We start from the raw sequence: 56,141 nt of genomic DNA on the forward strand, positions 1-56,141 counted from the left end.
CAGAAGACGTCCGAGGCGGCGCCGATGTGCTCGCCCCTGACCTGCTCGGGCGACATGAAGCCGGGGGAGCCGACGACCGCCCCGGTGGTGGTCAGATTGCCGCCGTCGGCGACGGTGTCGACGGCGCGGGCGATGCCGAAGTCGATGATGCGGGGCCCGTCGACGGTGAGCAGCACGTTGGACGGTTTCAGGTCGCGGTGGACGAGCCCGGCTGCGTGGATGTGTTCGAGGGCGCGTGCCAGACCGGCGGCGAGGGCCTTCACCGTCACGGGTGGCAGCGGCCCGAACTCGTCGCCGACGACGGTCCGCAGCGACGGCCCCGGTACGTAGCCGATCGCCACCCACGGCGACGCCGCGTCGGTGTCGGAGCCGAGCACGGGCGCGGTGCCCGTGCCGCCGACCCGTTCCAGGGCGGAGACCTCGCGGGCGAACCGGCGCCGGAACTCGTCCTGGGCGGCGAGTTCGGCGTGCACCACCTTCACCGCGACCGTCCGTCCGCCGGCCGAGCGCGCCAGGAACACCCGGCCCATCCCCCCGACCCCGAGGCGGCCGAGCAGGCGGAACGGGCCGATGGTGGCGGGGTCTTCCGCGGTCAATGGCTCCACGTCGTCAGAGCATGCCAGACGGCACGTCAGCCGTCCCCGCAGATCTTCAGCCCCTTCGGGGTGGCGCACGGCAGGTGGCCGTGGGTGCCGATCACGTCCTGGCCGCGGCCCCGGGTCAGATAGGTGAGGAAGCTGGAGGTCAGCGAGTCGGCGGGGGGCACGCCCCAGGTGTAGGCGTACTCGATCTCCCGGTACGGGTAGCCCGGGCCGCCGATCTGGTCCAGGGCGGCCTCGCGGCCGTCGATGGCCACCTTGTGCAGGCCCTTGTGCCCGTCGACGGAGCGGAGATCGGCGTAGCCGAGGGCGCCGGGGAGCTTGGCGACGGTGGTCAGGACCCGGTCCGTGGAGTCGAGTTCGCAGCGGATCACCTTCGCCTCGGTGTCGTCGACGTTCACGCAGTCCAGGGAGGAGTTGGCGGGTTCGTTGCGTTCCAGGACCCGGCGCTGGAAGACCTCGCGGGTGCCGGAGTTGGCGTCGCGGCTGATGAGCAGGACCGGCCGGTCCACGCCGGGGACCAGCTGGCTCCAGTTGGTGATCTCGCCCCGGTAGACGCGGCGGATCTGGTCCAGGGTGAGGTCGTCGACGGGGATGTCGTCGTTGAGGACGAGGGTGAAGAGGGAGACGGCGACCATGTTCTCCCGCAGCTGGGGGAAGCCGCCCGGCTTGCGCCCGTCGGAGAGGGCGACGACGGCGGGGGAGCCCTTGCCCTGCTTCGCGCCGGCGTCGGCCAGCGCCCGTATCCCGGAGGTCGAGCCGTGCGGGTCGAGGACGATCGTCGCTCCCGCGCAGTCCTTCTCGTACTGCTTCTTCACCTCGCGGACGACGGGGGCGAAGGCGGTGGAGCCGGTGACGGTGAGGGTGCCGGTGGCGCAGCCGATCGGCGGCGGGGTCCGCTCGCGGACGATGATCGCGGCGAGCGCGATCACACAGAGGGTGAGGACGACGGTGACGGCCCGCGAGGTGGGGCTGAACCTGCCCGGCTTCTCGTCGGGGGTGGTGCTCCTGTTGCGCTTGACGCGCCCGCTCGTGAGGCCGTCGATCCTGACCTCCCGGTCGGCGATCCCGCCGGAGAGCTGGACGAGCAGCTTGAAGTACTGCCCGCGTTCGAGGGTCACCCTGGGGACGAGGACCGCGTTGCCGTCCCTGCCGAGCTTGGGGGCGCGCTCCAGGTCGTCCCGTACGGAGTCCCAGCCGGCCGGGATGGTGGCGACGACGCCCTGCACGGTCCGCTCACCGAAGGTGATCTTCAGCCCGTGGGGTGCGGTGTCGGGCCCGTAGTCCTCGGAGCCGATGGTGAGCTCGGCGTCGTTCTCGATGCGGAGGAGGACGAGCCGGGAGCCGTTGACGGGCGGGACGATGCCCACCACCTCGCCCTCCCGCACGGTCATGACCCCCCGGTCCTGGTGCTCCTCGCGGTGGAGCGGGGTGTTGAGCTGCACGCGGAAGCCGAGCCGCTTGCGCTGCGGCGAGAACCGGTCGACCCAGACGACGCCGACGGAGACGAGGACGCCGAGGAGCGCCGTCCCCACGGCGATGACGTTCTCGGCGGTTATCCACTCCATGGCCGGGACGGTACGGACGCCTGTACGAGGGCGGGGGCGGCGTAGCGGGCGGTCACCTGGACTTCTCCGTTCGTTCAGGGAGGCACGGGGGTGGCCCCCCCCGGGTGGCCGGGCAGGGGTTGCCCGGGTGCGGAGAGCGTGGGTGTAATGGCCACGAGGGGGCTTTCCGTCTGAGGAGTACCCCATGCGTGTCGTCGAAGTGACCGCCTACGGCGGACCCGAGGTCCTCAGAATGGCCCGCCGGGCCGAGCCGGAGGCCGGGGCCGTACCGGGGAAGGTACGGGTGCGCCTGAAGGCGGCCGGAGTGAACCAGGCGGATCTGCGGATCCGTGCGGGGAAGTACGCGGAGGCGGTCGGCTCGCTCAGGCCCCCGTTCGTCCTGGGGACGGACTTCGCGGGCAGGCTGCTCGACCACGCTCCCGGGATGCCGCCGGGGACCCGGGTGGCCGGTCTCGTGCCGTGGTTCGAGTCGCTGACCGGCGACGGCACCTACGCGGAGGTCATCTGGGCCGACCCGGAGTGGCTGGCCCCGATCCCGGACGACGTGGAGTTCACCGTGGCCGCGTCCCTGCCGCTGGCCTCGGCCACCGCCGAGCAGGGCCTCGAACGGCTCGCGCTGCGGCCGGGCGCGTCGCTGCTCGTGACCGGTGCGAGCGCGGTGGTGGGCCGCATCGCGGTCCAGCTGGCGCACGCCGCGGGGCTCCGGGTGGTGGCCGTCGCCCACGAGGGCGACGAGAGCGAGCTGCGGATCCTCGGCGCGGACCACGTCGTCACGCGCGGGGCCCCGGAGGACGTGGTCGCCAAGGTCCTCGAAGGCGATCCGTACCGGGTGGACGGGGTCTTCGACGGGGCGCTCGTCGGAGACGCGCTGCTGCCCGTCCTGAAGGACGGCGGCGTGTTCGCGGCGCTCGCCCCCGACCGGGTCCCGGCCCCCGAGCGCGGCATCCGCGTCGAGGCGGTACGGGCCGTGCCGGACGCGGCCCGGCTGACGGAGACGCTGCGGAAGGTGGCCGACCGGGAGCTGATCACCCGAGTGGCCGACGTGATGCCCCTGGAGGAGGTCGCGGAGGCGCACCGCCGGGCGGAGGCGGGCCACCGGCCCGGCCGCATCATCCTGATGATCTGAGCCCCGGACGCCGAACGACGAAGGCCCCGGATCCGGCTTCACCGCCGGATCCGGGGCCTTTTCGCTGTTTTCGATGAACCGGAACCCCACCTGTCACAACTCTTGGTCTAGACCTTGACAGGTCCAGACCAATCACGCTTCGCTGTGTGCTCCCCCACCCGGTCCCCACCCGGAAGGAAGCACGCATGCTGCGCAAGCTGCTCACCCTGATGGCCGCGCTCTGTACGGCCGTCGGACTCGCCGTACTCCTCCCCGCCGCCTCGGCGGGCGCCGCCCCCGCCTGTGTCGGCGCCTGGAACTCCGGCAGCGTCTACACCGGCGGCATGACCGCCTCGTACAACGGCCACAACTGGTACGCGAAGTGGTGGACGCAGAACGAGCGCCCCGGCGCCTCCGACGTCTGGCGCGACGAGGGCGCCTGCGGTACGGGCGGCGGCGGCACGGACCCGGATCCCTCCGGATTCGTCGTCTCCCAGGCCGAGTTCGACCAGATGTTCCCGAACAGGAACCCCTTCTACACGTACGCGGGCCTCACCGCGGCCCTCAAGTCGTACCCCGGGTTCGCCACCACCGGCAGTGACACGGTGAAGAAGCAGGAGGCCGCGGCCTTCCTCGCGAACGTCTCCCACGAGACCGGCGGGCTCTACTACATCGTCGAGCAGAACACGGCCAACTACCCGCACTACTGCGACACGAGCCAGTCCTACGGCTGCCCGGCCGGGCAGGCCGCCTACTACGGCCGCGGCCCGATCCAGCTCTCCTGGAACTTCAACTATAAGGCCGCCGGCGACGCCCTCGGCATCGACCTGCTGAACAACCCCTGGCGCGTCGAGCAGGATCCGGCCGTCGCCATGTCGACGGGCCTCTGGTACTGGAACACGCAGAGCGGCCCCGGCACCATGACCGGCCACAACGCGATGGTCAACGGCGCCGGGTTCGGCGAGACGATCCGCTCGATCAACGGGACGCTGGAGTGCAACGGCGGCAACCCGGCCCAGGTCCAGAGCCGGGTCGCCAAGTACCAGCAGTTCACCCAGATCCTGGGCGTCCCCACCGGGGCGAACCTGTACTGCTAGGTCACTCCTGCCAGGCGACGAAGGCACTCCAGGCGGCGGGCTCCACGGCGAACGTGGGCCCGTCGCTCACCTTCGAGTCCCGCAGGTGGACGGCGTGGGGGCAGGTGGCGACTTCTACGCAGTTGCCGCCGCTGCTGTCGCTGTAACTGGACTTGAACCAGTGCAGGGTCTCGCTCATCTCCGTACTCCCGCCAACTCCTCGATGACGCCCAGCGACCTGCGCGGATCCAGGGCCTGTGCCCGGATCTTCGCATACTGCTGCGTGTGCATACTCACCTTCGTTCGGTCGGTGATCAACAGGCTCTCCCTCTGGATCTCCAAGTAGGTCACGTGGTCGTGAGCCGGGGTTTCGATGATGTTCAGGTCACCCCGGTCGCCCGCGTACTCCCCCTCCAGCCCCGCGTCCAAGGGCAGCACCTGGAGGTTTACGTTCCTCCTCCGGGCGCAATCCGCCAGATATGCGAGTTGCTCGCGCAAGATCTCCTCGCTTCCGATCGGCCGCCGCAGCACTGACTCGTCGAGAACCAACTCGATCTCGCACACCGGCTTCCGGTCGAACAGCGCCTTCCGTGCCATCCGGCCGACCACCAACTCCTCCGCGCGCTCCGGAGTTGGCTCAGGGTGGCCACCGGAGATCAACGCCCGTGCATACCCCTCCGTCTGGAACAACCCGTGCACCACGTGGTTCGCGTACAGGCACAGCGCCACCGCCTTCTGCTCGATCGGCGCGTACCCGCGGAACTGTTCCGGCAGCTTCTCCAGCCGTACCAGCTCCCGCATCTCCTCGAAGATGCCCGTGCCGCCGCCCAGTACGCGTTCGAGGTGGACCAGCATGTCGTCGCTCACCGGGTGGAGGAGCCGTTCCATGGCGCTGATCGCCGCGCCGGTGAAGCCCATCTGCTGGCCGAGTTGTTCCTGTGTCAGGCCCTTCTTCATCCGCAATCGCTTTGCGACCGCCGCTGCCATCCTGGCCGCAGGGCCGACTGATTCCTTGATTTCCGCTCGTGCCATTCATGCTCCCCGTTCGGACTCAACCGATCTCAACCGGTCTCAACTGCTCCCCGCCGAATTCGACTGCGTGCGGGGCGCGTTGGCGCAGGTCAAGGGAATGCCGACGCGCCCGCCGTAGTCGTGGAAAACGCTAGCGCCGACGCGGGAGCATGGTCTCGTGAATGAAGAGAATCGGGAAGTGAAGGTGGATTGGATTCCTGTTTCCGGATTCCAACTCCGCAAGGCGGGCGTACAATTCGACGCCGTCCGCGTGGACGGCGACGAGGGGCGTCGGCTCGCCGACTGGATGGAGGGGCTCACCGGGGGAGACCCGGGGCCGGTGGTGATCGAGGCGAACGGGCGGCGCGGGGTCTACTTCCTGGTTCCGCCGGGGACGACCGCACGGAAGGCGTGGCCGCGCGGGGTGACCCGCTTCAACGCCGGACCCGCCCATGTGAGTTACGTACCGGTGCCGGCGCTGACGGGCAGGACCTGGCCCCTCTCCTGGCGCTGCCCCCCGACCGCCCCGGACCGCTTCGTCCACCCCTTGCTGCTCCGCAGCGCGGTCACCGAGCTGCTGCCCTGAACGCACATACATCAATCTGGTACATGGGCTAAGGTTGGTACATGTCCATGAAGCGCACGAACGTGTACGCCGACCCCGAGGACCTCGCGATCATCAAGGAGGCCGCCAAGCGGCGCGGTGTCAGCGAGGCGGAGATCATCCGGCAGGGGATCCACCTGGCGGCCATGGCGAACCGGGTCTGGGACGAGCCGCTGTTCTCGCGGACGTTCGAGGGGCGCGGCCAGACCCTGGCCAAGGCCGAAGTCCGGGACGTAGTGGCCGACGCCGTCCGACGTGAGACGGACACGGAAGCGGGTACGGCTGCGTGATCGTCGTTGTGGCCGACACCTCGGGGCTGCTGGCCGCCCTCGATTCCACCCACCCCGAACACGCGGCGGCCAACGAGGCGATCCAGGCCGCGGGGCTGCTCGTGATGTCTCCGCTCCTGCTGGCCGAACTCGACCATGTGGCCACGCGTGAGCTCGGCCGCGAGGCCGCGCTCAGCGCGGTGGACGACATCCGGCACTGGATGCGCCGGGGGCGGATCTCCATGCCGGAGATCACCGAGGAGCAGTTGGGCGTCGCGCAGACGGTCCGGTCGCGCTACAGGGGCCTCGATCTCGACCTGGCCGACGCGGTCAATGTGACCCTGGCCGCCGCGTACGACACGGACGCGATCCTCACTCTCGACCGGCGCGACTTCCGTGCGGTGCGGCCGCTGGGCCGGCACAAGGCGTTCCGCGTGCTTCCCGACGACCTGCCGCTCTGATCCGCCGGGCAGCACGTGAACGCCCCGGCGGCCGACCGACACCGTGTTCCCCCGCGCGCCGGAGCGCCTGCCGGGCCGCTGCCGCAGGCCGCCTACGGGTGACCCGTCTCGCCGGCCTCGACCGTCTCCATGGCCGCCGACAGCCGCTCAAGCACCTGCACCGTCTCGTCGAAGGCCTCCTGGCCGCCCAGCGCCTCCATCAGCCGGGCGGCGAGTTCCGCGTGGCCGGGGTTGATGCGGCCGATCGCCGTCCGGCCAGCCTCCGTGGGAGTGAGGAGCTTGGCGCGGCGGTGGGCCGGGTTCGGCTCGTACGCCGCGAGTCCCTCCCGTACGAGCAGGTCCGCGATGCGCTGGACGCTCTGCCGGGTGATGCCCATGACCCGGGCGATCCCGGCGACCGGGAGGGGGTCGCGGAGCACGGCTCCGAGGACCTGCCACCAGGCGGCGGTCAGGCCCGCCGGTTCGGCCAGCTTCTCGGAGACGGCGAGGAACTGGCCGTTGAGCCGGAAGACGCCGAGGGCCGTGCGGGAGAGGGCGTCCTGCTGCGCGCGGCTCACGCGTTCAGCTCCTCGAAGGCCGCCGGGTCCGAGTCGTGGAAGAGCCGGAACCAGGCGTCCCGCTTGCCCTCGTACGCGCCGAGCCGGGCGAAGATCTCGCGGGCGAAAGCGACGGGTTCGGTCGGGCCCGCCGTGATGAGGTCGCCGGCCCCGACCGCGTCCGCGTCGACGTAGTGCTCGCCGCCCTTGTAGCCGGTGGCCGCCAGGTAGAAGGAGACCGCGCTGGTGTGCGGGCGGTCGTCGAGCAGGCCCTCCTTGGCGAGTCCCGCCGTGGCGCCGCAGATCGCGGCGACCGGGACCCCGGCGTCGAGGAAGGCGCGGGCCTTCGCGGTGAAGGGGGCGAGTTCGTCGCCCTCGTCGTACTTCTCGGCGCCCGGAAGGATCAGCAGGGCGCTGTCCTCGGGGCGGAGGTCGGCGAGCGCGAGGTCCGGCACGATCCGGATGCCGGCGATGGTCGTGACGGGCTCCCCGGCGACCGGGCCGACGGTCCTGACCGTGTATCCGGCGCGGGCGAGCCAGGCGGTGGCGTGACCGGTCTCCCAGTCGGCGAGGGTGTCGTAGACGGCGAGGTGGACGGTCGTGGTCTCAGTCTCGGTTCCCATGACAGTAGGCTGTCATTGCGACAGGATGCTGTCAATGGGAGGGGGTGGGTGGAGCAACGTGTCGCGTCCGCCCCGGTCTCGATGGACAAGATGGTCATGGCCCGCCCCACCTGCGGTTCCTTACCCTCGACGACATGACCCCTCATGTCATCGAACCCGATCCCCAGGCCGGGGCCGCCGTCAAGGCCGCCGACCGCGCGCACGTCTTCCACTCCTGGTCCGCTCAGGGCCTGATCGACCCGCTCGCCGTCGCCGGCGCCGAGGGTTCGTACTTCTGGGACTACGACGGAAACCGCTACCTGGACTTCACCAGCGGCCTCGTCTACACGAACATCGGCTACCAGCACCCCAAGGTGGTCGCCGCCATCCAGGAGCAGGCCGGGAAGCTGAGCACCTTCGCTCCCGCCTTCGCCATCGACGTCCGCTCCGAGGCCGCACGCCTCATCGCCGAGCGCACCCCGGGCGACCTGGACAAGATCTTCTTCACCAACGGCGGCGCCGAGGCCGTCGAGAACGCCGTCCGCATGGCCCGGCTGCACACCGGCCGCACCAAGGTGATGTCGGCCTACCGCTCGTACCACGGCGCCACCTCCACCGCGATCAACCTGACCGGTGACCCGCGCCGCTGGCCCTCCGACAACGGCTCCGCCGGCGTCGTGCGCTTCTGGGCGCCGTTCCTCTACCGCTCGCCCTTCTACGCCACCACCGAGGCGGAGGAGAGCGCGCGTGCCCTCCAGCACCTGGAGGACACGATCGCCTTCGAGGGTCCGGCGACCATCGCCGCGATCATCCTGGAGACCGTGCCCGGCACCGCCGGCATCATGACCCCGCCGCCCGGCTACCTCACCGGCGTCCGCGAGATCTGCGACAAGTACGGCATCGTCTTCATCCTCGACGAGGTCATGGCGGGCTTCGGCCGCACCGGCAAGTGGTTCGCCGCCGAGCACTTCGACGTCGTGCCCGACCTGATGACCTTCGCCAAGGGCGTGAACTCCGGCTACGTGCCCCTCGGCGGCGTCGCCATCAGCGAGAAGATCGCGGCCACCTTCGAGAAGCGCGCCTACCCGGGCGGTCTGACCTACTCCGGTCACCCGCTGGCCTGCGCCGCCGCCGTCGCCACCATCCAGGTGATGGAGGACGAGAAGGTCGTCGAGAACGCCGCCCGCATCGGCGAGACCGTCCTCGGCCCCGGCCTGCGCGAGCTGGCCGAGCGCCACCCCTCCGTCGGCGAGGTCCGCGGCATGGGCGTCTTCTGGGCGCTCGACCTGGTCAAGAACCGCGAGACCCGCGAGCCGCTGGTCCCGTACAACGCGGCCGGCGAGGCCAACGCGCCGATGGCCGCCTTCGGCGCCGCGGCGAAGAAGAACGGCCTGTGGCCCTTCGTGAACATGAACCGCACCCACGCCGTTCCCGCCTGCAACGTGTCCGAGGCGGAGGCCAAGGAAGGTCTCGCGGCCCTGGACGCGGCCCTGTCCGTGGCCGACGAGCACACCGCGTAACCGCTCTTCCCGGGAGGTTCCCTCCGTCTGGACTAGGGTGTCCGGAGCCGGACGGAGGGGACCGACCACATGCCCGCGAGCGGAGCTGTCACACGCAACACCTTGCGACAGCAGATCGCGGACGCGCTCCGTGACGAAGTGCTCGCGGGCCGTCTCAAAGCGGGCCAGGAGTTCACCGTCAAGCAGATCGCCGACCAGTACGGCGTGTCCGCGACGCCCGTACGGGAAGCCCTCGTCGACCTCTGCGCGCAGGGCTTCCTCGACTCCGACCAGCACCGCGGCTTCCGCGTCCACGAGTACTCGGTCGACGACTACCGGCGGATGGTCGAGGCCCGGATGCTCGTCGTCGACGGCATCTTCCGGCGCCACGTGCCCGTGAGCCCGGTGACCGCGACCGCCGCGCCCGCCGCCCCGGAACCCGACCTCGGCATCGGTGTCGCGCTCGTCTCCATACGCCGCAGGGGCGAGGCCGCCGCCCGCGCCGCCCGCGCCGGGGACCTCGACATCCTCATCGGCTACGACATCCGCTACTGGCGCGAACTGGCCCGGCTGGTCGCCTCCAACGACTACATCGCCGACTTCCTGCACCGGCTCCGCGTCCAGGCCTGGGTCTTCTCCGTGCCCCACCTGCGCTCCGCGGACGACCTCCTCGCCGGGCTGTGGAGCGGCCACGTCGACCTCGTCGACGCGATCACCCGCGGCGACGCCGAAACGGCCGTCGAGGTCGTCCGGGCGTACAACGCCCATTCCATGGACTGGGCGGACCGGCTGGAGGCCCGGACCCGCTGACCCCCCATCGGGTTGAGCCGGTGCCCCGGCGGGCAGGTGCTCAGCGGGTGGGCGTCGTCGGCCCGGCCGACTACCCTGGCCGTCCCTGCAACTGACGGAGAGCGAGCCTCCCTTGGCCTGTGACCTGTGGCTGGTCCCCCTCGTCGACGTGTTGTGCCACAGCCCCGACAACCCCTTCGCCGAAGAGATAGCCGCCTACGACGCCGTGCTGACCGCGTCCGGACTGCCGACCGTGCCCGTCTACGCGTACATGCCGGGACTGTCCGGCGACGTCGCCCCGATCGCCGGCTTCGACTACGAGGCCCTGCACTTCCTGCGGCGCGCCTACCTCCTCCAGGTGTGCGGGCTGCCGGTCGAGCCGGTCGGCGAGCTGGGCGGGGACTACGAACAGCTCCTGGAGATGTTCGAGGCGACGGCCCAGCAGTCGCACCTGGTCTGGCACTACGACCACGCCGGCGCGTACGTGCCGGTCGACTTCCCGGTGCCGCTCGCCAGCGACGAGCTGCTCGAAGGCGGCGGGCCGCTCGGCTCCTCGTACGGGCTGCTGCGGGAGCTGGAGTTCGTGGCGCCCTCGATCGGCATCGACCCGAGGAACCCCCCGGCGGCCCCGGCCGCCCCGGAGCGGCCGACCTCCCTGGAGGAGCCCGCCGAGGCCCCTCCGTACGACGGGCACCCCTTCGCGCGGGAGCGGCACGTGTGGCTGGGGCTGCACGCGGCGGCGACCCGGAGCCTGGCGCAGGGCTCGATGATCATCCTGAGCTGAGGCGGCGGCCCGCCCGGCCGACCGCTTCCAACGGGCCTGCATCGGCGGCCTGCTTCCGGCGGGTCTGCTCCGGCGGCCTGCTTCCGGCGGCCCGGAGGCCTGCGTCAGCGGGTCTCCGGGGGCCGCTGGCGCGGCATGTTCGGCCGGGTGCCGGGGGGCAGCGGGAAACGGCCCGCCGGGTGGACGCTCTCCGGGCGGGCGGGCATCACGCCGACCGACTGGAGCGCCAGCGGCGCCGGGCCCGAGCGGAACTCGACCATCCAGTCCGCGGTCTCCGCCCGTACCAGCTCCGTCACGTCCTCCGAGAAGCGCCGCAGCACGCCGAGACAGCGCTCGGCCGCTTCGCTCGCGGTGCCCTCCGTGGGGCCCAGGACCTCCCGGACGCTCTCCGAGGCCCAGTCGAACTGGAGCGCCTGCAGCCGTCGCTGCACCGCCTGCGCCGTCGCCACGTCCCGCATCCAGCCGGCCGTCACCCCGAACCACCGGTCGCAGGCGAGGCACGCGGCGCCCAGCAGCAGCGACAGATAGCCCCAGCCCGCGGCGCCCTCCGCCACCCCCGTCAGATCGAGCAGCGGCAGCGCCGCGCCCGCGGTCACCCCGACGGCCGTGCCGATCCGCAGCAGACGGGCGGCCCGGCGCTTCCAGACCCGGTCGGAGAGGTACCACTCGACGGTGCGCAGGGCGTTGGCCTCCACCCAGCGGTAGAGCTCGTCGAGCCGCTCGGCCGGCTCCCCCCAGTCGCCCAGGGGGAACGGCGTACCGGTCAGATCGCGGTGGACGTCGCCCCCGGGGGGCCCCGGCGGCTGCATCTCCGGCTGCTGGCTCACCGGGGGACTCCTCTGTTCAGCTCAGCGCTCGTGGCCTTCTGTGACGTGCGGTGCACGTGGTGTCTGCCCTTCCTACCGCCGAATGGTGGGCGGTGGGCCCGGAATCCCAGGATTTCCGCCCGCACGTGGGTGTTGATCAGGTAGAGGAGCCCGGCGTTCCTCACCCGAAAGAGTGGTGGAGGCGGGGCGGGCGGCGACCACGTAGGCTCGGCGTACCGACATACGGACGTACCGAACCTCAGGAGTGACCGTGATTCCCGGTGGTGGTCAGCCCAACATGCAGCAGCTTCTCCAGCAGGCCCAGAAGATGCAGCAGGACCTCGCCCGCGCGCAGGAGGAACTGGCCGCGACCGCTGTCGAGGGGCAGTCGGGCGGCGGCCTGGTCAAGGCGACCGTGACCGGCTCCGGCGAGCTGCGCGGCCTGGTCATCGACCCCAAGGCGGTCGACCCGGAGGACACCGAGACGCTGGCCGACCTGGTGGTGGCCGCGGTGCAGGCCGCCAACGACAACGCGCAGCAGCTCCAGCAGGCGAAGCTCGGCCCGCTGGCGCAGGGCATGGGCGGCATGCCGGGTCTGGGCTTCTGAGCCCCTTCTAAGGCTCGCTTCCAGCCACTACCGTAAGAATCAAGCACCCCCGAGAAGGGCGTTCCGTTGTACGAAGGCGTGGTTCAGGACCTCATCGACGAACTGGGCAGGCTGCCCGGCGTCGGTCCCAAGAGCGCGCAGCGGATCGCCTTCCACATCCTCCAGGCCGAGCCGACGGACGTCCGCCGTCTCGCGCACGCCCTCCTGGAGGTCAAGGAGAAGGTCAGGTTCTGCGCGGTCTGCGGAAACGTCGCACAGCAGGAGCAGTGCAACATCTGCCGTGACCCGCGCCGCGACCTGACCGTCATCTGTGTGGTCGAGGAGCCGAAGGACGTCGTGGCGATCGAGCGGACCCGCGAGTTCCGGGGGCGGTACCACGTCCTCGGCGGCGCGATCAGCCCGATCGAGGGCGTCGGCCCGGACGACCTGCGCATCCGGGAGCTGCTCGCGCGGCTCGCCGACGGCGCGGTCACCGAGCTGATCCTCGCGACCGACCCGAACCTGGAGGGCGAGGCCACCGCGACGTACCTGGCGCGGATGATCAAGCCCATGGGACTCAAGGTCACCCGCCTCGCGAGCGGGCTCCCGGTCGGTGGCGACCTGGAGTACGCCGACGAGGTGACCCTCGGCCGTGCCTTCGAGGGGCGGAGGCTGCTAGATGTATGACGACCGGGCCGGCGCGCTCTCAGGGAGGCTCCTCGATGTCTGACCCCACGCTGCACGCGATCACCCAGAATCCCGACGACTTCTCGGTCCAGATCGCCGACTCCATCGAGAGCTTCATCGTCGCGACGACCGAGGTCGCCAAGGGCGACGAGCCGGACAGCGCGGTGCCCTTCCTCCTCCTGGAGATCTCACAGCTGCTGCTGGCCGGCGGGCGGCTCGGCGCGCACGAGGACATCGTCCCGGACGAGCGGTACGAGACCGACACGGGCCCCGAGCCCGACATGGACGACCTGCGCGAGCGCTTCGCCGTGCTCCTCGAACCGGTCGACGTCTTCTCCGAGGTCTTCGACCCGTACGAGCCCCGCAAGGCCCCTGTCCCGGCCCGGATCTCCGACAACCTCGCCGACATCGTCGCGGACCTGCGGCACGGCCTCGCCCACTACCGCGCGGGCCGCACCAGCGAGGCCCTGTGGTGGTGGCAGTTCTCGTACTTCTCCAACTGGGGCCCCACCGCCTCGGCCACCCTGCGCGCCCTCCAGTCCCTGGTGGCACACGTCCGTCTGGACCAGCCGCTGGCGGCCCTGGACGGCCTCGACACGGACGAGGACCTCACCGAGGACGACCTCGCGGAGGAGGCGGGCCGGGTGATGGCCGAGGAGATCGCCGGCCCGCTGGGCCTGGCCGCCCGGCCGGTCGGGAAGTAGCCCGTTCCCCCGGCCGTACGAGCCCGGCGAACCCTCGGATGATCACTCTCTGAGCGGCGCGTCTCAGGATGCGATATCACGTCGGCGTTTCCGGGTCCCTCGTTAGACTGAGCCGATCGCAGCGCCGGCTGCGGCACAGACTGAGCGAGGAGCGCACGTGGGCCTTGTCGTGCAGAAGTACGGAGGCTCCTCCGTTGCCGATGCCGAAGGCATCAAGCGCGTCGCCAAGCGAATCGTGGACACCAAGAAGGACGGCCACCAGGTGGTCGTCGTGGTTTCCGCGATGGGCGACACGACGGACGAGCTGATCGATCTCGCCGAGCAGGTATCCCCGATCCCTGCCGGGCGTGAGTTCGACATGCTGCTGACCGCCGGAGAGCGGATCTCCATGGCCCTGCTGGCCATGGCGATCAAAAACCTGGGCCACGAGGCCCAGTCGTTCACGGGCAGCCAGGCAGGCGTCATCACCGACTCGGTCCACAACAAAGCGCGCATCATCGATGTCACGCCGGGCCGGATCCGCACCGCCCTCGACGAGGGCAACATCGCCATCGTCGCCGGCTTCCAGGGCGTCAGCCAGGACAAGAAGGACATCACCACCCTCGGCCGCGGCGGGTCCGACACCACGGCCGTGGCGCTCGCCGCCGCGCTCGACGCCGAGGTCTGCGAGATCTACACCGACGTCGACGGCGTGTTCACCGCCGACCCGCGCGTGGTGAAGAAGGCGAAGAAGATCGACTGGATCTCCTTCGAGGACATGCTGGAGCTCGCCGCGTCCGGCTCCAAGGTGCTGCTGCACCGCTGCGTCGAGTACGCGCGCCGCTACAACATCCCGATCCACGTGCGCTCCTCCTTCTCGGGACTGCAGGGCACATGGGTCAGCAACGAACCGCAGGGAGCTCAGAAGGTGGAGCAGGCCATCATCTCGGGTGTCGCCCACGACACCTCCGAGGCGAAGATCACTGTCGTCGGCGTGCCTGACAAGCCGGGCGAGGCCGCGGCCATCTTCCGGGCCGTCGCGGACGCCGAGATCAACATCGACATGATCGTGCAGAACGTGTCCGCGGCCTCCACCGGCCTCACGGACATCTCCTTCACCCTCCCCAAGGCCGAGGGCCGCAAGGCCATCGACGAGCTGGAGAAGGCCAAGGGTGCGATCGGCTTCGACTCGCTGCGCTACGACGACCAGATCGGCAAGATCTCCCTGGTCGGCGCGGGCATGAAGACCAACCCGGGCGTCACCGCCGACTTCTTCAAGGCGCTGTCCGACGCGGGCGTGAACATCGAGCTGATCTCGACCTCCGAGATCCGCATCTCGGTCGTCACCCGCGCCGACGACGTCAACGAGGCCGTGCGCGCCGTCCACACCGCCTTCGGTCTGGACAGCGACTCGGACGAGGCCGTGGTCTACGGAGGCACCGGCCGATGACACCGAAGCCGACGCTCGCGGTCGTGGGAGCGACCGGGGCGGTCGGCTCGGTGATGCTCCAGATGCTCACGCACCACGCGGACGTCTGGGGCGAGATCCGTCTGCTCGCCTCCCCGCGCTCGGCCGGTCGCAAGACCGCCGTACGCGGGGAGGAGTGCGAGGTCCTCGCACTCGACGAGGACGCCCTCGACGGCGTCGACGTCGCGCTCTTCCTGGCGCCCGACCACGTCGCCGCCCGCTGGGCCCCCGTCGCCGCGCTCAAGGGTGCCGTCGTCGTCGACACCTCCGCCGCCTTCCGCGCGGACCCCGACGTGCCCCTCGTCGTCCCCGAGACCAACGCCCACGCGGCGCGCGTACGCCCCCGGGGCATCGTCGCCAGCCCCGGCTGCACCACCCTCGCGCTGATCGTCGCCGTGGGCGCCCTGCACGCCGAGTTCGGACTCTGCGAACTGGTCGTCACCGCCCAGCAGGCCGCCAGCGGCGCCGGACAGGCGGGCGTCGAGGCGCTCCGCGCCCAGCTCGGCCTGGTGGTCGGCGGCAACGACCTCGGCACCCACCCCGGAGACGTGCGCCGGGCCGTCGGCGAGACCACCGGCCCCTTCCCCGGGCCCCTCGCGCTCAACGTCCTGCCCTGGTCGGGCACGGCCGGCGCCGACGGGGCCTCCTCGGAGGAGGAGCACGTACGGGACGAGACCCGCCGCATCCTCGGCCTGCCCGGACTGCGGGTCGCCGCCACCTGTCTGCGCGTGCCCGTCGTCACCGGGCACTCCGTCTCCGTGCACGCCCGCTTCGAGCGCCCCGTCCCGGTCGCCCGCGCACACGAGATCCTGGCGACCTCACCCGGCGTCGTGCTCTACGACGACCCCGGCGCGGGCGACTTCCCCACCCCCGCCGACGTCGCGGGCACCGACCCCGCCTGGGTCGGCCGGGTGCGGCGGTCCATGGACGACGAGCGGGCGCTCGACTTCTTCGTCTGCGCCGACAACCTGCGCAAGGGCGCCGCCCTCAACGCCCTGCAGATCGCCGAATCGGTTGTCACGTCTTTGTAGGATCTGTGAACGGCCTGTGAGCAAAAAGGCGTCAGATACCTCTTGAACTGCGGCGATGCCGTGACTGACGATGCTCTTCCCCCTTGCTGCAACCAGTAGTTGAGTGGGGGCGTCTCTGCGTGCACACACAGTCGTGTGACGCGGAACACGCTGTGAAAGCGGGGCATCGGGGGAGAACGGTAACGCATGAGGACGAACAACTCGCCGTCGAAAAGGGTGGCGTACGCGTACAACCCTGCCGGGGGGAAGCGTGTCCAACATGCGTGGCTGAGGTACTCGACATCGCGACCATCGCCCCGCTGCGCGGCGTGGGCAAGGCGCTGCTCCCCGTGCGGGGCACCGCCGGCGGCATCGTGCGCGCCGGCGCGGGACCCGCGCGCGGCGCTCCCGCCGACGCCGTACGCGGCTCCGCGGCCGGCGCCTTCCGGCGACCGCGTCCGCTCGGCGGCATGCCGGTGATCGCCCCCGTGCCCGCGGGCTCCCGCGCGAGCTCCGTGGACGGCATCCCGGCGCCCCGGACCAGTTCCGAGGGCAGCGCGGCCGCCGGAACCACGGTCGACCACCTGACCGAGACCTACCGCGCCCACTACCGTTCGCTGCTCGGCCTCGCCGCGCTGCTCCTCGACGACACCGCCTCCTGCGAGGACGTCGTCCAGGAGGCGTTCATCCGCGTCCACTCGGCCCGCAAGCGGGTCCGCGAGCCCGAGAAGACGCTCGCCTACCTGCGCCAGACCGTCGTGAACCTCTCCCGGTCCGCGCTGCGCCGCCGCATCCTCGGCCTCAAGCTCCTCTCCAAGCCGATGCCCGACATGGCGAGCGCGGAGGAGGGGGCGTACGACCAGCTGGAGCGCGAGGACCTGATCAAGGCCATGCGCGGCCTCCAGCGCCGTCAGCGCGAGGTGCTCGCCCTGCGGTACTTCTCCGACATGACCGAGGTGCAGGTCGCCGAGGCGCTCGGAATATCCCTGGGCTCGGTGAAGGCGTACGGTTCGCGGGGCATCGCGGCGCTGCGCGTCGCGATGGGAGCGACGACATGAGTGGGGCCCCCGACAGGGACGGCGGGACCGGCGGGGCTCGGCCGAGCCGTGCGGACGGTGACGCCCGAGAAGAACGTGACGACCTGAGTGGACAGCGCATGGTGAACATCGAGCCCGGCCCCGGCGAGGGCGACGGGGACGACGAACTCGCGCTGCGGCGGCTGTTCCAGGGAGCCGTGTCCGGCCTGGAGCCCTCCAAGGGCTCGCTCGAACACCTGCGGAGGGCCGTGCCCGCGCGGCGCGCCCGCAAGCGGCAGGCCATCGTGGGCGCCGCCGCCGCGGCCGTCCTCATCGGCACCGCCGTCCCCGCCTTCGTGCACGTCGCCGCGTCCGGCGGCATCTCCGCCGCCGGGAACCCGGTGAACGCCGGGCACGGCGAGGAGGCCCAGGGCGGCACCGGCACCGAGACCGGGGTCGAGGGCGGCCAGAGCCCGAAGACCCCCGCGGGCACCGTTTCCCCCGACCAGGGCACCGACGAGGGTTCCCAGGGCAAGCCCCAGCAGCCCGGCAACGGCACCTCCGGCGGCGGGTCCTCGCAGTCGCAGGGCACCGGCCCCGGCGCCGGACCCAAGTGCGAGGCCGGGCAGCTCGGCGTCAGCGCGGCGGAAGCCGGCGGACCCGACGGCGAGGGCAAGGTGTACGGCACCTTCCGCATCGCCAACGTCTCCGACCGGAGCTGTGTCCTGGACGGCAGCGGTGTCGTCGGCTTCGAGGCGCGCGGCGCCGCCGATCCGGGCCGGATCTCGGTCGTCCGGCGCACCTCGGGGGACGGCGGCAGCGGTCTGCCCGACCCCTCGCAGGAGGCCTCCTCGCTGCTGCTCAGGCCGAGCGGCAGCTACGAGGTGAAGTTCGTCTGGGTGCCGAGCGAGACCTGTCCGACCACAGGCACCACCCCGACGCCCACGCCGACCCAGCCGTCCGAGCAGCCGACCACGCCGCCGCCGACGGACACCCCGACGACCGCCGACCCGGACCCCAGCGCGGGCACGGGCTCCGGCGGCACGGGCACCGGCTCGGAGCCGGGCACGGGCGCGGGCGGGGGCGCGGACGCCGGTACGGCCCCGCAGCTGCTCCGCGCGGACGGCGGTCTCGCCGACGGCAGCGTGCTGGTGAGCCACGTCGCGGAGCCGGGCGGCCCGGGAGCCTCGGTCACCGTCCCGAACGCCTGCGCGGGCACGATCTACCGCACGGGGCTGCTGAGCGGTTCCTGAGCCAGCCCGGGGCGGGGCGGGGCCGGGCCGGGGCTGTGGGCCGGGCTTCGGGAGGGGCCGGGCCTACAGGCCCAGGGCCTCGTCGCGGGAGGCCTCCGCCTCCCGGCGGACCAGCCGGAACCACATGAAGAGGACGAAGCCCGCGAAGACGAACCACTCCGCGGTGTAGCCCAGGTTCTGGAAGGCCTTCGCGTCCAGGCTCGTGCCCGCCGCGGCCGCCGCCGGGACCGGGGTGAGCCCGGCGGGGGAGTCCGCGAGCGTGACCCAGGCGTCGTAGACGTCCTCCGTCACCACGTTCACCAGGGACGCCGCGCTGATCATGCCGAGCTGCCCCTCGGGCAGCCCGCCAGCCGTGTTGACGCCCTTCGTGCCCTGGGTCTCCGAGGCCTGGAGCGCGCCCACCACGGTGACCTCGCCGGCCGGCGGGGCGGGCGCCTGCGCGCCCGCGGGGAGCCAGCCCCGGACCACCGGCAGCGACCGGCCGCCGTCCGTCCGCAGCAGTGTCAGGACGTAGCTGCCGGTCCGGCCGTCCAGCTCACGGTCGGGGACGAGGAACTGCTCCCCGAACCGGCCGCGCGCCTGCGCCGACCGGCCCGAGGTCTCCTTGTCCACCGGGAGCAGCGAGTCCAGCGGCTCCGCCTTCAGCGTGCTCGCGTCGGGCCGCTCCTCGGCCGCCTTGTGGGTGTCGACACGATCCTCGAACTTGCCCAGCTGCCACGTCCCCATGAACACGCAGAACGGGATCGCCAGCAGGACGAAGACGTTGATCCCCCACCAGCGGGGCGTTCTCAGGAACCGGTACACGCCCCCCACGGTACGCAAGCGGCCTCAGCTCCCCTGCGGCCGGGTCCCCAGGTGCTTCGCGGCGAACGCGAGGTCCAGGGCCACCTGCTTGATCCGCTCCTCCACCACGAGCGAGCCGTGCCCCGCGTCGTACCGGTACACCTCGTGGACCGCGCCCCGCGCCTTGAGCCGGTCCACGTAGTTGTCGATCTGGCGGATCGGGCAGCGCGGGTCGTTGACGCCGGCCGTGATGTGCACCGGGGCGGTCACCGCGTCCACGTACGTCAGCGGCGACGAGGCCGCGAACCGCTCCGGCACCTCCTCGGGGGAGCCGCCCAGCAGCGTCCGGTCCAGCGCCTTCAGGGCCTCCATCTCGTCCTCGTACGCCGTGACGTAGTCCGCGACCGGGACCCCCGCCAGACCGACCGCCCAGGCGTCCGGCCGGGTGCCGATGCCGAGCAGGGTCAGATAGCCGCCCCAGGAGGCGCCGGCGAGCACCAGCCGCTCCGGGTCGGCGAGGCCGCTCTCCACCGCCCAGGCGCGGACCGCCTCGATGTCCTCCAGCTCGATCAGACCGACCCGGTGCTTGAGCGCGTCCGTCCACTCCCGCCCGTACCCCGTCGAGCCCCGGTAGTTGACCCGCACCACCGCGTACCCGTGGTCCAGCCAGGCCGCCGGACCCGAGGCGAAGGCGTCACTGTCGTGCCAGGTCGGCCCGCCGTGCACCTCGAAGACCGTGGGGAACGGACCCTCGCCCGCCGGGCGCTGCACCAGCGCGTGGACCCGGCCGCCGGGGCCCTCCACCCACACGTCCTCCACCGGCACCGACGGCGGTGCCTTCGGGCCGGGCGGGTCGAGGACGACGCCGCCGTCCGTGGACCGCACCACCGGCGGCTGGGCCGCCGAGGACCACAGGTACTCCACGCTGCCGTCGGGGCGGGCCGTCGCGCTCGACACCGAACCGGGCGGGGTCTCCACCCGGACCAGGGCGCCGGTCCCGATCTCGTACCGCCACAGCTCGCTGCGGGCCTCGAAGCTGTGCACGATCAGCAGGCCGCTGCCGTCCGGATACCACTCGGCCGACACGTCACCCGGCAGGTCCAGCGCGAGATCGGTCTCGGTGCCCGCCGCCACGTCCCAGAGCATCGGCTCCCAGCGACCGCGCCGCTGGTGCCCGACGAGCAGCCGGGTGTCCCCGTCCACCGGGGCGAAGCCGAGCACCGCGAGGCCCAGCTCCTCCGTGCCGCCCTTGGTGTCGTCCAGCTCCGCGACCACACCCGCGTCCGAGGCGCGCAGCACCCGCAGCGCCGAGTGCATCGCGTCCCCGTGCTCGGTGTGCTCGATCGCGATCAGCGCGCCGTCGTGACTGAGGTCGCCGACCCCCGCCGACTCCCGGTGCCGGTAGATCTCGACCGGGGCGTCCGTCCCGGGGCGCACCAGGTGGACCGTCGAGCCGTCCTCGTCCGTCGAGCGGCCCACCACGAGCGTGCCCTCACGGCCGATCGCGAGCCCCGCCGGGTAGGAGGCGCCGAGACCGGGCACGGCCGGCTCGTCCGCACCGCCGCCGAACGGCTGGCGCATCCACACCCCGAACTCGTCCCCGTCGGTGTCCGCGAACCACCAGATCCAGGCGCCGTCCGGCGACAGGGTGCCGTCCGTCGTGCCGTTCGGCCGGTCCGTGACCTGCCGCTGCTCCCCGGTCGTCCGGTCCCAGGCGTACAGCTCGTACGTCCCCGTCGCGTTCGACACGAACAGCGAGCGCTCCGGGGCCTCCTCCGCCCACTCGGGCAGGGAGACGCGCGGCGCGCGGAAGCGCTGCTCCCACAGGGGGATCGGGTCGGTGGGGTCGGGGCCGGGTCCGGTCTTGTCGCTCTCAGTCATGGCACCCATGATGCTCCGCACGACGGACAATCGGGTCGCGCCCTCCTCAACCTGTGGATAACCTCGCGGACATGTACTCCCCGACCCCCGAGGACTGGCGCGAGGCCAACCGCGCCCGCTGGGACGAGCGCGTCCCGATCCACGCCGCCAGCGCGTTCTACGACCTCGACACCTTCCGCGCGGGCAAGGACGCCCTGCGGGACTTCGAGCTCGCCGAGGTCGGCGACGTCACCGGGCGCAGCCTGCTGCACCTCCAGTGCCACATCGGCCTGGACACGCTCTCCTGGGCGCGCCACGGAGCCTCCCAGGTCGTCGGGCTCGACTTCTCCGAGCCGGCCGTCGAGACCGCCCGTTCGCTCGCCGCCGACCTGGGCCTCTCGCAGGACCGGGCCGCCTTCGTCGCCGCCGACGTGTACGACGCCGCCGAGGCCGTCCCGGACAACGCGTACGACATCGTCTACACGGGCAGCGGCGCGCTGTGCTGGCTGCCGGACATCGAGCGCTGGGCGGAGACCGCCGCGTCGCTGGTGGCCCCGGGCGGTTTCCTCTACGTGGCCGAGTTCCATCCGCTCACCGACTCGCTCGACGACGAGACGGGCAGCCGGATCGTGCACGACTACTTCGTCCGCGAGCCGTGGGTGGACACCTCGCCGGGCACGTACGCCGACCTCGACGCGGCCACCGTCCACAACCGCAGCGTGGAGTGGGTGCACCCGGTCGGCGAGGTCGTCACCGCGCTCGCGAGGGCGGGGCTGCGGATCGAGTTCCTGCACGAGCACGAGGCCTCGCTGTTCCCCCGCTACGGTGCGCTCCAGCGGCACGACGACGGCTACTACCGCTTCCCGGCGGACCGCCCGCGCATCCCGCTGATGTACTCGATCAAGGCGTCCCGGCCGGCCTGACCGCGGCGCGGCCCCGGCGCCCCGAGCGGGCGGACCCCAGGTCTCCATCAGAACACGACCGCCCGGATCGGGTCACGGGTCGGGACACGGCCTTGCCCGGTGCTGGGCGCACCCCCAGGATGTTGAATGAGTGACCGACGGGGAGTGAGTGATCGATGGGGCACACGGGATCCGGTGGACCGGCCGGGACGGCGCTGCTGTGGGGAGAGCGGGTGAGTGCCGCCCAACTCGACGCCGCCGAGCGGGGCTACGCGCTCTGCGGACCCGCCGAGCGCCTCCTGTGGGAACGCCTCTCCGTCTTCGAGGGTGCCTTCGGCCGGGAAGCCGTCGAGGAGGTGTGCGCCTCGGAGCTGCTGCCCCCGGCGCGGATCCCGGTGGTCCTCGACCGGCTCGCCCCGCTCGCCCTGCTGCCCGTCGACGACCTCTTCGACGGCGAACCCGACGCCCCCCGCTACTGGATGCCGCACCCCGTGCGGGCGGTGGGCGCCCGGCACCTCACCGAGCGCGGCGACCGCGCTTCCGTCGTCCCGCGCCACCGGCGCTGGTGCGTGAAGCTCGCCCGGCGGGCCGCGGACTGGTGGCAGAGCGGCCGGCAGGTCGACGCCCGCGACCTCGCCCTGCGCGAACTCCCCGACCTGGCCGCCGCCATGGACCCGACGAACGCCTGGCCCACCCCGGGCGACGAGGCCGCGTCCGCCGTCGAGATCGCCGTCTCCCTCTGGTTCCTGTGGGTGGCCTGCGGACGGGTCGACGAGGGCCGGACCCGGCTCCGGCACGCCCTCTCCCTGCACACCGCACCCCCGTCGGCCCGGGCCCTGTGGCTCGCCGCCTTCCTGGAGCTGGAGTCCGGCCGCCCCGAGGACGCCGACCCGCTCCTCGTCCGGGCCTGGGCGGCGGCGGTACGGGACGGCGACGAGGGCGCCCTCGGGATGCTGGCCCATCTGCGGGGCGCGACCGCGCTGTTCCGGGGGCGTACGGACGCGGCGGCGGCCGAGTTCCGGGACGCGCTGGACCTGGTGGGGGAGCGGCCCGAGTTCGGGCCGAGCCGCCACGGCTGCTGGGTGGGCCTGGCGCTCTCGCTGTGCCGGACCGACCCGGAGGCGGCGCAGGAGGTCCTCGACCGGGCGGACCGGGAGCACGAGACCCGGCGCGCCTGGGCGGGCCGGGACCTCTACGCGGAGTCCTGGGCCTCGCACGTCCGGGCCGAACTCGCCGCCTGGGACGGGGACCCGGAGCGGGCCGCGGGCCACGCCCTGCGCGCCCTGCGCGAGCATCTGCGCCTCGGCTCCTCGGTGGGCGCCGCCGCCGCGGCGGAACTCCTGGCCCAGATGCGGTCGATGAGCGGCAGGAACGACACGGCGGCCCATCTCCTGGGCGCGGTGGACGTGTTGCGGACCTCGGCCTTCGACCCGTCGTACCGGCCGGCGGAGTACTGCGCGGCGACCCGCTCCCGCAGCGAACGGGCGCTCGGTTCGCTGCTCGACGACCCGGAACTGCGGGACGCCTACGAGGAGGGCGCCCGGCTGGGGCTGTTCGCCCTTGCGGAGCGCCCGTAGCCGCTCGGGAGCGGGAGCGGGCGGGTGGTCCACAGCCACTCGGGAGCGGAGCCGGCGACTTGTCCACAGCCGCTCGGAAGCGGCCGGAGGGCGAGTTGTCCACAGATCGGTCCGCGCTCCGTCCGGGGCCGGTTCCGCTGTCTACGATGCCGACATGATCGCCTTCGTCGTGGCCGCCGTGTTCCTGCTGCTCTTCGGGGTCGGTGTGCTGCGGGACCGGCGCCGCTTCGGCAACGCCGTGTACCTCGGCCTCGCCGTCACCTTCCTCGGGCTCGGGCTCCTCGCCGGGATCGAGGACGCCCCGCCGGGCGTCGCCGAGACCGTGATGGTCTGCGGGCTGCTCGTGCTCGGCCTCGGCCCGGTCGTCCTCGCCGGGCTGCTCTGCGCGAACGGTGTGAAGATGGTCCGCAAGGAGGGCAGACGCCCGGCCAACCTGCTGTCCCTCCTCGCCGGGCTCGGCATGATCGGGGTGATGGGCCTGGCGGTGGCCGCCGTCGTGACCCGCTCCTGGGTCCTGGGCCTGATCGTCGTCACCACCTTCCTCGTCCTCGGATACGTCTCCTTCCTCTTCCTCTGCTTCGTCGGGTACGCCTTCCTGTACGGGCGCATGCGCCTGCGCAGGGACGCCGACTACGTGGTGGTCCTCGGCTCCGGCCTGATCGGCGGCCGCCGGGTGCCCCCGCTGCTCGCGAGCCGGCTGGACCGGGGACGGCAGGTGTACGAGGCGCTGGCCGCGCGCGACCGGGGCCGCGGCGGCCCGCCGGTCCTCATCACCTCCGGCGGGCAGGGCCCCGACGAGGAGGTCCCCGAGTCGCACGCCATGGCCGACTACCTCGTCGAGCGCGGCTTCCCCGCCGACGCCGTGGTGCGCGAGGACCGCTCGCGCACCACCGACGAGAACATGCTGTTCAGCAAGGAGCTGATGGAGCGGGACCGGCCGGGCTCCTCGTGCGTGATCGTCACCAACAACTTCCACGCCTTCCGGGCCGCCCTCACCGCCCGAAGAGCCGGCGTCGACGGCCAGGTGGTCGGCTCACCGACCGCCGCCTACTTCTGGCCGTCGGCGATCATGCGCGAGTTCGTCGCCGTCTTCCTCCAGTACAAGGTGGTGAACCTGGGGATCTGTCTGACGCTGATCCTGCTGGGGGTGCTGGCCGGGCTGGCCGGGCTGGCGGTCCGCTGACCGGCCGGGGCCGCCGGGAGGCGGCTCACGGGGTGACGATCGGGAAGTCGGGGTCGGCCTTCGTCACGTACGAGAGGAGACGCGCGAGCAGCGCCGGGTCGCCGTCCACCCCGATCCCCAGCTCCTGGAGTCCCTTGCCGGACAGCAGGCCGAGCAGCTGCGCCTTGGTCAGGGTGAGGGTGAGCCCGGCGGGCGTCCGGGGCTCGCCCGTGGCGGCCCGGTGGGTGAGGGCGCCGTTCTTCAGGGTGAGGCGGTGGCGGGCGTTCTCGTCGTCGAGGACGAGATCGATGGTCAGCTCGTCGTCCCAGGCGCGCGGTCCGTCGACGCGGATCGCGACCGAGTCGAGCACCATGGGGACCGTGAGGGCCATGAGCATCTCGGGGTTCGCGAGCTCGACGATCTCGGAGCGGGGGCCGTCGCGGAGCTCCTTGGCGCCGGTGAGGTAGAAGTTGCGCCAGGTGGCGTTCTCGGCGCCGTGCCCGAGCCGCTCGTAGACCCCGGCCAGCGTCTCCTTCGCCTCGGTGTCCTCCGGGTCGGCGAAGACGAGGTGGTTCAGCAGGGTCGCCGCGAACCGGAGGTCGCCCGCCGCCACGTACGCGCGGGCCTTGGCGAGGGCGGCGGCCGGGCCGCCCGCCACCTCCACGTACCGCTCGGCGAGTTCGGCCGGCGGCCGTTCCCAGAGGTGGGCGGGGTTGCCGTCGTACCAGCCCAGGTAACGCTGGTAGACCGCCTTGGAGTTGTGGGAGAGCGAGCCGTAGTAGCCCCGTGCGTGCCAGGACTTCTCCAGGGCGGGCGGCAGCTGGATCCGCTCGGCGATCTCGACGCCGGTCAGACCGTCGTTGAGCATCCGCAGCGTCTGGTCGTGCGTGTACGCGTACAGGTCGCGCTGTTCGGACAGGAACCGCACCACGTTGTCGTGGCCCCAGGTCGGCCAGTGGTGGGAGGCGAAGGCGACGTCGTACCGCCCGTGGAAGTACTCGATGGCCTCGTCGAGGTACCGGGCCCAGATCCGGGAGTCGCGGACGACGGCGCCGCGCAGGGTCAGCACGTTGTGCATGTTGTGCGTGGCGTTCTCGGCCAGGCACAGGGCGCGGTGGTCGGGGAAGAGGAAGTTCATCTCGGACGGCGCCTCGGTGCCCGGGGTGAGCTGGAAGACGATCCGCACCCCGTCGACGGTCTCCTCCTGGCCGGTGCGGACGATGTCCACGGTCGGCGGGATCAGGGTGATCGTGCCCGTGGAGGTGGCCTGGCCGAGACCGATGCCGATCTGGCCCTCCGGCGACTTGGGCAGCATCACGCCGTACATGTACCCGGCGCGGCGGCCCATCGCCCCGCCCGCGTACACGTTCTCGCTGACCGCGTGCTCCAGGAACCCGGCGGGCGCCAGGATCGGGACGCCCTCCTCGGTGCCGTGCGGCAGGATCCCGCGGGCGCCGCCGAAGTGGTCGCCGTGCGAGTGGGTGTAGATCAGGCCGGTGACCGGGCGCTCGCCGCGGTGCTCCCGGTAGAGCGCGAGGGCGGCGGCGGCCGTCTCGGCGGAGATCAGCGGGTCGATCACGACGACCCCGCGCTCTCCCTCGACGATCGTCATGTTGGAGATGTCGAGCCCGCGCACCTGGTAGATGCCCTCGGTGACCTCGTACAGGCCCTGCCGGGCGCACAGCCGGCCCTGGCGCCAGAGGCTCGGGTGCGCGGTGTCGGGGCACTCGGCCTTCAGGAAGCCGTAGGCGTCGTTGTCCCAGATCGTCCGCCCGTCGGCGGCGGTGATCACGCCCGGGACGAGGGCGCCGAGGAAACCCCGGTCGGCGTTCTCGAAGTCGGTGGTGTCCTCGAAGGAGGGCAGGGTGTCGCTCATGTGCCGGGTGCTCCGTTCCGCGGGGGCGGTGTGCGGCGTACCGGTCCATCTGAACACCGGGACCGTACGGCCGCACTCCGGCGGAGGACGGCCCCGGGGCGCCCGCCGGGGCCCGTGCGAGCGGCGCGCACGGGCCTTCCTGCCTACTCTTGAGAGGGGGCAGGAAGGTGACCCATGAGGCGACGCCACCACTTCCACATCGACTACCTCGGGCACTCGGTCTCCGCGACCGTCCAGACCGGTCACACCCCCTCCGTCGAGGTCCTCGTCGACGGCAAGGAGACCGGCCACGCCACGACCACGGACGACCGGCCGGTGTCGGTCCCGATCGAGCTGCCGACCGACCCGCCGACGACGGTGACGGTACGGGCCACCCCGGGGCCCGGCGTACCGCGCTGCCTGCTGCTCGCGAGCGGTGACGCGGAACCACAGGTGATGGCACCGAGGCTGTACTGAGGCCGGAGACCGTCGAGTGGGCCGGGTTCAGGAGAGCCAGGCCATCCCGATGACCAGGAAGACGACGAAGGCGATGGCCCCGGCCACGGCGGCCGTCTTGCGGGGGCGGCGCCGGGAGAGCTCGGCGAGCCCGCCGCCGCTGCCGGAGCCCGGGCGCTCGCGGCGCCGGGACGCGGGCACCTGCGGGGCGGCCGAGGTGGGCGCGGGCCGGGTGTGCACGGCCGGCGGCGGCGGACCGGGGTGGTGCTGAGGGGCCTGCGACACCTGCGGGGCCACCGGGGCGTGCGCGCCGTGAGTGCTGTGCGGCGCGTGTGTGGCGTGAGGTGTGTGGGGCAGGTGAGGGGCGTGCGGTGCGGCGGCCGGGCGGGGCTGCGCCGGGGCGGGCTGCGCGTACGCACGCCAGGCGCCGGAGGAGAACCAGTCCGCGATGGCCTGCGCCGGGGGCCGCTGCTCAGGCTGCTTGGCGAGCAGGCTCAGCAGATACGTCTCGAAGTCGGGCGGCAGCACCACCCCGAGTCTGCTCGGCGGCACGGGGGGCGTGTCGATGTGCTGGTACAGCAGGGCGGTCGCCGTGTCCGCGCGGAACGGCGTCCGGCCGGTGAGGAGTTGGTAGAGCACACAGCCCAGCGAGTACACGTCGGACGCGGACGATGCGGGCTGCCCGAGCGCCCGCTCGGGCGCCAGATACAGCCCGGTGCCCACGATCTGACCCGTCGTCGTGAGCGCGCCCGAGGGGTCGTCGACGAACCGCGCGATGCCGAAGTCGGCGAGCTTGACCGTCCCGTCGGCGTCGACCAGCAGGTTCCCCGGCTTGATGTCCCGGTGCACGACGCCCTGCCGGTGCGCGGCGGCGAGCCCGGCGGCGGCGTGCGCGGCGACCACGGCGACCCGCTCGGCGGGCAGGACCAGCGGCTCGGCGGGCGTGCCGGCGAGGCTGTCGCCCTCCACCAGCTCCATGACGAGGAAGAGCTTTCCGTCCCAGGTGCCGAAGTCGAAGACGCCGACCACGTGCGGATGGCTCAGCCGGGCCGCGGTCTGCGCCTCCAGGCGGAACCGGTCACCGGCGGAGGGGTCGGCCGCGTGCGCCAGCATCAGCTTCACGGCCACGGACCGGCCCAGCACCTCGTCGGTGGCCTGCCACACCTCGCCCATGCCGCCCCGGCCGATACACACATGAAGCCGATATCGGTCCGCGACCAGCACCGGGAGACCACCCTTTCGACGATCGATCAACGTGACGGAAGAGAACCAGCGTAGAGCCGCCCGCCGGCGTCTCTCGCCGCGCTCCCCCCGAGCGCGCCACCGCCGCGCTCCTCCCGCCTCCGGAAACGGAGGACCGGAGGATCAGAGGACCGGCGGACGGCCCAGCCTGGTCATGCGCCACACCGTGCGCCAGCGCATCGGCCTGCGGGGTCCGCACGGTGTCCGCACGCCCTCGAAGAAGCCGCCCCACCACGCCTTCTGGGCCGTCAGGGACCGCGTCCGCAGCAGGGTGAGCAGCATCCACACGCCGAGGTGTACGGGGACGAGGAGGGCGGGCAGCCGACGGCGGGTCAGCCAGACCCGGTTGCGGGCGGTGAACCGGTAGTGGCCGGCGTGCCGGGCCGGGGAGGTCTTCGGGTGCTGGAGGACGAGTTCGGGCGCGTAGAGGATCTTCCAGTCGGCGTCGAGCGCCCGCCAGGCCAGGTCGGATTCCTCGTGCCCGAAGAAGAACTCGCCCGCCCACAGCCCGGTCTGGCGGAGCATCGGCACAGAGAGGGCGTGCCCGCCGCCGAGGAAGGCGGTCACGAGGCCGCGCCGCATCGGGTCGTCCGCGCGGAGCCGGGGGATCCAGCGCCGCTCGGTGTGCCCGTGCTCGTCGGCGACCCGGAATCCGACGATCCCCAGCGCCGGGTCCTCCGCGAACAGGTCCCGGACCCGCCGGAAGACGTCGTCCGCGATGAGCAGCCCGTCGTCGTCCAGCTCGACCACGACGTCCACCTCGCCGGAGTCCCGCAGCAGTTCGAGGCCGACGTTACGGCCGCCGGGGCAGCCCAGGTTCTCGTCGAGCGGGATCTTGGTGGCGGTCGTCTCGACGTCGGTGAGCGGCGTCGCGTTGCCCACGAGCACGACCCGCGCGGCGGGCACGTCCTGTGAGGCCACCGAAGCGAGCAGCGCCTCCAACTCCCGCGGGCGCGTGCCCATGGTCACGATGACGACTCCGATACGGGGCAGCGGCATGGCGGTGAACTCCAGTGATCGACAATCCGCCGATGCTAGGGCCTGTCGTCGCCCTGCGCGCCCCGGGCGTCGTGCCCCGCCGGCCGCCGGGCGAGCAGTTCGGCCAGGCCGCGCCGGGTGGCCGCGATGACCACGCGGTCCTCGGGCCGCAGGACGTAACCGGGGTGGAGTTCCCACAGGAGCTGGGGCCGGTCGCCGTCCTGATGGGCGGAGGCGAGGTCGGGGCGGCGGGCGGCGGGGACGGCCGTGTCGAGGGCGAGGACCCGCCAGGCCCCCGGCCGGAACGCCTCCGCGACCGTGCGGCCCTCGAACTGCGGGTGTCCGGCGACGAGCAGCGCGGCGAAGAGCAGGACCTTCCGCTCGACCGGGATCGCGCCCAGGATCTGGCGGCCCATCATGGCCCCGGCGAAGGCGGGCGCGGCGAGGTGGCTGACGCTGCGGCTGCGGGTGAGCGCGTCCGGGTACGCGGTGCGCAGCGTGCGGTACACGGCGGTGGCGAAGTCGTCGTCGAACAGCCGCAGCGCGACCCGCAGATCGGCCTTGGACGTACGGGCGGAGAGCGCCGCCTCCAGGTTCGTGGTGTCCGAGCTGGTGAGGGCGAGCAGGGCGTGCGCCCGGTCGATCTTGGCCGCCTCCAGGACCCCGTCCTCGGTGACGTCCCCGAGGACGACCGGCACGTGCAGGGCCCGGGCGAGCGGGATGCCCCGGGCGTCGGGGTCCTCCTCGACGCAGACGACGGGGATGTCGAGCTCGCGCAGCCGGGCGAGGACCCGGGTGCCGACCTTCCCGAGCCCGAGCAGCACGACATGGCCGGAGAGCCGCCGGGGCGGGCGGCGGAGCGCGCCCGCGTCGCGGAAGGTGCCGAGCGCCTCCAGCGCTCCGGCGACGAGCAGGGGCAGCAGGGCCAGCCCGACGAGACCGGACAGGAGCTGCAGGACCTGGTGGGTGACCGGCGCGCCGAGCGCGGGGTCGTTGATGGAGAACAGGTCGAGCAGCGTGAGGTAGGCGGCGTGCACCGGGTCGGCGTCGGTGAGCAGCGTGGTGACGCAGGTCAGGGCCAGGGCGGAGGCGAGGAACCCGGCGACGGCCCAGCGCAGCCGGGCGGAGAACAGCTCGCGCAGCGGGGCGCCGCGGCGGGCCAGGCGCCGTACGGGCAGGGCGGGACCGGCGTACCGGACGGTCTCCAGGACGACGCTGCCGCGCCCGGCGGTGCCCGCCACGGTCCGGTCGTCGGGCAGCAGGTCGGGTCCCTGTCCGCCGTCCGCCTCCGAGCCCTCGGCGCCCGCAGGGTCGGTCGTGGTGGACGAGAGGAGGGCCAGGGTGCAGAGGCCGCCGTCCGGCACCTCGCCGCGTACGGGCGGCGGGCGTTCGGCGGCGCGCAGCAGGACGCCGTCGGCCTGGACGACCTTGCTCGTCCCGGCGACGGCGGTGGCGGCGAGGGCGGGCGCGGCGGTGTCCGCGTCGGACAGGACGGTGGTGGAGGCGTCGAGGACGGCCCGGTTCATGCCGGGCGTGTGCACCAGCGCGGCCTGGTCGAGCAGTTCCTCGAGACGCTGGCCGAGCTTGCGGTTGTACATCCGCACCACGAGCCGGACGCCGGGGTTGAGGCGGCGGGCGGCGAGCGCGGCGCGGAGGTTGGTCTCGTCGTCCTCGTAGAGCAGCGCGAGGGCGGTCGCACGGTCGGCCCCGGCCCGCAGCAGCACCGCCCGGGTCGGGGCGGGCGCCGCCATGACCCGTACGGGCAGGACGAGTCCGCCGGTCGTCGCGTCGGCGGGAGAAGCGGGAGAAGCGGGAGAAGCGGGAGAGGCGGGGGAGGCGGGGGAGGCGGGGGAGCTGGAAGCGGCGGAAGCGGCGGAAGCGGCGGAAGCCCCGGAAGCTGCGGTCGGCGCGGTGTCGGGAACGTCCGGCGGTTCGGGCTCCCGCTGGGCGGCCCACTCCTCCGGCACGACGAGGACGACCCGCTGGCGGTAGACGTCCCGCAGTTCGGCGGCCAGCCGGTGGGCGAGTCCGTCGTCGCCGCAGATCAGCATGGGCCCGTCGGCTCGGGTGGCCCCGGTTCCCTGGTGCGGCACTGTCCCCGTCATGTCTCCCCCGCCCCTGGCCCCACCCCGGCCCCCGGCAGCAGGGGCCCGGCCCATCGTGGCACCGCCGCGTGCGCCGGGTCACTGCCGGACGTCGGCAGCCTTCACCCGCCCCCGGCGCCGCACGAGGCCGTCCGCCCCCCCCGGCGCCGTACGAGGCCGTCCGCCCCGCCCCCGGCGCCGTACGAGGCCGTCCGCCCCTCCCCCGGCGCCGTACGAGGCCGCCGCCCCCCGTCAGAGCTCCCGGGCCGGCCAGTTGAGGAGGCGCGCGCCGATGACGGCCGTCTGGAGGGTGTAGCGCTGGGTCGGGTCGCCCGGGTCCGTGCCGGTCAGCCGGTGCACGCGGTCCAGGCGGTACGTCACGGCGCGCACGCTCAGCGAGAGGCGGCGGGCCGCGTCGGTGGTGACGCAGCCGGAGTCGAAGTACGCGGTGAGGGTGTCGAGGAGCGGCCGGGCGCCGCCGCGCGCCTGCTGGAGCGGGCCGAGCACGGTGCTGACGAGGTCCTCCATGGCCTGCCGGTCGCGGGTGAGGACCGGGTAGACCAGGAGGTCCGCCGCGTACAGGACGGGGTCGTCGAGGGCCATGCGGTCGGCGAGGTCGAGCGCGTTGAGGGCTTCCTCGTACGAGTGGACGACGCCGCCCGCGCCGGAGTGCGGCCGGCCGACCGCGACCCGGCCGCCGTTCGTCGCGGCGTACGCCTGCTTGGCGAAGTGGCTGAGCACCTCGGGCTCGTCGGCGGGCGCGACGCAGATCAGCCGCCCGTCCTTGGTGGTGAGCAGGATGCGGCGGGCGCCGAACCGGGCCAGCAGGGAGGACTCGACGCCGCGGGAGACCGGGTAGCCGTCGGCGTACGGTTCGGGCCCCTGGGCGACGGCCACCGCGTGGGCGTGCGAGAGCAGCAGCCCGAACCGCTCGGCGCGTTCGGCGAGCCGGCCGAGGTCGCTGCGGCCGTACAGCAGGTCGTCGATGAACTCCCGCCGGGCGGCCTCCTCCTGGCGTACGGCCAGGGTCTGGGCGCGCTCGTGGCCCTCGGCGAAGGCGTCGACGGTCTGCTCGATGGCGGCGAGGAGCCGGTCGGGATCGGTCAGCGGCGCACCGGACTGGGCCGCCCGCGCGGCGGCGAGGTGCTCCCGGACGAAGAACCGCAGCCCGACACCGGCCTCGGCGGCCCCCTCGCCGCGCGAGCGCAGCCCCTCCAGCTCCTCGCGGGTGAGCCGCCGTCCGGTCGCGCAGACCTCGGCCAGCAGTTCGGCGTACCCCTCCAGGTACTCCGGTCCCCCCGTGCGTTCCGTCATGTTCCCTCCCGGATCCCCTGTGCCCCGGACGTCTCACCGGCACACGGTGACCAAGGGTGCCAGCCGGGAGCGCCTCCGGCATAAAGAAGGCGTTAAAGGTTGCCGGACACCGGCAATGCGAACACGGACATACCCGGTGCAGGATGGAGCCATCCGGGGCACGGGGACAGCGGTCCTGTGCCGGGGGCCGGAAGTGTCCGCGTGTCAGGGGGGAGTCACGGCCGCTCGGCCGCACCCCCCTGACCTCTTCGGTCACACCTCACGCGTCTCACCTCACGCGTCGCACCTTCACGCGTCACACCTCACCCGAGGACTTCTCATGGATGCCATCACCACGGGCGTCGGCGTGCTCGGCGCCGTCGTCCTGCTCGTCGCACTCGTCTTCGTCTTCGTGCTCAGCCGGCTGTTCCGCAAGGTCGAGCAGGGCAAGGCGCTGATCGTCTCCAAGATGCGGAAGGTCGACGTCACCTTCACCGGGCAGGTCGTGCTGCCGGTGCTGCACAAGGCCGAGGTGATGGACATCTCGGTGAAGACGATCGAGATCTCCCGCACGGGCCGGGACGGCCTGATCTGCCGGGACAACATCCGCGCCGACATCCGGATCTCGTTCTTCGTACGGGTCAACAAGACCGTTGAGGACGTCATCAAGGTCGCGCAGGCCATCGGCACCACGCGGGCCAGCGACAAGGACACGCTCCAGGAGCTGTTCCACGCCAAGTTCTCCGAGGCCGTCAAGACCGTCGGCAAGCAGCTCGACTTCACCGACCTCTACACCAAGCGCGAGGAACTGCGCTACCGGATCATCGAGCTCATCGGCATCGACCTCAACGGCTACCACCTCGAGGACGCGGCCATCGACCACGTCGAGCAGACGCCGCTGAATCAGCTCGACCCCGGCAACATCCTCGACGCCCAGGGCATCCGCAAGATCACCGAGCTGACGGCCCTGGAGAACGTCCGGACGAACGAGTACCGGCAGAACGAGCAGAAGGAGATCACCCGGCAGAACGTCGACGCCCGCGAGGCCATCCTGGAGCTGGAGCGGCGTCAGGCGGACGCCGAGATCAAGCAGAAGCGCGAGATCGACACCTCGCGGGCCCGCGAGGAGGCCGAGACCGCCCGGGTGGTGGAGGAGGAGCGGCTGCGGGCGCAGAGCGCCTTCCTCCGTACGGAGGAGCAGCTCGGCGTCCAGCGGGAGAACCAGGCCCGTGAGGTCGCGGTCGCGCAGAAGAACCGCGAGCGGGTCATCGCCGTCGAGAACGAGCGCATCGAGAAGGACCGCCTGCTCGAAGTCATCGCCCGCGACCGGGAGACCGAACTGACCCGCATCTCCGCGGAGAAGGAGGTCGAGGCCGAGCGCCGCGACATCGCCGAGGTGATCCGCGAGCGGGTCGCCGTGGACCGTACGGTCGCGGAGCAGGAGGAGTCGATCAAGCGGCTGCGGATGGTCGAGGAGGCCGAGCGCACCCGGCAGGCCGTCGTGATCGCCGCCGAGGCGGAGGCCCAGGAGAAGCTGGTCAAGGACATCAAGGCGGCCGAGGCCGCCGAGCAGGCCGCCGTCCACCGGGCCGCCGAGGAACTGACCCTGGCCGAGGCCCGCAACAAGGCCGCCGACATGGACGCCCGCGCCAAGATCCGGCTCGCCGAGGGGGTCCAGGCGGAGGCCGCCGCCGCCGGACTGGCCGCCGTGCAGGTCCGGGAGAAGGAGGCCGACGCGATCGAGAAGGCCGGCCGCGCGGAGGCCGAGGCCACCGAGGCCCGGCTGCGCGCCGAGGCCGCCGGCGCTCGGGAGAAGGCGCTCGCGGAGGCCGTCGGCACCCGTGAGATCGCCCTCGCCGAGGCGACCGCGATCGGCGAGAAGCTGAAGGCGGAGGCCGCCGGTCTGACCGAGAAGGCGGCGGCGATGGCGGCGCTCGACGACGCCTCCCGCACGCACGAGGAGTACCGGCTCCGCCTCGCGGCCGAGAAGGACATCCGGCTGGCCGGCCTCGACGTGCAGCGGCAGGTCGCGGAGGCCCAGGCGACGGTCCTGGCCACCGGCCTGGAGCACGCCGACATCAACATCGTCGGGGGCGAGTCCGTCTTCCTCGACCGGCTCGTGCAGTCGGTCTCGATGGGCCGGTCCGTCGACGGCTTCATGGACCACAGCCGTACGGCGCAGGCGCTCGCCGGCCCGTGGCTGAACGGCGAGGGCTCCTTCACGGAGGACCTCACGAAGGTGCTCGGCTCGCTGTCCACCGCCGATGTGCAGAACCTCAGCGTCTCGGCGCTCCTGACGAAGGTCATGAACTCGGGGGTGCTCGACGGGGCGACGGGGGCGGGCCTGGTGAGCGCCCTCGGCAACGGGAACGCGAACGGGCACGGCGGCAAGGGCACCACCGGCGTCAACGGTGCCACTGGAGCCAACGGCGTCAACGGCGTCAACGGCGCCGAGAAGGGCGACACCGCCGCCCTCACCGGCTGACCGCATCGGGGGAGCGGTCACGACGGGTCCGGTGCCGCACGGGGGAGTCCGCGGCACCGGACCCGCACACATCACGCCACGAGGGGAGCAGCACCGGATGAGCACCGGAAGGGAGTCGAGCCGGATGAGCACCGGGACGGAACGGGACGGGGCGGGCGTGGGTACGGGCGCCGGGACGGGCCGGGGCCGGACGGACGCCGGAGCGGGCGCCGGTACGGAGCAGGGCCGGACGGCCGCCGTGCAGGACGCCCCGATGGACCAGGACACCTACGGCGTGCTCCGCGACCGGCTCGCCGCGCAGGCGGCCGAGCTGGCCCGCCGTACCGAGGCCCTGAACCGGGCCCGTACCGCCGAGTTCGGCTCCGGCGAGATCGCCCTCACCGGCACCGGCCGCCTGCGCACCGAGCGCCCCGCGGTCCCGCGCGACCTCGTCGCCGTCGGGGACGGCGTCCTGCTCCTCGGCAGCCGCACCGCCGCCGGAGACACCGGGGACGCCGAGCGCCCGGTCTCCGACGTCTTCACGCTGCACGACCGCGCGCTCGACCCGCTCCCCGCCGACGCCGTGCCCGGCCTGCTCGACGACCCCGCCTTCCTCGCCGAGTTCGCCGCACTGCACCGCTACTTCCGGGGCGCCCGTCTGCTGCGGCTGCGCCGGGTGGCGGACCGCCTCCTCGCGGTCTTCCGCACCGGCGCGAAGGCCGACGACCTCCGCGTCCTGCGCTGGTCGGTCGACCCGTCCGGCGCGACGCGGTTCCTCGACGCCCGGGGCGACCGCGACAACACCGCACCGGACTCGCACGACGTCGAGTGGACGGCGGCGACCCGCGACGACCACGTGCCGGGCCGGCACCCGCACATCGCGCTCGCCGGCGGCATCTTCGTCTCGACGGTCGGCGGGACGCTGACGGTCAAGACCGAGAACGACACCGAGACCGGCGAGGGCATCCACTCCGAGCCCGTCGACGAACTCCTCCAGTCCCTGGCGGACGCCGACGTCGCGCACGCCACGGTGGGCGCCCTGGTCCTGGTGCGCGTCCGCCCGTACAAGGAGGAGACCACCCGCCATCTGGTCTTCAACACCCTGACCGGAACGGTCGTCAGGCTCGACGGCATCGGGCAGGCCTGCCTGCGGCTGCCCGAGGACGAGGGCATCGTGTTCCCCGGCGGCTACTGCCTGGCCTCCGGCGCCGTGAAGACCTTCGACACCGACACCTCCGGACTCGCCTTCGACCGGGCGGTCCGCTCGCCCGACGGGGAGGACATCCTCTTCGTCTTCCACGCCGCGGCGGAGGGCCGGGGGCTGCTCCTCCCGTACAACCTGATCCGCAAGGAGATCGCCACCCCGGTCGTCTGCGGCGGACACACCCTCCTCGACGACGGGACGATGGTCGTCCTGCGCGCCGAACCGGGGGAGGCCGGCCGGGCCCACCCCGTACAGATCTGGCGGACGCCGTACGCGGCCGACACCCACGCGGGCACCGCCGGGGACGGCCCGCTGACCCGCATCGGCAACGCCGACCTCGTCCGGGGCATCGCCGACTGCCTCTCGATCGCCCGGCAGGCCACCGAACTCACCCCCGCCACCGAGGTGTACGCGGCGCTCGTCGCCGCCTGCGTCCGCGCCGCCGACGTCCACCACTGGCTGGGCGACCCCGAAGTGGGGTACCTGCGCGGCCCGTTGACCGAGCTGCGGACCACCGCCGCCCAGGTCCTGGACGAGTTCAGGACGGTGACGACGCTCACCCGCGAGGCGACCGAGGCGCTCGACGAGGCCGCCGCCCGGATCGCCGGTCTCGTCCGGCGCGTCCGCGGCGAGTCCCCCGCCACCGCCGAGGAGTGGATCGACCGCATCACCGAACTCCGCCGGGCACAGGGGCGGTTGGTGACGCTGAAGGAGATGCGTCACGCGGACACGGAACGCGTCGACGCGCTCGCCGCCGACGTCGGGGCCGACATCGTCGCGGCCGGCCGGCGGGCCGTCGCGTTCCTCCGCCGCGAGGACGCCTTCACCGCCCACCACGCGGAGGCCGCCCGGCTCGCCGCCGAGGCCGGCGAACTCGCCACCGTCGCCGAGACGGGCCCCGTCGGGGAACGGCTCGACGCGCACGCCGAAGGACTCCGCACGCTCAGCGAGACCGTCGCCGGACTGGACATCGGCGACGCGACCGTCCGCACCTCGATCCTGGAGCGGATCGCGGACGTCCTCGGCTCCCTGAACCGGGCCCGGGCCGTGCTCACCGCCCGCCGCGCCGAACTCCTCGACGGCGAGGGCCGGGCCGAGTTCGCCGCCGAGTCCGCGCTGTTCGGGCAGGCCGTCACCGGCGCGCTGGCCGCGTCGGACACCCCCGAGCGCTGCGAGGAACAGCTCGGACGCCTGCTGCTCCAGCTGGAGAACCTGGAGTCCCGCTTCGCCGAGCACGACGGGTTCCTGGCCGACCTCACCCGCAGGCGCACCGAGGTCCACGAGGCCTTCACGGCCCGCGGGCAGTCCCTCCAGGACGCCCGCGCCCGCCGGGCGGAGCGGCTCGCGGAGTCCGCCGGCCGCCTCCTGGACGCGGTCGCCCGGCGCGCCGCCTCCCTCGGCTCGCTCGACGAGGTCCACACCTACTTCGCTTCCGACCCCATGGTCGGCAAGGTCCGCCGCACCGCCGGGGAACTGCGCACCCTCGGCGACCAGGTGCGGGCGGAGGAACTGGAGGGCCGGCTCGGTTCGGCCCGCCAGGAGGCCGGCCGGGCCCTGCGGGACCGCACCGACCTGTACGCGGACGGCGGCGACACGATCCGCCTCGGCCGGCACCGCTTCGCCGTCAACCGGCAGGCCCCGGAGCTGACGCTCGTCCCGTACGGGGACACCCTGGCGTTCGCCCTGACCGGGACCGACTACCGGGCCCCGGTCACCGACCCGGGGTTCGCGGAGACCCGCCCGTTCTGGGACCGGACGCTGCCCTCGGAGTCCCCGGAGGTCTACCGCTCCGAGTACCTCGCGGCGCGCCTGCTCGCCGAGCACGGCACGGACGGCCTGGCCGACGCCGACCTGCCCGCGCTCGCCCGGCGCGCGGCGGAGGCCGCCTACGACGAGGGGTACGAGCGCGGGGTCCACGACCACGACGCGGCGGCGATCCTGGAGGTGCTGCTCGGCCTCCACGAGAGCGCCGGACCGCTCCGGCACCCGGCGGGCGCGCGGGCGGCCGCCCAGATGTTCTGGGCGCACGCCACCACCGCCGGGGCCCGCGAACAGTGGACGCGGCGGGCCGTCGCGCTCACCGGGGCCCGTGACCTGTTCGGCGACGCCTCGGCCCTCGACGGGCTGCGGGGCGAGCTGGCGGAGGAGATCGGCGACCCGGCGGCGGCCGCGTACCTGGTGGACGAACTCGCCTGCGCCCCGGCCGGTTTCGCGCTCTCGGACGCGGCGGGGACCCTGCTCGACAAGTTCCGCCGCGCCGTCGGCGGCTCCGCGTACGAGGACGCCCTCGCCGGTCTCACCGACCCGGGAGCCCGGCGCCAGCTCGTCGAGGTCTGGCTCTCCGCGTACGCCTCGGCCGCCGGGGAGGACCCCGACCCGGCCGTGATCGCCGAGGCCGTCGCCGTCGAACTCGGCCCGGGGCTCGAACGCTACGAGGTCACCGCCCCGACCGCGGCCACCGTCCCCGGGCTGCTCGGCGCCCACCCCCGGGTGCGCGGCCGCGCCCTGGACCTGCGCCTCGACGAGTACCTCGCGAGGACACGGGAGTTCGCGGACCACGAGGTGCCCGCCTTCCGCGCCTACCAGCGCCGCCGCGCGGAACTCGTCGCCGCCGAGCGCGCCCGGCTCAGGGTGGACGAGCACCGGCCCCGGGTCATGTCCTCCTTCGTCCGCAACCGGCTCGTCGACGAGGTCTACCTGCCCCTGATCGGCGACAGCCTCGCCAAGCAGCTCGGCGCGGCCGGCGCCGCCAAGCGCACCGACTCGCACGGCCTGCTGCTGCTCCTCTCCCCGCCGGGCTACGGCAAGACCACGCTGGTCGAGTACGTCGCCGACCGCCTCGGCCTGCTCCTGGTCAAGATCGACGGCCCGGCCCTCGGTCAGCGCACGACCTCCCTCGACCCGGCCGAGGCGCCCGACGCCACGGCCCGCCGCGAACTGGAGAAGATCGACTTCGCGCTGACGGCGGGCAACAACGTCCTGCTGTACGTCGACGACATCCAGCACACCTCGGCGGAGTTCCTGCAGAAGTTCATCCCGCTCTGCGACGCCACCCGCACGCTGAACGGCCACGACCTGCGGGGCAAGCGCTTCGCCGTCTGCATGGCCGGCAACCCGTACACCGAGTCGGGCCGGAGCTTCCAGGTCCCCGACATGCTCGCCAACCGCGCCGACGTCTGGAACCTCGGCGACGTCCTGACCGGGAAGGAGGAGGCCTTCGCCCTCAGCTTCGTCGAGAACGCCCTCACCTCCCACCCGGTCCTCGCCCCGCTGGCCGGCCGCGACCGCGCCGACCTGGAACTGCTGACCCGGCTGGCGGCCGGTGACCCGACCGCCCGCCGCGACCGTCTGGCCCACCCCTGCCCGCCCGCCGAACTGGACCGGATCCTCGCGGTCCTCCGCCACGTCCTGACGGCCCGCGAGACCGTCCTGGCGGTCAACCGCGCCTACATCGCCTCGGCCGCCCAGTCCGACGACACCCGCACGGAACCGCCCTTCCGCCTCCAGGGCTCGTACCGCAACATGAACCGCATCACGGCCCGCCTCACCCCCTCGATGAACGACACGGAACTCGCCGCGGTCATCGACGACCACTACAGGGCCGAAGCCCAGACCCTGACGACACAAGCCGAGAGCAACCTGCTGAAGCTGGCCACCCTGAGGGGCCCCCTGACCCCCGCGGAGACCGCCCGGTGGACCGAGATCACCGCGACCCACCGCGCCGCCGAGGACACCCCGCTGACGAGAGCGGTAGCGGCCCTGACGGACCTGGCGAACCGCGTCACGGCGGTGGAGACGGCGATCACGCGAGCGACGACGGGGAACCCGGAGGGGACACCGCCGGCCGCCCACTGACCCCATAGCAAGTGTCTCAATTGCATAATTCGGCAATTCGATACATCCTTGGGGGGTCGTGCCCGCAGGTAGCCGCGGGCACGACGTCGGACGACGCACACCCCGGTGGCGCCGGGTGTGAGGAGAGTGGGCGATCGTGCCGGTTCCGCTGTATCAGGCCAAGGCCGAGTTCTTCCGGATGCTGGGGCACCCCGTACGCATCCGGGTCCTTGAACTGCTGCAGAACGGCCCCATGGCCGTACGGGACCTCCTCGCCGCGATCGAGGTGGAACCGCCCTCGCTGTCACAGCAGCTCGCGGTGCTGCGCCGGTCGGGGATCGTGACCTCGACGCGCGAGGGGGCCACGGTCGTCTACACGCTGGCCGGGGGAGACGTCGCCGACCTGATGCAGGCCGCGCGGCGCATCCTCACCGAGATGCTGGCCGGGCAGCACGAGCTCCTCACCGAACTGCGGGAAGCCGAGGTCGCGGGCCGGTGAGCACCCTCACCACTCCGGCACTGCGCCACCTGCGTGCTCTCCTGCCCACCCGCGCGGACTTCGCCGCCATGGGCCGCGATCCGCGCCGTGATCTGCTCGCCGGGCTCACGGTGGCCATCGTGGCCCTGCCCCTCGCGCTCGGCTTCGGCGTCTCCTCCGGCCTCGGCGCGGAGGCCGGGCTCGCCACCGCCGTGGTCGCCGGGGCGCTCGCCGCCCTCTTCGGCGGCTCCAACCTCCAGGTGTCGGGCCCCACCGGGGCCATGACCGTCGTCCTCGTGCCGATCGTGGCGCGGTACGGGCCGAGCGGTGTCCTCACGGTCGGGCTGCTCGCGGGACTGATCGTCGTCGGTCTGGCCCTGGCCCGCGCCGGCCGGTACATGGCCTACATCCCCGCCTCCGTCGTGGAGGGCTTCACCCTCGGCATCGCCCTGGTGATCGGTCTCCAGCAGGTGCCGAACGCGCTCGGTGTCGCCAAGCCCGAGGGCGACCGCGTCCTCACGGTCACCTGGCGCGCCGTCGAGGCGTTCGTCGACGCACCGAACTGGACGGCCGTGGGGCTCGCCCTCGGCGTCGCCGCGCTCATGCTGCTCGGGGCCCGGTGGCGGCCCGCCGTTCCCTTCTCCCTCGTGGCCGTGGTCGTCGCCACGGTCGTGGCGCAGGTGTTCCACCTCGACGCGGCGGCGCCCATCGGCGATCTGCCCGCCGGGCTGCCCGCCCCGTCACTCGGCTTCGTCGACCTGTCCGGGATCGGGTCCCTGATGGCCCCGGCCGTCGCGGTCGCCGCGCTCGCCGCGCTGGAGTCCCTGCTCTCCGCGCAGGTCGCCGACGGCATGACCGTGGGGCAGAAGCACGATCCGGACCGGGAGCTGTTCGGGCAGGGGCTCGCGAACCTGGCCGCCCCGCTGTTCGGCGGTGTCCCGGCGACCGGTGCCATCGCCCGTACCGCGGTGAACGTCCGTTCCGGCGCCGGCTCCCGGCTCGCGGCCCTCACCCACGCGGCCGTCCTCGCCGTGATCGTCTTCGCCGCCGCCCCGCTGGTCTCGAAGATCCCGCTGGCCGCGCTCGCCGGCGTCCTGCTCGCCACCGCCGTCCGCATGGTCGAGGTCGGCTCGCTGCGGGCCATGGCGAAGGCCACCCGCTCAGACGCCGTCGTCCTCGGGCTCACCGCCGCGGCCACACTCGCCCTCGACCTCGTCTACGCGGTGATCATCGGCATCGTCGTCGCCGGGGCGCTCGCCCTGCGCGCCGTGGCCCAGCAGGCCCGGCTCGCCGAGGTCGACTTCCGCCCCGACCTGCCGGGCGAGCACAGCGACGAGGAACACGCCCTGCTCGCCGAGCACATCGTCGCCTACCGCATCGACGGCCCCCTCTTCTTCGCCGCCGCCCACCGCTTCCTCCTCGAACTCACCGAGGTCGCCGACGTCCGCGTCATCATCCTGCGCATGTCCCGCGTCACCACCGTCGACGCCACCGGCGCGCTCGTCCTCAAGGACGCCGTCGAGAAGCTGAACCGGCGCGGCATCGTGGTCATGACCTCCGGGATCCGGCCGGGGCAGCGCCGGGCCCTCGACTCCGTCGGCGCCCTGGACCTGCTGCGGCTCGACGGACGCGAGTACGCCACGACGCCCGAGGCGATCGCCGGAGCCCGCGCCCATCTGCGGGAGACGGGGATCCTCGCCGCCGCACCCGGACGGCACACGCCCCCTGTGAGCCCGGCACCTCCAAGCCCCCTGTAAGAACGAAGGCAGCCCGTTGACCATCGAATGGCGCTACACGACCCACCCCCATCTGGCCGTGCTCTCCCTCGCGGGGTTCCTCGGCGCCGACGCGGTCACCCGCTTCGACGGAGCCGTCGGCTGGGTCCTCGCCCGCGGCACCGGGCCGGTCATCCTCGACCTGACCAGCCTGCGGGGCTGGTCGGTCGGCGGCCAGCTCGCCGTCGCCGAGGCCGCCCGCCGGCTCGCCGCCGACGGCCGCCCGCTCGAACTCGCCGCGATCCCGGCCGACGGTTCCCTCGTCCCGGCCGGTGACCACCGGCCCATCCCCGTCCACTGCGACCTGCCCACCGCGCTCGCCGCCCACGCGGGCCCCGACGCCCCGGCCGAGGAGCGGCGGGAGTGGCAGAGCGACGACTGGCCGCTGGCCGTGCGGCGCTCCGAGCCCGTCGCCCGGCAGACCTGACCCACCGCGGGCGGGGCGTGCGGGCCACGACCCGGACGCGCCCCGCCCGCCGCTACTTCGGCGCGTGCTGCCCGACGTAGAACAGCAGCCAGACGAAGCCGGCGAAGAGATGCGTCGCGAACACGTAGACGAAGACCCGCAGCATCACGCCGCGTTCCTTCCACCGCTCCATGTCGCCGCCGTCGCGCGCTTCACGTCCCTTCACGCCCTCACCCCTCGGCCGCCTCGTCCGCCGCGTCGATCCCGTGCTTGCGCGCCAGCCGCAGGGCGTCGTCCAGCTCGTCGGCGGCGAGTGAGGCTTCGTACGGGTCCTCGGCTCCGTGCGCCGCCGCGAGGCGCTCCCGCGCCGCGCGTACGCGTTCCCGCACCGCCTCGACGAACGTGCTCACGTCCACTCCCCGTTCCGTCGTCGCCCTCATGTTTAGTAATTGCCAATCTTAGCAATTACCGAGGCCGTCAGGTCGGTGCGAAGGGGCGAGGATGGTCCCCATGGCGAAGAATTCTGGGCGGACGCGATACACGGTCGGGATGCGACGGCGGTCCTGTGGGGCCGCTGCGGAGATCTCCCGTGCGGGCCGGGGGAGCGCCAGGTGAGCGCGCCGCTCTACCAGTTGAAGGCCGAGTTCTTCAAAACGCTCGGGCACCCCGTACGCATCCGGGTCCTGGAGCTGCTGAGCGTGCGCGAGCACGCGGTGGCGGAGCTGCTGACCGAGATCGGCGTCGAGCCCGCGCACCTCTCGCAGCAGCTCGCCGTGCTGCGCCGGTCCAATCTGGTCGTCGCGCGCCGTGAGGGTTCCGGCGTGTACTACTCCCTGCCCGACGCGCGGGTGGCCGCGCTGCTCGTGGTGGCACGGGAGATCCTCTCCGGCGTCCTGGCCGGACAGGCCGAACTCCTGGCCGACCTGCAGCGGGCCTCCGCACCGGACGCGAACCCGCCCGCCTGACGGGGGCGCGCCCCGGCCGCGTCAGGGTCCGGACCAGTCGAAGGTGATGTGCTTGCTGGACCGGCCGTCCCGGCTCCACTCGAATCCGAACGCGTCGGCCCGGTCCGCCGTCGACCTGCCCCAGGTCGCGGTCTGGCCGGGTCCGGTCTCCGATCCCGGCAGGTTCGTCGACTGGACGCGCGCGCCCTCCGGCGTCGTGGGTCCGGTCAGGGCCTCGGCGCTCGCCTCGACCCGGCCGGGGACCGAGGCCCGCCAGCCGGAGAGGTCGGCCGCGACCTCCACCTCGACGGGGGCGACGTCCATGCCCCGCAGCTCGGCGCCGAACATCGCCATCATCTCGGCGGGCCAGCTGCCCGCCTGCCCACCGAAGATCATCTGGAGCGCCTCGCGCTGCGCGTCGTCGGCCCGCTCGTCGAGGAAGACCGCCCCGTACGCGTCCGAGTGCTCGGCCCACACGTTGCCGACGAAGGACGCGAGGATCAGCACGTTGAGGCCGTCGAGCGGCACGTCACCGTAGCGCCCCTCGCGGATGTGCCAGGCCAGGACGCCGTCGCAGGCGCCGAAGGTCGGCGGCTGCGCGAAGCTGCAGGGGCACGGCACGTTGCACCTGCACGTATCGAACCAGTCCCCGGCGGCGTGCCACTTCGGAACCGTCGCTGCCGTCGTCTCGGACATGTCGCCGCCTCCTCGTGACCCCGTGCCGGACGGCGGTCTGCTGAGGTCGGCGAACCCCCGGGAAGCATCACCGGCACCCGCCCGGTCTCACGGGTCTGTCCCCTCCCATTCTCCCCTCCACCCCGCGGCATGTCATCCGGCTGCGGGCGCGTCCGGAGCGCCGGTGTGCTGTGCTGGAAGGGTGCGCCTCGACCGGAGGGCCTATCCGCCACCCCTGAGGCCGGCGAACCTGCTGTCGGCGCGGGAGATCGCGCTCGCCTGGCTGCTCATGGTGGTGCTGGCGGTGCTCGGCTGGATCCTGGTCGTCGGCCAGGCCCGGGACATGGGCATCGAGCCGGGGACCATGGGCATGGGTGTGCCCCTGTTCCTGCTGTTCTGGCTGGTCATGATGATCGCCATGATGTTCCCGTCGGTGGCACCGGTGGCCGTCACCTGGGCGCGGGCCATCGGCCGCCGGTCGAGCGGGATGGCCCGGGCGGCCCGTACGACCCAGTTCGTGGGCGGCTACCTGCTGGCCTGGACGGCCTTCGGTCTCCTCACGTACGGGATCCTCGCCGCGACCGGGGCCCTGGTGCGGGACCATCCCACCGCCGGCCGTTGGATCGGCGCCGGCGTCTTCCTGCTCGCCGGACTGCAGCAGCTCGGCCCGCTCAAGGACATGTGCCTGCGCCACTGCCAGAGCCCGGTGGGCCAGCTCGTCCGGTACGCCGGCTTCCGCCCCCGCGCCCGCGACTTCCGGGTCGGACTCCACCACGGCCTGTACTGCGTGGGCTGCTGCTGGGGACTGATGATCGTCCTCGTCCCGCTCGGCGTCATGAACGTCCTGGCGATGGCGGCGCTGGCCGCGGTGATCTTCGTCGAGAAACTGTGGCGCCTGGGCCCCGTCTTCTCCAGGGCCGTAGGCGTGGCCTTCCTGGCCCTGGCGGTCCTGGCCCCGTTCCAGACCTGGCTCCTGCCCGGCCTGGAGGCCCCGCAGTCACCCATGACGGAAATGCTCCACCTCTGACCCGGCCCTGCGGAGGCGGATCCGACTGCCACCGAGGCGACGAGGCTTCTGCGCCGTCATGTGACACAACGACAGAAACAGGTGAGGCCGGTACTGAATCCAGTACCGGCCTCACCTGCTGTTACGGCTGTCGGGGTGGCGGGATTTGAACCCACGACCTCTTCGTCCCGAACGAAGCGCGCTGCCAAGCTGCGCTACACCCCGATGTCGCTGCTCTGTTCTTCACGTCGCGGCGACATCGCTTACTTTAGCCCACGCGCGCGCTGAGGCGAAATCCGGTATTCGGGGGGTCGCGGGGCGGGGCGGATGCGGTCCAGGGCGACGATCGCGAGGCCCAGCACGTAGAAGGCCGCGCCGAGGACGACCGCGTTGGTGAGGACGCCGGCGTAGCCGTGGGCGGTGACGTCGAGGAACGGGTACGTGTAGCGGGTGGGCGCGTCCGGGGAGATCAGTTCGCCGCGTACCAGCGCGAAGGCGAAGTAGAGGCCCGGGGCCGCCAGCCACTGGGCGGCGTGCCGCCAGTGGAGCGCGCCGGGGGTCGTGAGGAGCAGGAAGTCGATCGCCGTGCCGATCGGGGTCACCGTGTGCAGCAGCTGGTTCGCGACCGCCTTCGCCCCGGTGAGGCGGGCGATCTCCGCCGCCTGGTCGAACCCGCTCGACGGGTTGTCGAGGACCAGGTGGAAGACCAGGCCGACGACCGTGACGCAGAGCAGCGCCCCGCCGGTCCACAGCGCCGGGAGCGGCGGGCGGCGGGTCCAGGCGCGGACCGCGCCGCCGCCGAGGACGGCCGCGACCAGGATGTTGGACCAGATCGTGAAGAAGCTCAGGACGACGAGGACGTCCCCGTACACGCACTCGATGACCAGGCCCGTGAGCGCGGCCAGGGCGATCAGGGCCCGGAACGCCGCCGCGTAGGGGCGGCGGCGCGCGGGGGGTATGACGGCGGAGGCCGGCACGGCCGCGGTGTGGGGCGTGAACATGCCCCCACCGTAGGTGCTCAGGCGCGCGCCGTCAGGGTGAGCAGCGTGACCTCGGGCGGGCAGGCGAAGCGCACCGGGGTGTAGCGGTTGGTGCCGCAGCCCGCCGAGACGTGGAGGTAGGAGGTGCGGTCGCCCACCGTGTGCGTGGAGAGGCCCTTCACCCGGTCCGTGTCCAGGTCGCAGTTGGTGACGAGCGCCCCGTAGAAGGGGATGCACAGCTGCCCGCCGTGGGTGTGTCCGGCGAGGATCAGCTCGTACCCGTCGGTCGTGAACGCGTCGAGCGACCGCAGGTACGGGGCGTGGACCACGCCCACCGTGAAGTCCGCCCCGGCGTCGGGGCCGCCGGCCACCCGGTCGTACCGGTCCCGCTTGATGTGCGGGTCGTCGAGGCCGGTGAACGCCAGGTCCGCCTGCGGCAGCTTGAGCCGGCCGCGGGTGTTGGTGAGGTTCACCCAGCCCGCCGCGTCGAAGGCGTCCCGCATGCCCTCCCACGGGTTGTGGACGGCGCCGACGACGGGCTTGTTGCCGTTGAGGCCGTGCCGGCCCTGCACCTTCTCCTTGAGATAGCGGGCGGGGTTGCGCGGCGTGGGCCCGTAGTAGTCGTTGGAGCCGAAGACGTACACGCCCGGGAACTCCATCAGCGGCCCGAGCGCGTCGAGCACCTCCGGCACCGCCTCCGTGTCGGAGAGATTGTCCCCGGTGTTGACGACGAGGTCGGGGCGCAGCCCCGCGAGGGACTGGAGCCAGGCCCGCTTCTTGCGCTGACCGCTCACCATGTGGATGTCGGAGACCTGGAGGATCCGCAGGTCGCTCATGCCCGGCGGGAGCACCGGGACGGTCACGCGGCGGAGCCGGAACGAGCGGGCCTCGAAGCCCGCCGCGTAGACGATTCCGGCGGCGGCCGTCGCCGTGAGGCCTGCCGTGATCTTCAGGGGGATGCCGTACCGTGCGCGCATCCCCCCATCGTCGCAGACCCGGTGGGCGTAAATGCGCGGGCGGGTGGGGCGGGGCACCTGCCACACTTGACCCCATGACCACGCTCAAGGAGAAGCTCAAGGCCGACCTCAACGTCGCGATCAGAGAGCGCGACGAACTGCGCTCCTCGACTCTGCGGCTGACCATCACCGCGATCACCAAGGAGGAGGTCGCGGGCAAGACGAAGCGCGAACTCTCCGACGACGAGGTGCAGAAGGTGATCGCCAAGGAGGCGAAGAAGCGCCGCGAGGCCGCGGAGGCCTTCGCGCAGGGCGGTCGCCACGAGTCGGCCGAGCGGGAGAAGGCGGAGGGCGTCCTCCTCGACGCGTACCTGCCGAAGCAGCTCGGTGACGAGGAGCTCGACGGGATCGTCGCGGCGGCCGTCGCCGAGGCGAAGGCGGCGGGCGCCGAGGGGCCGCGTGCCATGGGCGCCGTCATGAAGATCGTGAACCCGCAGGTGGCCGGCCGGGCCGACGGCGGGCGGGTCGCCGCCTCCGTGAAGAAGCTGCTCGCGGGCTGAGCCCCACGAGCCGCGTGAACGAGGAAGGGCGCCCCACTCCGAGTGGGGCGCCCTTCCTCGTACGTCCACGTGTCCGTGTCCGTGCCTACCGGGTCAGCGGTTCCCGCCGCGGCCCTTGTTGTTCCCGTCACCGAACAGGTCCGGCGGGAGCGTGATCCCGGGGAACGTCGGCGGCTTGGTGTCGCCCGGCTTGGCGTCGCCCGGCTTCCGGGGCTTGTTCGGGCCCTCGTCGCCCTCCGGCGCCTTGGGCTTCTCGGCCCGCGGTACGGAGATGGCGGCGAAGCTCGGCGTCTGGGAGGCGTCCAGCGCGCCCGTCATCGCGATCTTCCAGATCGGGCCCGGGAGGCAACCGCCACAGACCTTCTCGTAGTACTCGCCGCCGATGGTGATGTCGTACATCTCGTCGCGCTTGCCGACGTCGTCGCCGACCCAGACGGCGGTGGACAGGTTCGGCGTGTAGCCGACGAACCAGGCGTCCTTGCGGCCCTCGGTGGTACCGGTCTTGCCCGCGTTGTCCCGGTCGCTCAGACCGGCCCGCGTACCGGTGCCGTCCTCGATCACGCCCTTCAGCATCTGGTTGATGGTGTCGGCGGTGCGCTCGCTCATGGCCCGCGTGCACTTGGTGTCCGGCACGTTCAGCTTGTCGCCGTTGGCGGCGCGGACGGACTCGATGACGACCGGGGTGCAGTAGATGCCGCGGTTGGCGAAGGTGGCGTAGACGGAGGCCATGTCGAGCGGGGTGCTCTCGAGGCTGCCGAGGGTGGCCGACGGGCTCTGCTTGATGGGCTTGCCCAGCTCGCGCTCGTAGCCGACCTTCTTCGCCATCGTCAGCGTCTCGCAGAGGCCGGCCATCTGCTCCAGCTTGGCGAAGTACGTGTTGATGGACTTGCCGAGGGCGCTCGTCATGTCATAGAGCCCCTTCTCGGATTCGAGCTCGTTCTGGACGGGCCAGTCGAGGTTTCCGGCCGGCCGGCCGTCGCAGCGGGTGAAGTCGCTCTCCGCCATGGTGATCTTCGTCGGGGTGTCGAAGCTCTGCGCCGGGCTCAGCCCCTTCTCCAGGGCGGCGGCGGCCGTGATCGGCTTGAAGGTCGAGCCGACCGGGAAGCCGTACGTCGTGCCGCCCATCCGGCTGCCGACGGCGAGGTTCAGCGTCGTCTGGTGCTGCTTCTGGTCCAGGCCGTACGGGCGGGACTGTCCCATCGAGAGGATCTTGCCGCTACCGGGCTGGACCTGGACGACGGCGGTCGCGACCCCGTCGTCCTTGTTGACCTTGGCCACGGCGGCCTCGTTCGCCGCCGCCTGCGCCTTCGGGGAGAGCGTGGTCTTGATGGTGAGACCGCCCAGGTTCCACAGCTTCTGCCGCTCCTCGGCCGTCTTCCCGAAGACCGGGTCGCTGAGGATCGTCTTGCGGACGTAGTCGCAGAAGAAGCCGGAGCCGTCGACGGCGGTGATGCAGCCGTTCTTCGGGGTCTTCACCTTCAGCTTGAGCGGCGTCGCCTTCGCCTTGTCCGCCTCGGCCTGGCTGATGTCCTTCACGTCGGCCATCCGCTGGAGGACGACGTTGCGGCGCTTGGTCGCTTCCTGGAGGTCGTTGACCGGGTCGTAGCGGCTCGGCGACTGGACGAGGCCGGCCATCATCGCCGACTCGCCCAGGGTCAGATCGGCGGCGTGCTTCGAGAAGTACCGCTGCGAGGCGGCCTCGATGCCGTACGCCTGCTGCCCGAAGAACGTGATGTTGAGGTAGTTCTCCAGGATCTTCTTCTTGCCCAGCTCCTCCTCGACCTGGATCGCGAACTTCAGCTCGCGGACCTTGCGGCCGATGGTCTGCTGGGTGGCCTGCGCGACCTTCTCGGGGTCGTCACCGGCCTCCTCGACGAAGACGTTCTTCACGTACTGCTGGGTCAGTGTGGACGCACCCTGCGCGACGCCGCCGGACTGCGCGTTGCGGTTGATCGCGCGCAGCACGCCCTTGAGGTCGATCGCCCCGTGCTCGTAGAAGCGGCCGTCCTCGATCGCGACGATCGCCTTCTGCATGTACGGCGAGATCTTGTCCAGCGGGACGACCTTGCGGTCGCGCGAGTACACCGTGGCGATCAGACCGCCCTCGGAGTCGAGGATGCTGGTGCGCTGACTCAACGGAGGGGTCTTCAGATTCGAGGGGATCTCGTCGAACCCCTCGACCGTGCCCTTCGCGGCCAGCCCGAGTGCACCGGCCGCGGGCAGGGCGATGCCCGCCAGTACGGCTCCCGCGAGCACACTGACACCGAGGAACTTGGCGGCCTGCTGGGTCCCGGTCAGACCACCGCCCGAGCGCTTCTTTGCCATGGGGGCAGCCTACGTTCTCATTCGCCGGACACGCGTATATGCCTTGGCCTAAGCTGCTCCCAACTGTCACAGCAGTGCGGTCTGGCATCAAGACCCGGGTGTGACATCGGCATGAATTCCCATGACCCCGAAGCATGGGGACCTCGTGTCCGATTCCGGCTCATGCGTCACACGGCGCCCCTTGTGGGCCCGTTGGATAAGGGCATGTCCAAGGGATATGTCCGCTATCACACGCATGTCCTTCGATCACTCCCCTGGGTGATCTGACGCGCACACATAGTCCGTTCGGGCCATCCAAGATTGGGCCCGAAGGGGGTGTTGCGCTGTGCCCACCTTCCGTAACGTCCCAACTGGCAGCGGTGAATATGCCGCTGTCGCCGTGGGGGAGCCTCGATTCGGGAGAGGACGGCGCCGGTATGGGCTGGGTAGCTGACTGGAGTGCGCAGGCGGCCTGCCGCACTACCGATCCGGATGAACTTTTCGTGCAGGGAGCGGCACAGAACAGGGCAAAGGCGGTGTGCACCGGATGTCCGGTGCGGACCGAGTGCCTGGCCGACGCCCTCGACAACCGGGTGGAGTTCGGTGTGTGGGGCGGCATGACGGAGCGCGAGCGCCGTGCGCTGCTGCGACGGAGGCCGACGGTCACCTCGTGGCGCCGGCTCCTGGAGACCGCGCGCACCGAGTACGAGCGCGGAGCGGGCCTGCTGCCCGTGGCCATGGAGGACGACGCGACGTACGAGGCGTACGCCGCGGTGGGTTAGACCCGGTCGGGGGTCCGATCGGGGACCCTTCGGTCCGAGGGAGTCCGTCCGCTCGTGAGACGGTCACCGATGGCCCGCAGCCCGGCGAGGTCGTGCACATCGCCGGGCAGGGCCGCCACCTCGGTCACCGCCACCTCGGGGTGGAGCGCGGTGAAGCGGTCGCGCGTGCGCCGCTCACGCGTGAGCACCCGCATGCGCTCGGCATGCAGGCGGAGGAGTCCGGCCGTGAGACGGCGCACGTCGGTGTCCACGTCGGCAGACGCGCGCGCGTCCGTGTCGGTGTCAGCGTCGTCGGTGGCCGCGTCCGCGGGGGGATCGACGTGGGTGTCCACGTCGGTGTACGCGGTCGCGTCCGTGTCTGTTTCCTGTGCCGGTTCGGCTGTGGGGGCAGCCTCGGATACGGAATGTGCGGCGGCGGTGGCGAGTTCGGACGGCTCGGGGTCGGTGGCCGGGGAGCCACTCCGTCGAGTCTGCCCGTCCTCCTGATCCACAATGCGCCCCTCCTCAAGATTTTCCGCGGCCGCCCGGGCCCGCTCGGCCGACAGCCGGACGGCGCCGCTGCCGTGCACGCGGTTGAGGACGAGACCGGCCAGCGGCATGTCCTCGGCGGCCAGCCGCTCCACGAAGTACGCCGCCTCGCGCAGTGCGTCCCGCTCCGGCGTGGCGACCACGAGGAAGGCCGTGCCCGGGGCCTGGAGCAGCTTGTACGTGGCGTCGGCGCGGGTCCGGAAGCCGCCGAACATCGTGTCCATCGCCGCGACGAACGTCTGCACGTCCTTGAGGAACTGACCCCCCAGCAGCTTTCCGAGGGTCCCCGTCATCATCGACATGCCGACGTTGAGGAACTTCATCCCGGCCCGGCCGCCCACCTTCGCGGGGGCCATGAGCAGCTTGATGAACTTCCCGTCGAGGAAGGACCCCAGCCGCTTCGGCGCGTCCAGGAAGTCCAGCGCGGACCGGGACGGCGGGGTGTCCACGACGATCAGGTCCCACTCGTCGCGGGCCCGCAGCTGGCCCAGCTTCTCCATCGCCATGTACTCCTGCGTACCGGCGAATCCGGCCGACAGGGACTGGTAGAAGGGGTTCTCCAGGATCGCCCGCGCCCGCTCGGGATCCGCGTGCGCCTCGACGATCTCGTCGAAGGTCCGCTTCATGTCCAGCATCATGGCGTGCAGTTCGCCGCCGTCCGAGCCCTTGATGCCCTCCACCTTGCGCGGGGTGTTGTCGAGGGAGTCGATGCCCATCGACTGGGCGAGGCGACGGGCCGGGTCGATGGTGAGGACGACGACCCGCCGGCCGCGCTCGGCCGCCCGCACGCCGAGCGCCGCCGCCGTGGTCGTCTTGCCGACCCCGCCGGCGCCGCAGCAGACGACGATGCGGGTGCCCGGGTCGTCGATCAGCGGGTCGAGCTCCAGGACGGGGACGGCGTCGAGCCCCTCCCCGGTGCCGGCGGCCTTCTCCGTCACGCGCCCACCCCTTGCTTCCGCAGTTCCTTCGCCAGCCGGTAGAGCCCCGCGATGTCCGCCCCGTCCCCCAGGAAGGGGAGCTCGTACGAGGGGACGCCGAGGTCGTCGAGGACCGCGCGCTGCGTCCGCTCCAGCTCCACCCGCCGGGCGTGCCCGGCCGCCTCGTCGAGGAGCGGCTCGACCAGCGTGGTGCCGTCGGCGACCCCCGCGGCGACCAGGGTGCGCGCGACGGCGTCCCGGTGGTCGCCGGAGGCGGCCCGTACCGCCGCCTCGTCGAGAACGTGCGGGCGGACCATGTTCACCACGACCCGGCCCACCGGCAGTTCGGCGGCCCGGAGCTCCGCGATGCCGTCCGCGGTCTCCTGGACCGGCATCTCCTCCAGCAGGGTCACCAGGTGCACGGCCGTCTCGGGGGACTTGAGAACCCGCATGACGGCCTGCGCCTGGTTGTGTATCGGGCCGATCCTGGCCAGCCCCGCGACCTCGTCGTTGACGTTGAGGAAGCGGGTGATGCGGCCGGTGGGCGGCGCGTCCATCACCACGTGGTCGTAGGTGTGCCCGCCGTGCTTCTCGCGCCGCCTGACCGCCTCGCAGGCCTTGCCGGTCAGCAGGACGTCCCGTACGCCCGGCGCTATCGTCGTCGCGAAGTCGATCGCGCCGAGTTTCTTCAGGGCCCGCCCCGCACCGCCCAGTTTGTAGAACATCTGGAGGTAGTCGAGGAGCGCGCGCTCGGCGTCGATGGCCAGCGCGTACACCTCGCCGCCGCCCGGGGCGACGGCGATCTTGCGCTCCTCGTACGGAAGGGATTCCGTCTCGAAGAGCTGTGCGATGCCCTGTCTGCCTTCGACCTCGACGAGGAGGGTCCGCTTCCCCTCCGTCGCGAGGGCGAGGGCGAGGGCGGCGGCGACCGTCGTCTTACCGGTACCGCCCTTGCCGCTGACGACCTGGAGCCTGCTCACGTTGTCGAGCCTAACCACTGGCGGCCGCGCCCAATCAGGAGGCCGCCCCGGAGAAGGTCCCTAGGGGAGGCTTCGGGGGCCGCCTCGGGGGGCCGCCCGTCGTCAGCGGATACAGTCGGCCCATGACCAAGTGGGAGTACGTCACGGTGCCGCTTCTGGTGCACGCGACCAAGCAGATTCTGGACACCTGGGGCGAGGACGGCTGGGAGCTCGTCCAGGTCGTGCCCGGGCCGAACAACCCCGAGCAGCTCGTGGCCTACCTGAAGCGGGCCAAGTCGTGAGCGGGGCCGTCGAGGCGAAGCTCGCCGAGCTCGGCCTGACCCTGCCGGCGGTCGTGCCGCCGCTGGCCGCGTACCAGCCGGCCGTGCAGTCGGGCGTGTACGTCTACACCTCGGGCCAGCTCCCGATGGTGGGCGGCGAGCTCCAGCTGACCGGCAAGGTCGGTGCCGAGGTCACCGCCGAGGAGGCCAAGCAGCTCGCGGCCACCTGCGCGCTGAACGCGCTGGCGGCCGTGAAGTCGGTCGCCGGTGACCTGGACCGGATCAAGCGGGTCGTGAAGGTCGTCGGCTTCGTCGCCTCCGCCCCCGACTTCACCGGCCAGCCGGGCGTCATCAACGGCGCCAGCGAGCTGCTCGGCGCGGTCCTCGGCGACAAGGGCGTGCACGCGCGCAGCGCCGTCGGCGTGGCCGTGCTGCCGCTCGACGCGCCGGTCGAGGTCGAGGTCCAGGTGGAGCTGGTCGAGGCCTGACCGCCGAACCCGTACGACAGGGAGCCGGTTTTCCACAGCCTGGGAAACCGGCTCTCGTGCATTCGGATGCTTGCGCATAGCATCCGGCCATGTCGACGAATGGTCAGCCGAAGCAGTCGGAAGAGTCCTCGCGGGAGCCGCAGCGGCCGCCGCGGCCGAAGCAGTCGAACGGCCAGTGGTACCCGCCGGAGTGGCCCGACCGCATCCGCGCCCTCGCCGCCGGTGAACTGACCCCGGTGGCCCCCCGGCGCGCCGCCACCGTCCTGCTTCTGAGGGACGGGGACGCCGGTGCCGGTCCCGAGGTCCACATGCTGCGCCGCCGCACCTCGATGGCCTTCGCGGGCGGCGCGTACGCCTACCCCGGCGGCGGCGTCGACCCGCGGGACGAGCAGCCGGTGCGCTGGGCGGGCCCCTCCCTGGACGTCTGGGCGGCCCGGCTCGGCCTCGACGACCCCGCGCAGGCCCAGGCCGTGGTCTGCGCCGCCGTGCGCGAGACGTACGAGGAGGCGGGCGTCCTGCTCGCCGGGGAGACCGAGGACTCGGTGGTCGGGGACACGACCGGCGAGGACTGGGAGCGGGACCGGGAGGCGCTCGTCGCCCGGGAGCTGTCCTTCGCGGACTTCCTGGACCGCCGGGGGCTCGTGCTGCGCTCCGACCTGCTCGGCGCGTGGGCGCGGTGGATCACGCCCGAGTTCGAGCAGCGCCGGTACGACACCTGGTTCTTCGTGGCGGTGCTGCCGGCCGGGCAGCGCACCCGCAACGCCTCCACCGAGGCCGACCGCACGGTCTGGATCCGTCCGTCGGAGGCGGCGGCGGGCTACGACCGGGGAGAGCTGACGATGATGCCGCCGACGATCTCGACGCTGCGGACCCTGGAGCCCTACGGCACGACCGCCGGGGCGCTCGCGGCGGCGGGGGAGCAGGACATGACCCCGGTGCTCGCGCGGGCGCGCCTGGAGGGCGACGAGCTGGTCCTGAGCTGGCCGGGGCACGAGGAGTTCACCAAGGTCATCCCGATGGGAGGCACGCGATGAGCGACGCGGAGGCCCTGCCCGGACAGCCGCGCGGAGTCGTGGAGTCCGGTCCCGCGACCGCCCGCGCGGTGAACGTCCTCGCGCCGAACCCGTCCGCGATGACCCTGGACGGCACCAACACCTGGCTCCTCTCGGAGCCCGGCTCGGACCTCGCCGTCGTCGTCGACCCGGGCCCGCTCGACGAGGTCCACCTGCGCCGGGTGACCGAGACCGCCGAGCGGCTCGGCAAGCGGGTCGCGCTGACCTTGCTGACCCACGGCCACCCGGACCACGCGGAGGGCGCGGGACGGTTCGCGGAGCTGACCGGGACGGCCGTACGGGCCCTGGACCCGGCGCTGCGGCTCGGCGACGAGGGGCTGGGCGCGGGGGAGGTGGTGACGGTCGGCGGTCTGGAGCTGCGGGTGGTCCCGACGCCCGGGCACACCTCGGACTCGCTCTCCTTCCATCTGCCCGCCGACGGGGCGGTGCTGACGGGGGACACGATCCTGGGGCGCGGGACGACGATGGTGGCCCATCCGGACGGGCGTCTGGGCGAGTACCTGGACTCGCTGCGGCGGCTGCGGTCGCTGACGGTCGACGACGGGGTCCACACGGTGCTGCCGGGGCACGGGCCGGTCCTGGAGGACGCGCAGGGGGCCGTGGAGTTCTACCTCGCGCACCGGGCGGGGCGGCTCGCCCAGGTCGAGACGGCGGTCGAGAACGGCCACCGGACGCCGGCCGAGGTGGTCGCCCATGTCTACGCGGACGTGGACCGCTCGCTGTGGCCGGCGGCCGAGCTGTCCGTGCGGGCGCAGCTGGAGTACCTGCGGGAGCGTGGCCTGGTCTAGGCGAGTGGAGCGCCTGCGGGAGCGGGTCCGGTGTCGGCGCGTGGAGCGCCTGCGGGCGCGGGCCCGGTGTCGGCGCGGGTCACGATCCTGTCCCGAGGAGGGCCCCGGCGGGGTGACGGGCTTGACCCGTGCTTT

The 56,141-nt window shown here is 72.6% G+C and carries 54 protein-coding genes and 1 tRNA gene (1 of these 55 only partly in view); 32 read left to right on the plus strand and 23 right to left on the minus strand.

The features are described from left to right. A protein-coding gene (locus tag ASD33_RS32675) for a serine/threonine-protein kinase (RefSeq protein ID WP_056569151.1) crosses the window boundary here: on the minus strand, positions 1-605 show its 5' end (the start). 1,357 nt of this gene lie to the left of the window's left edge; the window shows 605 of its 1,962 coding nt (coding positions 1-605); it begins with the start codon at positions 603-605; its stop codon lies off the left edge, out of view. A gap of 26 nt (positions 606-631) precedes the next feature. Then, positions 632-2,167, minus strand: a complete 1,536-nt coding sequence (locus tag ASD33_RS32680; RefSeq protein ID WP_056569155.1) for a substrate-binding domain-containing protein — start codon at positions 2,165-2,167, stop codon at positions 632-634. Between the two features lie 184 nt (positions 2,168-2,351). On the opposite strand from ASD33_RS32680, the gene ASD33_RS32685 reads away from it, so the two are divergent. Further along, positions 2,352-3,293, plus strand: coding sequence for an NADP-dependent oxidoreductase (locus ASD33_RS32685; protein ID WP_056569158.1), 942 nt, complete (start codon positions 2,352-2,354; stop codon positions 3,291-3,293). A 185-nt stretch (positions 3,294-3,478) separates the two neighbouring features. Beyond that, positions 3,479-4,369: a glycoside hydrolase family 19 protein gene (locus tag ASD33_RS32690; protein WP_056569161.1), complete on the plus strand. Its 891-nt coding sequence runs from the start codon at positions 3,479-3,481 to the stop codon at positions 4,367-4,369. A 1-nt stretch (position 4,370) separates the two neighbouring features. Here ASD33_RS32690 and ASD33_RS32695 read toward each other — a convergent pair whose 3' ends face one another. Next, positions 4,371-4,547 carry a DUF397 domain-containing protein gene (locus ASD33_RS32695; protein ID WP_056569164.1) on the minus strand — a complete coding sequence of 59 codons (177 nt, stop codon included), beginning with the start codon at positions 4,545-4,547 and terminating at the stop codon, positions 4,371-4,373. After that, positions 4,544-5,380, minus strand: coding sequence for a helix-turn-helix transcriptional regulator (locus tag ASD33_RS32700; protein ID WP_056569167.1), 837 nt, complete (start codon positions 5,378-5,380; stop codon positions 4,544-4,546). Before ASD33_RS32700 ends, ASD33_RS32695 begins: the two co-directional genes overlap by 4 nt. Positions 5,381-5,558: 178 nt before the next feature. Here ASD33_RS32700 and ASD33_RS32705 point away from each other — a divergent pair, with 178 nt between their 5' ends. Genes ASD33_RS32705 through ASD33_RS32715 form a run of 3 tightly spaced genes read left to right on the plus strand, consistent with a single transcriptional unit; the run spans position 5,559 to position 6,693 of the window. Continuing rightward, complete coding sequence (locus tag ASD33_RS32705; protein ID WP_107103825.1) at positions 5,559-5,945, plus strand: hypothetical protein; 387 nt, start codon at positions 5,559-5,561, stop codon at positions 5,943-5,945. Positions 5,946-5,986: 41 nt separating this feature from the next. Next, positions 5,987-6,253 (plus strand): CopG family transcriptional regulator, encoded by a 267-nt coding sequence (locus ASD33_RS32710; RefSeq protein ID WP_056569171.1) that lies wholly within the window; start codon positions 5,987-5,989, stop codon positions 6,251-6,253. Further along, complete coding sequence (locus ASD33_RS32715; protein ID WP_056569175.1) at positions 6,250-6,693, plus strand: PIN domain-containing protein; 444 nt, start codon at positions 6,250-6,252, stop codon at positions 6,691-6,693. Before ASD33_RS32710 ends, ASD33_RS32715 begins: the two co-directional genes overlap by 4 nt. A 92-nt stretch (positions 6,694-6,785) precedes the next feature. On the opposite strand, the gene ASD33_RS32720 is transcribed toward ASD33_RS32715, so the two are convergent. Continuing rightward, positions 6,786-7,250: a MarR family winged helix-turn-helix transcriptional regulator gene (locus ASD33_RS32720; RefSeq protein ID WP_056569178.1), complete on the minus strand. Its 465-nt coding sequence runs from the start codon at positions 7,248-7,250 to the stop codon at positions 6,786-6,788. Next, complete coding sequence (locus ASD33_RS32725) at positions 7,247-7,852, minus strand: DJ-1/PfpI family protein (RefSeq protein WP_056569181.1); 606 nt, start codon at positions 7,850-7,852, stop codon at positions 7,247-7,249. Before ASD33_RS32725 ends, ASD33_RS32720 begins: the two co-directional genes overlap by 4 nt. 134 nt (positions 7,853-7,986) lie before the next feature. Here ASD33_RS32725 and ASD33_RS32730 point away from each other — a divergent pair, with 134 nt between their 5' ends. The 3 genes from ASD33_RS32730 to ASD33_RS32740 all read left to right on the plus strand — a co-directional run bounded on the left by ASD33_RS32730 (position 7,987) and on the right by ASD33_RS32740 (position 10,903). Beyond that, positions 7,987-9,351 (plus strand): aspartate aminotransferase family protein, encoded by a 1,365-nt coding sequence (locus tag ASD33_RS32730; protein WP_056569184.1) that lies wholly within the window; start codon positions 7,987-7,989, stop codon positions 9,349-9,351. Between the two features lie 69 nt (positions 9,352-9,420). Continuing rightward, a complete protein-coding gene (locus ASD33_RS32735; protein ID WP_056569188.1) occupies positions 9,421-10,140 on the plus strand; it encodes a GntR family transcriptional regulator in 720 nt (239 codons plus the stop codon). 112 nt (positions 10,141-10,252) lie between these two features. Continuing rightward, entirely contained in the window at positions 10,253-10,903 is a 651-nt protein-coding gene (locus tag ASD33_RS32740) for a hypothetical protein (RefSeq protein WP_056569191.1), read from the plus strand. Positions 10,904-11,007: 104 nt separating this feature from the next. Here ASD33_RS32740 and ASD33_RS32745 read toward each other — a convergent pair whose 3' ends face one another. Continuing rightward, the gene (locus tag ASD33_RS32745; protein WP_242427267.1) at positions 11,008-11,712 is read right to left on the minus strand and encodes an SLATT domain-containing protein; all 705 of its coding nucleotides are present in this window, start codon (positions 11,710-11,712) and stop codon (positions 11,008-11,010) included. Positions 11,713-11,980: 268 nt separating this feature from the next. On the opposite strand from ASD33_RS32745, the gene ASD33_RS32750 reads away from it, so the two are divergent. The 7 genes from ASD33_RS32750 to ASD33_RS32780 all read left to right on the plus strand — a co-directional run bounded on the left by ASD33_RS32750 (position 11,981) and on the right by ASD33_RS32780 (position 18,412). Further along, the gene (locus ASD33_RS32750; protein WP_056569661.1) at positions 11,981-12,316 is read left to right on the plus strand and encodes a YbaB/EbfC family nucleoid-associated protein; all 336 of its coding nucleotides are present in this window, start codon (positions 11,981-11,983) and stop codon (positions 12,314-12,316) included. Positions 12,317-12,382: 66 nt separating this feature from the next. Further along, positions 12,383-12,982: a recombination mediator RecR gene (gene recR / locus ASD33_RS32755; RefSeq protein WP_017240166.1), complete on the plus strand. Its 600-nt coding sequence runs from the start codon at positions 12,383-12,385 to the stop codon at positions 12,980-12,982. Positions 12,983-13,017: 35 nt separating this feature from the next. Next, positions 13,018-13,686, plus strand: a complete 669-nt coding sequence (locus ASD33_RS32760; RefSeq protein ID WP_056569197.1) for a DUF5063 domain-containing protein — start codon at positions 13,018-13,020, stop codon at positions 13,684-13,686. Positions 13,687-13,843: 157 nt separating this feature from the next. Beyond that, on the plus strand, positions 13,844-15,115 hold the full coding sequence (locus tag ASD33_RS32765) for an aspartate kinase (protein ID WP_056569200.1): 1,272 nt from the start codon (positions 13,844-13,846) through the stop codon (positions 15,113-15,115). Then, complete coding sequence (locus tag ASD33_RS32770; RefSeq protein ID WP_056569203.1) at positions 15,112-16,164, plus strand: aspartate-semialdehyde dehydrogenase; 1,053 nt, start codon at positions 15,112-15,114, stop codon at positions 16,162-16,164. The genes ASD33_RS32765 and ASD33_RS32770 overlap by 4 nt, the downstream gene beginning before the upstream one ends. A gap of 263 nt (positions 16,165-16,427) precedes the next feature. After that, the gene (locus tag ASD33_RS32775) at positions 16,428-17,201 is read left to right on the plus strand and encodes a SigE family RNA polymerase sigma factor (RefSeq protein WP_079045138.1); all 774 of its coding nucleotides are present in this window, start codon (positions 16,428-16,430) and stop codon (positions 17,199-17,201) included. A 98-nt stretch (positions 17,202-17,299) separates the two neighbouring features. Then, the gene (locus ASD33_RS32780) at positions 17,300-18,412 is read left to right on the plus strand and encodes a hypothetical protein (RefSeq protein WP_107103826.1); all 1,113 of its coding nucleotides are present in this window, start codon (positions 17,300-17,302) and stop codon (positions 18,410-18,412) included. Between the two features lie 63 nt (positions 18,413-18,475). Here the strand turns inward: ASD33_RS32780 and ASD33_RS32785 are convergent, their stop codons facing one another. Next, on the minus strand, positions 18,476-19,216 hold the full coding sequence (locus ASD33_RS32785; protein WP_056569208.1) for an SURF1 family protein: 741 nt from the start codon (positions 19,214-19,216) through the stop codon (positions 18,476-18,478). A gap of 24 nt (positions 19,217-19,240) precedes the next feature. Beyond that, the gene (locus ASD33_RS32790) at positions 19,241-21,076 is read right to left on the minus strand and encodes a prolyl oligopeptidase family serine peptidase (RefSeq protein ID WP_107103831.1); all 1,836 of its coding nucleotides are present in this window, start codon (positions 21,074-21,076) and stop codon (positions 19,241-19,243) included. 71 nt (positions 21,077-21,147) lie between these two features. Here ASD33_RS32790 and ASD33_RS32795 point away from each other — a divergent pair, with 71 nt between their 5' ends. The 3 genes from ASD33_RS32795 (at position 21,148) to ASD33_RS32805 (ending at position 24,717) form a co-directional block, all read left to right on the plus strand. Beyond that, positions 21,148-21,978, plus strand: a complete 831-nt coding sequence (locus tag ASD33_RS32795; protein WP_056569214.1) for a class I SAM-dependent methyltransferase — start codon at positions 21,148-21,150, stop codon at positions 21,976-21,978. 212 nt (positions 21,979-22,190) lie between these two features. Beyond that, complete coding sequence (locus ASD33_RS32800) at positions 22,191-23,534, plus strand: hypothetical protein (RefSeq protein ID WP_079045139.1); 1,344 nt, start codon at positions 22,191-22,193, stop codon at positions 23,532-23,534. A gap of 154 nt (positions 23,535-23,688) precedes the next feature. Further along, positions 23,689-24,717, plus strand: a complete 1,029-nt coding sequence (locus ASD33_RS32805) for a YdcF family protein (protein ID WP_056569220.1) — start codon at positions 23,689-23,691, stop codon at positions 24,715-24,717. Between the two features lie 25 nt (positions 24,718-24,742). Here ASD33_RS32805 and ASD33_RS32810 read toward each other — a convergent pair whose 3' ends face one another. Next, the gene (locus tag ASD33_RS32810) at positions 24,743-26,572 is read right to left on the minus strand and encodes an alkyl sulfatase dimerization domain-containing protein (RefSeq protein WP_056569223.1); all 1,830 of its coding nucleotides are present in this window, start codon (positions 26,570-26,572) and stop codon (positions 24,743-24,745) included. Positions 26,573-26,746: 174 nt separating this feature from the next. Between ASD33_RS32810 and ASD33_RS32815 the strand changes: the two genes are divergently transcribed. After that, positions 26,747-27,028, plus strand: coding sequence for a hypothetical protein (locus tag ASD33_RS32815; RefSeq protein WP_056569226.1), 282 nt, complete (start codon positions 26,747-26,749; stop codon positions 27,026-27,028). A gap of 27 nt (positions 27,029-27,055) precedes the next feature. Here the strand turns inward: ASD33_RS32815 and ASD33_RS32820 are convergent, their stop codons facing one another. The 4 genes from ASD33_RS32820 to ASD33_RS32835 form a co-directional block, all read right to left on the minus strand. Further along, complete coding sequence (locus ASD33_RS32820; protein ID WP_079045140.1) at positions 27,056-28,231, minus strand: serine/threonine-protein kinase; 1,176 nt, start codon at positions 28,229-28,231, stop codon at positions 27,056-27,058. Between the two features lie 141 nt (positions 28,232-28,372). Next, positions 28,373-29,248, minus strand: a complete 876-nt coding sequence (locus ASD33_RS32825) for a glycosyltransferase (RefSeq protein WP_056569233.1) — start codon at positions 29,246-29,248, stop codon at positions 28,373-28,375. Between the two features lie 35 nt (positions 29,249-29,283). Further along, positions 29,284-31,332: a potassium channel protein gene (locus ASD33_RS32830; RefSeq protein ID WP_063992024.1), complete on the minus strand. Its 2,049-nt coding sequence runs from the start codon at positions 31,330-31,332 to the stop codon at positions 29,284-29,286. 231 nt (positions 31,333-31,563) lie between these two features. Next, positions 31,564-32,625 carry a helix-turn-helix domain-containing protein gene (locus ASD33_RS32835; protein ID WP_056569238.1) on the minus strand — a complete coding sequence of 354 codons (1,062 nt, stop codon included), beginning with the start codon at positions 32,623-32,625 and terminating at the stop codon, positions 31,564-31,566. A 319-nt stretch (positions 32,626-32,944) separates the two neighbouring features. Here ASD33_RS32835 and ASD33_RS32840 point away from each other — a divergent pair, with 319 nt between their 5' ends. From ASD33_RS32840 to ASD33_RS32860, 5 genes are all read left to right on the plus strand, one after another. Further along, a complete protein-coding gene (locus ASD33_RS32840) occupies positions 32,945-35,089 on the plus strand; it encodes a flotillin family protein (protein ID WP_242427254.1) in 2,145 nt (714 codons plus the stop codon). A gap of 253 nt (positions 35,090-35,342) precedes the next feature. After that, positions 35,343-40,127 (plus strand): DNA repair ATPase, encoded by a 4,785-nt coding sequence (locus ASD33_RS32845; RefSeq protein WP_056569668.1) that lies wholly within the window; start codon positions 35,343-35,345, stop codon positions 40,125-40,127. A 136-nt stretch (positions 40,128-40,263) separates the two neighbouring features. Continuing rightward, positions 40,264-40,605: a metalloregulator ArsR/SmtB family transcription factor gene (locus tag ASD33_RS32850; protein ID WP_056569241.1), complete on the plus strand. Its 342-nt coding sequence runs from the start codon at positions 40,264-40,266 to the stop codon at positions 40,603-40,605. A 68-nt stretch (positions 40,606-40,673) separates the two neighbouring features. Beyond that, positions 40,674-42,341 carry a SulP family inorganic anion transporter gene (locus ASD33_RS32855; RefSeq protein WP_079045157.1) on the plus strand — a complete coding sequence of 556 codons (1,668 nt, stop codon included), beginning with the start codon at positions 40,674-40,676 and terminating at the stop codon, positions 42,339-42,341. A 16-nt stretch (positions 42,342-42,357) separates the two neighbouring features. Further along, positions 42,358-42,786 (plus strand): hypothetical protein, encoded by a 429-nt coding sequence (locus ASD33_RS32860; protein WP_056569246.1) that lies wholly within the window; start codon positions 42,358-42,360, stop codon positions 42,784-42,786. Between the two features lie 52 nt (positions 42,787-42,838). On the opposite strand, the gene ASD33_RS35655 is transcribed toward ASD33_RS32860, so the two are convergent. Beyond that, positions 42,839-42,958, minus strand: a complete 120-nt coding sequence (locus tag ASD33_RS35655) for a DUF6126 family protein (RefSeq protein WP_242427271.1) — start codon at positions 42,956-42,958, stop codon at positions 42,839-42,841. A gap of 37 nt (positions 42,959-42,995) precedes the next feature. Beyond that, positions 42,996-43,175, minus strand: coding sequence for a hypothetical protein (locus tag ASD33_RS32865; protein ID WP_199863638.1), 180 nt, complete (start codon positions 43,173-43,175; stop codon positions 42,996-42,998). Positions 43,176-43,376: 201 nt separating this feature from the next. Between ASD33_RS32865 and ASD33_RS32870 the strand changes: the two genes are divergently transcribed. Then, on the plus strand, positions 43,377-43,730 hold the full coding sequence (locus tag ASD33_RS32870) for a metalloregulator ArsR/SmtB family transcription factor (protein WP_056569252.1): 354 nt from the start codon (positions 43,377-43,379) through the stop codon (positions 43,728-43,730). A gap of 21 nt (positions 43,731-43,751) precedes the next feature. On the opposite strand, the gene ASD33_RS32875 is transcribed toward ASD33_RS32870, so the two are convergent. Then, on the minus strand, positions 43,752-44,405 hold the full coding sequence (locus ASD33_RS32875; RefSeq protein ID WP_056569255.1) for a DUF1326 domain-containing protein: 654 nt from the start codon (positions 44,403-44,405) through the stop codon (positions 43,752-43,754). A gap of 181 nt (positions 44,406-44,586) precedes the next feature. Here ASD33_RS32875 and ASD33_RS32880 point away from each other — a divergent pair, with 181 nt between their 5' ends. After that, positions 44,587-45,411, plus strand: a complete 825-nt coding sequence (locus ASD33_RS32880) for a DUF2182 domain-containing protein (protein WP_056569258.1) — start codon at positions 44,587-44,589, stop codon at positions 45,409-45,411. A 130-nt stretch (positions 45,412-45,541) separates the two neighbouring features. On the opposite strand, the gene ASD33_RS32885 is transcribed toward ASD33_RS32880, so the two are convergent. From ASD33_RS32885 to ASD33_RS32895, 3 genes are all read right to left on the minus strand, one after another. After that, positions 45,542-45,615: transfer RNA gene (locus ASD33_RS32885), tRNA-Pro, on the minus strand. A gap of 38 nt (positions 45,616-45,653) precedes the next feature. Beyond that, on the minus strand, positions 45,654-46,391 hold the full coding sequence (locus ASD33_RS32890) for a Pr6Pr family membrane protein (protein WP_056569261.1): 738 nt from the start codon (positions 46,389-46,391) through the stop codon (positions 45,654-45,656). A gap of 17 nt (positions 46,392-46,408) precedes the next feature. Next, a complete protein-coding gene (locus ASD33_RS32895; protein WP_056569265.1) occupies positions 46,409-47,347 on the minus strand; it encodes a metallophosphoesterase in 939 nt (312 codons plus the stop codon). Positions 47,348-47,421: 74 nt separating this feature from the next. On the opposite strand from ASD33_RS32895, the gene ASD33_RS32900 reads away from it, so the two are divergent. Further along, on the plus strand, positions 47,422-47,886 hold the full coding sequence (locus ASD33_RS32900) for a GatB/YqeY domain-containing protein (protein ID WP_056569269.1): 465 nt from the start codon (positions 47,422-47,424) through the stop codon (positions 47,884-47,886). Positions 47,887-47,979: 93 nt separating this feature from the next. Here ASD33_RS32900 and ASD33_RS32905 read toward each other — a convergent pair whose 3' ends face one another. Beyond that, on the minus strand, positions 47,980-50,211 hold the full coding sequence (locus ASD33_RS32905; RefSeq protein ID WP_056569272.1) for a transglycosylase domain-containing protein: 2,232 nt from the start codon (positions 50,209-50,211) through the stop codon (positions 47,980-47,982). Between the two features lie 416 nt (positions 50,212-50,627). Between ASD33_RS32905 and ASD33_RS32910 the strand changes: the two genes are divergently transcribed. Next, positions 50,628-50,972, plus strand: coding sequence for a WhiB family transcriptional regulator (locus ASD33_RS32910; RefSeq protein ID WP_026058363.1), 345 nt, complete (start codon positions 50,628-50,630; stop codon positions 50,970-50,972). On the opposite strand, the gene ASD33_RS32915 is transcribed toward ASD33_RS32910, so the two are convergent. Further along, positions 50,969-52,438: an ArsA family ATPase gene (locus ASD33_RS32915; RefSeq protein ID WP_056569275.1), complete on the minus strand. Its 1,470-nt coding sequence runs from the start codon at positions 52,436-52,438 to the stop codon at positions 50,969-50,971. The genes ASD33_RS32910 and ASD33_RS32915 overlap by 4 nt on opposite strands. Then, entirely contained in the window at positions 52,435-53,397 is a 963-nt protein-coding gene (locus ASD33_RS32920; RefSeq protein WP_199863639.1) for an ArsA-related P-loop ATPase, read from the minus strand. Before ASD33_RS32920 ends, ASD33_RS32915 begins: the two co-directional genes overlap by 4 nt. A 122-nt stretch (positions 53,398-53,519) precedes the next feature. Between ASD33_RS32920 and ASD33_RS35320 the strand changes: the two genes are divergently transcribed. From ASD33_RS35320 to ASD33_RS32935, 4 genes are all read left to right on the plus strand, one after another. Continuing rightward, entirely contained in the window at positions 53,520-53,678 is a 159-nt protein-coding gene (locus ASD33_RS35320) for a DUF4177 domain-containing protein (RefSeq protein ID WP_015034547.1), read from the plus strand. After that, complete coding sequence (locus tag ASD33_RS32925) at positions 53,675-54,145, plus strand: RidA family protein (protein WP_056569281.1); 471 nt, start codon at positions 53,675-53,677, stop codon at positions 54,143-54,145. The genes ASD33_RS35320 and ASD33_RS32925 overlap by 4 nt, the downstream gene beginning before the upstream one ends. An 89-nt stretch (positions 54,146-54,234) precedes the next feature. Further along, positions 54,235-55,179, plus strand: coding sequence for an NUDIX hydrolase (locus ASD33_RS32930; RefSeq protein ID WP_242427255.1), 945 nt, complete (start codon positions 54,235-54,237; stop codon positions 55,177-55,179). Further along, entirely contained in the window at positions 55,176-56,006 is an 831-nt protein-coding gene (locus tag ASD33_RS32935; RefSeq protein ID WP_056569284.1) for an MBL fold metallo-hydrolase, read from the plus strand. The genes ASD33_RS32930 and ASD33_RS32935 overlap by 4 nt, the downstream gene beginning before the upstream one ends. Positions 56,007-56,141: the final 135 nt, after the last annotated feature.

It is taken from the genome of Streptomyces sp. Root1304 (assembly GCF_001426405.1).
Taxonomy (GTDB): domain Bacteria; phylum Actinomycetota; class Actinomycetes; order Streptomycetales; family Streptomycetaceae; genus Streptomyces.

Excerpts from the sequence above, each read along its gene's own strand:
- ASD33_RS32680 (WP_056569155.1), bottom strand. The coding sequence starts at position 2,167 with ATGGAGTGGATAACCGCCGAGAACGTCATCGCCGTGGGGACGGCGCTC.
- ASD33_RS32685 (WP_056569158.1), top strand. The coding sequence starts at position 2,352 with ATGCGTGTCGTCGAAGTGACCGCCTACGGCGGACCCGAGGTCCTCAGA.
- ASD33_RS32690 (WP_056569161.1), top strand. The coding sequence starts at position 3,479 with ATGCTGCGCAAGCTGCTCACCCTGATGGCCGCGCTCTGTACGGCCGTC.
- ASD33_RS32695 (WP_056569164.1), bottom strand. The coding sequence starts at position 4,547 with ATGAGCGAGACCCTGCACTGGTTCAAGTCCAGTTACAGCGACAGCAGC.
- ASD33_RS32700 (WP_056569167.1), bottom strand. The coding sequence starts at position 5,380 with ATGGCACGAGCGGAAATCAAGGAATCAGTCGGCCCTGCGGCCAGGATG.
- ASD33_RS32710 (WP_056569171.1), top strand. The coding sequence starts at position 5,987 with ATGTCCATGAAGCGCACGAACGTGTACGCCGACCCCGAGGACCTCGCG.
- ASD33_RS32725 (WP_056569181.1), bottom strand. The coding sequence starts at position 7,852 with ATGGGAACCGAGACTGAGACCACGACCGTCCACCTCGCCGTCTACGAC.
- ASD33_RS32730 (WP_056569184.1), top strand. The coding sequence starts at position 7,987 with ATGACCCCTCATGTCATCGAACCCGATCCCCAGGCCGGGGCCGCCGTC.
- ASD33_RS32735 (WP_056569188.1), top strand. The coding sequence starts at position 9,421 with ATGCCCGCGAGCGGAGCTGTCACACGCAACACCTTGCGACAGCAGATC.
- ASD33_RS32745 (WP_242427267.1), bottom strand. The coding sequence starts at position 11,712 with ATGCAGCCGCCGGGGCCCCCCGGGGGCGACGTCCACCGCGATCTGACC.
- ASD33_RS32760 (WP_056569197.1), top strand. The coding sequence starts at position 13,018 with ATGTCTGACCCCACGCTGCACGCGATCACCCAGAATCCCGACGACTTC.
- ASD33_RS32770 (WP_056569203.1), top strand. The coding sequence starts at position 15,112 with ATGACACCGAAGCCGACGCTCGCGGTCGTGGGAGCGACCGGGGCGGTC.
- ASD33_RS32780 (WP_107103826.1), top strand. The coding sequence starts at position 17,300 with ATGGTGAACATCGAGCCCGGCCCCGGCGAGGGCGACGGGGACGACGAA.
- ASD33_RS32790 (WP_107103831.1), bottom strand. The coding sequence starts at position 21,076 with ATGACTGAGAGCGACAAGACCGGACCCGGCCCCGACCCCACCGACCCG.
- ASD33_RS32795 (WP_056569214.1), top strand. The coding sequence starts at position 21,148 with ATGTACTCCCCGACCCCCGAGGACTGGCGCGAGGCCAACCGCGCCCGC.
- ASD33_RS32805 (WP_056569220.1), top strand. The coding sequence starts at position 23,689 with ATGATCGCCTTCGTCGTGGCCGCCGTGTTCCTGCTGCTCTTCGGGGTC.
- ASD33_RS32810 (WP_056569223.1), bottom strand. The coding sequence starts at position 26,572 with ATGAGCGACACCCTGCCCTCCTTCGAGGACACCACCGACTTCGAGAAC.
- ASD33_RS32815 (WP_056569226.1), top strand. The coding sequence starts at position 26,747 with ATGAGGCGACGCCACCACTTCCACATCGACTACCTCGGGCACTCGGTC.
- ASD33_RS32825 (WP_056569233.1), bottom strand. The coding sequence starts at position 29,248 with ATGCCGCTGCCCCGTATCGGAGTCGTCATCGTGACCATGGGCACGCGC.
- ASD33_RS32830 (WP_063992024.1), bottom strand. The coding sequence starts at position 31,332 with ATGACGGGGACAGTGCCGCACCAGGGAACCGGGGCCACCCGAGCCGAC.
- ASD33_RS32835 (WP_056569238.1), bottom strand. The coding sequence starts at position 32,625 with ATGACGGAACGCACGGGGGGACCGGAGTACCTGGAGGGGTACGCCGAA.
- ASD33_RS32840 (WP_242427254.1), top strand. The coding sequence starts at position 32,945 with ATGGATGCCATCACCACGGGCGTCGGCGTGCTCGGCGCCGTCGTCCTG.
- ASD33_RS32845 (WP_056569668.1), top strand. The coding sequence starts at position 35,343 with ATGGACCAGGACACCTACGGCGTGCTCCGCGACCGGCTCGCCGCGCAG.
- ASD33_RS32855 (WP_079045157.1), top strand. The coding sequence starts at position 40,674 with ATGGGCCGCGATCCGCGCCGTGATCTGCTCGCCGGGCTCACGGTGGCC.
- ASD33_RS35655 (WP_242427271.1), bottom strand. The coding sequence starts at position 42,958 with ATGGAGCGGTGGAAGGAACGCGGCGTGATGCTGCGGGTCTTCGTCTAC.
- ASD33_RS32875 (WP_056569255.1), bottom strand. The coding sequence starts at position 44,405 with ATGTCCGAGACGACGGCAGCGACGGTTCCGAAGTGGCACGCCGCCGGG.
- ASD33_RS32890 (WP_056569261.1), bottom strand. The coding sequence starts at position 46,391 with ATGTTCACGCCCCACACCGCGGCCGTGCCGGCCTCCGCCGTCATACCC.
- ASD33_RS32895 (WP_056569265.1), bottom strand. The coding sequence starts at position 47,347 with ATGCGCGCACGGTACGGCATCCCCCTGAAGATCACGGCAGGCCTCACG.
- ASD33_RS32900 (WP_056569269.1), top strand. The coding sequence starts at position 47,422 with ATGACCACGCTCAAGGAGAAGCTCAAGGCCGACCTCAACGTCGCGATC.
- ASD33_RS32905 (WP_056569272.1), bottom strand. The coding sequence starts at position 50,211 with ATGGCAAAGAAGCGCTCGGGCGGTGGTCTGACCGGGACCCAGCAGGCC.
- ASD33_RS32910 (WP_026058363.1), top strand. The coding sequence starts at position 50,628 with ATGGGCTGGGTAGCTGACTGGAGTGCGCAGGCGGCCTGCCGCACTACC.
- ASD33_RS35320 (WP_015034547.1), top strand. The coding sequence starts at position 53,520 with ATGACCAAGTGGGAGTACGTCACGGTGCCGCTTCTGGTGCACGCGACC.
- ASD33_RS32930 (WP_242427255.1), top strand. The coding sequence starts at position 54,235 with ATGTCGACGAATGGTCAGCCGAAGCAGTCGGAAGAGTCCTCGCGGGAG.
- ASD33_RS32935 (WP_056569284.1), top strand. The coding sequence starts at position 55,176 with ATGAGCGACGCGGAGGCCCTGCCCGGACAGCCGCGCGGAGTCGTGGAG.